At 64.2% G+C, this 55800-nt stretch carries 55 protein-coding genes and 1 pseudogene (2 of these 56 running past the window's edge); 28 read left to right on the plus strand and 28 right to left on the minus strand.

Going from position 1 to position 55800, the window contains the following annotated elements; all coding sequences use genetic code 11:
* On the plus strand, positions 1-188 hold the end of the coding sequence (locus ACEN42_RS28230; RefSeq protein ID WP_371883807.1) for a LysR substrate-binding domain-containing protein. The gene continues 694 nt to the left of window position 1, outside the view; 188 of the gene's 882 nt are visible here — the last part of the coding sequence; the start codon falls outside the window, past its left edge; the stop codon is at positions 186-188.
* Positions 189-195: 7 nt separating this feature from the next.
* Here ACEN42_RS28230 and ACEN42_RS28235 read toward each other — a convergent pair whose 3' ends face one another.
* On the minus strand, positions 196-957 hold the full coding sequence (locus ACEN42_RS28235) for a YoaK family protein (protein ID WP_035503996.1): 762 nt from the start codon (positions 955-957) through the stop codon (positions 196-198).
* Between the two features lie 143 nt (positions 958-1100).
* On the opposite strand from ACEN42_RS28235, the gene ACEN42_RS28240 reads away from it, so the two are divergent.
* The 6 genes from ACEN42_RS28240 to ACEN42_RS28265 are packed head-to-tail and all read left to right on the plus strand — an operon-like array spanning position 1101 to position 6858.
* The gene (locus tag ACEN42_RS28240; RefSeq protein ID WP_187604102.1) at positions 1101-1610 is read left to right on the plus strand and encodes a MarR family winged helix-turn-helix transcriptional regulator; all 510 of its coding nucleotides are present in this window, start codon (positions 1101-1103) and stop codon (positions 1608-1610) included.
* Positions 1611-1614: 4 nt separating this feature from the next.
* Entirely contained in the window at positions 1615-3717 is a 2103-nt protein-coding gene (locus ACEN42_RS28245) for an FUSC family protein (protein WP_371883808.1), read from the plus strand.
* Between the two features lie 34 nt (positions 3718-3751).
* The gene (locus ACEN42_RS28250) at positions 3752-3961 is read left to right on the plus strand and encodes a DUF1656 domain-containing protein (RefSeq protein ID WP_035503993.1); all 210 of its coding nucleotides are present in this window, start codon (positions 3752-3754) and stop codon (positions 3959-3961) included.
* Complete coding sequence (locus ACEN42_RS28255) at positions 3958-4911, plus strand: efflux RND transporter periplasmic adaptor subunit (RefSeq protein ID WP_371883809.1); 954 nt, start codon at positions 3958-3960, stop codon at positions 4909-4911. Before ACEN42_RS28250 ends, ACEN42_RS28255 begins: the two co-directional genes overlap by 4 nt.
* On the plus strand, positions 4908-6353 hold the full coding sequence (locus ACEN42_RS28260) for an efflux transporter outer membrane subunit (protein WP_371883810.1): 1446 nt from the start codon (positions 4908-4910) through the stop codon (positions 6351-6353). The genes ACEN42_RS28255 and ACEN42_RS28260 overlap by 4 nt, the downstream gene beginning before the upstream one ends.
* 7 nt (positions 6354-6360) lie before the next feature.
* Complete coding sequence (locus ACEN42_RS28265) at positions 6361-6858, plus strand: SRPBCC family protein (RefSeq protein ID WP_371883811.1); 498 nt, start codon at positions 6361-6363, stop codon at positions 6856-6858.
* Positions 6859-6918: 60 nt separating this feature from the next.
* Here ACEN42_RS28265 and glcC read toward each other — a convergent pair whose 3' ends face one another.
* A complete protein-coding gene (glcC, locus tag ACEN42_RS28270; RefSeq protein ID WP_187604097.1) occupies positions 6919-7683 on the minus strand; it encodes a transcriptional regulator GlcC in 765 nt (254 codons plus the stop codon).
* A gap of 224 nt (positions 7684-7907) precedes the next feature.
* Here glcC and glcD point away from each other — a divergent pair, with 224 nt between their 5' ends.
* The 3 genes from glcD to glcF are packed head-to-tail and all read left to right on the plus strand — an operon-like array spanning position 7908 to position 11712.
* The gene (gene glcD, locus ACEN42_RS28275) at positions 7908-9407 is read left to right on the plus strand and encodes a glycolate oxidase subunit GlcD (RefSeq protein WP_371883812.1); all 1500 of its coding nucleotides are present in this window, start codon (positions 7908-7910) and stop codon (positions 9405-9407) included.
* A complete protein-coding gene (gene glcE / locus ACEN42_RS28280; RefSeq protein WP_371883813.1) occupies positions 9407-10474 on the plus strand; it encodes a glycolate oxidase subunit GlcE in 1068 nt (355 codons plus the stop codon). The genes glcD and glcE overlap by 1 nt, the downstream gene beginning before the upstream one ends.
* Positions 10475-10494: 20 nt before the next feature.
* Entirely contained in the window at positions 10495-11712 is a 1218-nt protein-coding gene (glcF, locus tag ACEN42_RS28285; RefSeq protein WP_371883814.1) for a glycolate oxidase subunit GlcF, read from the plus strand.
* 40 nt (positions 11713-11752) lie between these two features.
* Here the strand turns inward: glcF and ACEN42_RS28290 are convergent, their stop codons facing one another.
* Together ACEN42_RS28290 and ACEN42_RS28295 are read right to left on the minus strand one after the other, a co-directional pair.
* Complete coding sequence (locus ACEN42_RS28290) at positions 11753-12232, minus strand: nuclear transport factor 2 family protein (RefSeq protein WP_250485464.1); 480 nt, start codon at positions 12230-12232, stop codon at positions 11753-11755.
* A gap of 11 nt (positions 12233-12243) precedes the next feature.
* Entirely contained in the window at positions 12244-13065 is an 822-nt protein-coding gene (locus tag ACEN42_RS28295) for an alpha/beta fold hydrolase (RefSeq protein WP_371883815.1), read from the minus strand.
* 271 nt (positions 13066-13336) lie between these two features.
* On the opposite strand from ACEN42_RS28295, the gene ACEN42_RS28300 reads away from it, so the two are divergent.
* Positions 13337-13936, plus strand: coding sequence for a DUF1003 domain-containing protein (locus tag ACEN42_RS28300; RefSeq protein ID WP_371883816.1), 600 nt, complete (start codon positions 13337-13339; stop codon positions 13934-13936).
* Here the strand turns inward: ACEN42_RS28300 and ACEN42_RS28305 are convergent.
* Positions 13825-15915, minus strand: a pseudogene (locus ACEN42_RS28305) (putative bifunctional diguanylate cyclase/phosphodiesterase); the annotation flags it as partial. The gene ACEN42_RS28300 and the pseudogene ACEN42_RS28305 overlap by 112 nt on opposite strands.
* Before the next feature lie 290 nt (positions 15916-16205).
* Here ACEN42_RS28305 and ACEN42_RS28310 point away from each other — a divergent pair.
* From ACEN42_RS28310 to ACEN42_RS28320, 3 genes are read left to right on the plus strand one after another with little or no spacing between them, the layout of a single operon-like run.
* Complete coding sequence (locus ACEN42_RS28310) at positions 16206-18521, plus strand: FdhF/YdeP family oxidoreductase (protein ID WP_371883817.1); 2316 nt, start codon at positions 16206-16208, stop codon at positions 18519-18521.
* A complete protein-coding gene (locus tag ACEN42_RS28315; protein ID WP_371883818.1) occupies positions 18514-19905 on the plus strand; it encodes a cytochrome ubiquinol oxidase subunit I in 1392 nt (463 codons plus the stop codon). Before ACEN42_RS28310 ends, ACEN42_RS28315 begins: the two co-directional genes overlap by 8 nt.
* Positions 19902-20891, plus strand: a complete 990-nt coding sequence (locus tag ACEN42_RS28320) for a cytochrome d ubiquinol oxidase subunit II (protein ID WP_371883819.1) — start codon at positions 19902-19904, stop codon at positions 20889-20891. Before ACEN42_RS28315 ends, ACEN42_RS28320 begins: the two co-directional genes overlap by 4 nt.
* 73 nt (positions 20892-20964) lie before the next feature.
* Here ACEN42_RS28320 and ACEN42_RS28325 read toward each other — a convergent pair whose 3' ends face one another.
* Both ACEN42_RS28325 and ACEN42_RS28330 read right to left on the minus strand, forming a co-directional pair.
* Positions 20965-21342: a DUF3331 domain-containing protein gene (locus ACEN42_RS28325; RefSeq protein ID WP_187604087.1), complete on the minus strand. Its 378-nt coding sequence runs from the start codon at positions 21340-21342 to the stop codon at positions 20965-20967.
* A 39-nt stretch (positions 21343-21381) separates the two neighbouring features.
* A complete protein-coding gene (locus ACEN42_RS28330) occupies positions 21382-22308 on the minus strand; it encodes a helix-turn-helix domain-containing protein (RefSeq protein ID WP_371883820.1) in 927 nt (308 codons plus the stop codon).
* A gap of 462 nt (positions 22309-22770) precedes the next feature.
* Between ACEN42_RS28330 and ACEN42_RS28335 the strand changes: the two genes are divergently transcribed.
* The 3 genes from ACEN42_RS28335 to ACEN42_RS28345 all read left to right on the plus strand — a co-directional run bounded on the left by ACEN42_RS28335 (position 22771) and on the right by ACEN42_RS28345 (position 25532).
* A complete protein-coding gene (locus ACEN42_RS28335) occupies positions 22771-23112 on the plus strand; it encodes a DUF4148 domain-containing protein (RefSeq protein WP_371883821.1) in 342 nt (113 codons plus the stop codon).
* Positions 23113-23161: 49 nt separating this feature from the next.
* A complete protein-coding gene (locus ACEN42_RS28340; RefSeq protein WP_371883822.1) occupies positions 23162-23965 on the plus strand; it encodes an alpha/beta hydrolase in 804 nt (267 codons plus the stop codon).
* A gap of 157 nt (positions 23966-24122) precedes the next feature.
* The gene (locus ACEN42_RS28345; RefSeq protein ID WP_371883823.1) at positions 24123-25532 is read left to right on the plus strand and encodes an HdeD family acid-resistance protein; all 1410 of its coding nucleotides are present in this window, start codon (positions 24123-24125) and stop codon (positions 25530-25532) included.
* Between the two features lie 12 nt (positions 25533-25544).
* Here ACEN42_RS28345 and ACEN42_RS28350 read toward each other — a convergent pair whose 3' ends face one another.
* From ACEN42_RS28350 to ACEN42_RS28380, 7 genes are all read right to left on the minus strand, one after another.
* Positions 25545-26870 (minus strand): NYN domain-containing protein, encoded by a 1326-nt coding sequence (locus ACEN42_RS28350; RefSeq protein ID WP_371883824.1) that lies wholly within the window; start codon positions 26868-26870, stop codon positions 25545-25547.
* Between the two features lie 70 nt (positions 26871-26940).
* A complete protein-coding gene (locus tag ACEN42_RS28355; protein WP_371883825.1) occupies positions 26941-27990 on the minus strand; it encodes an NAD(P)H-dependent flavin oxidoreductase in 1050 nt (349 codons plus the stop codon).
* A 106-nt stretch (positions 27991-28096) separates the two neighbouring features.
* Positions 28097-28486 carry a cupin domain-containing protein gene (locus ACEN42_RS28360; protein WP_371883826.1) on the minus strand — a complete coding sequence of 130 codons (390 nt, stop codon included), beginning with the start codon at positions 28484-28486 and terminating at the stop codon, positions 28097-28099.
* 93 nt (positions 28487-28579) lie between these two features.
* Positions 28580-29416, minus strand: coding sequence for a helix-turn-helix domain-containing protein (locus tag ACEN42_RS28365; RefSeq protein WP_371883827.1), 837 nt, complete (start codon positions 29414-29416; stop codon positions 28580-28582).
* Between the two features lie 44 nt (positions 29417-29460).
* Complete coding sequence (locus tag ACEN42_RS28370; protein WP_371883828.1) at positions 29461-29850, minus strand: polyketide cyclase; 390 nt, start codon at positions 29848-29850, stop codon at positions 29461-29463.
* 13 nt (positions 29851-29863) lie between these two features.
* Positions 29864-31624: a DNA-binding protein gene (locus ACEN42_RS28375; protein WP_371883829.1), complete on the minus strand. Its 1761-nt coding sequence runs from the start codon at positions 31622-31624 to the stop codon at positions 29864-29866.
* Positions 31625-31895: 271 nt separating this feature from the next.
* Positions 31896-32201 (minus strand): DUF4148 domain-containing protein, encoded by a 306-nt coding sequence (locus ACEN42_RS28380; RefSeq protein ID WP_187604076.1) that lies wholly within the window; start codon positions 32199-32201, stop codon positions 31896-31898.
* Between the two features lie 244 nt (positions 32202-32445).
* On the opposite strand from ACEN42_RS28380, the gene ACEN42_RS28385 reads away from it, so the two are divergent.
* Complete coding sequence (locus tag ACEN42_RS28385) at positions 32446-33375, plus strand: LysR substrate-binding domain-containing protein (RefSeq protein WP_371883830.1); 930 nt, start codon at positions 32446-32448, stop codon at positions 33373-33375.
* Here the strand turns inward: ACEN42_RS28385 and ACEN42_RS28390 are convergent.
* From ACEN42_RS28390 to ACEN42_RS28410, 5 genes are read right to left on the minus strand one after another with little or no spacing between them, the layout of a single operon-like run.
* Positions 33365-34072 (minus strand): transcriptional regulator NanR, encoded by a 708-nt coding sequence (locus tag ACEN42_RS28390; RefSeq protein WP_371883831.1) that lies wholly within the window; start codon positions 34070-34072, stop codon positions 33365-33367. The two genes, ACEN42_RS28385 and ACEN42_RS28390, sit on opposite strands and share 11 nt — an antisense overlap.
* A 55-nt stretch (positions 34073-34127) precedes the next feature.
* Positions 34128-35492 carry a 3-oxo-isoapionate kinase OiaK gene (gene oiaK, locus ACEN42_RS28395; protein ID WP_371883832.1) on the minus strand — a complete coding sequence of 455 codons (1365 nt, stop codon included), beginning with the start codon at positions 35490-35492 and terminating at the stop codon, positions 34128-34130.
* Positions 35489-36733 (minus strand): ribulose-bisphosphate carboxylase large subunit family protein, encoded by a 1245-nt coding sequence (locus tag ACEN42_RS28400; RefSeq protein ID WP_371883833.1) that lies wholly within the window; start codon positions 36731-36733, stop codon positions 35489-35491. The genes oiaK and ACEN42_RS28400 overlap by 4 nt, the downstream gene beginning before the upstream one ends.
* A 15-nt stretch (positions 36734-36748) precedes the next feature.
* Positions 36749-37579: a phosphogluconate dehydrogenase C-terminal domain-containing protein gene (locus ACEN42_RS28405; RefSeq protein WP_371883834.1), complete on the minus strand. Its 831-nt coding sequence runs from the start codon at positions 37577-37579 to the stop codon at positions 36749-36751.
* Positions 37580-37607: 28 nt separating this feature from the next.
* Positions 37608-38954, minus strand: coding sequence for an MFS transporter (locus tag ACEN42_RS28410; RefSeq protein WP_238211200.1), 1347 nt, complete (start codon positions 38952-38954; stop codon positions 37608-37610).
* A gap of 286 nt (positions 38955-39240) precedes the next feature.
* Between ACEN42_RS28410 and ACEN42_RS28415 the strand changes: the two genes are divergently transcribed.
* The gene (locus ACEN42_RS28415) at positions 39241-39537 is read left to right on the plus strand and encodes a HigA family addiction module antitoxin (protein ID WP_238288805.1); all 297 of its coding nucleotides are present in this window, start codon (positions 39241-39243) and stop codon (positions 39535-39537) included.
* Between the two features lie 69 nt (positions 39538-39606).
* Here the strand turns inward: ACEN42_RS28415 and ACEN42_RS28420 are convergent, their stop codons facing one another.
* The gene (locus ACEN42_RS28420; RefSeq protein WP_371883974.1) at positions 39607-40884 is read right to left on the minus strand and encodes an MFS transporter; all 1278 of its coding nucleotides are present in this window, start codon (positions 40882-40884) and stop codon (positions 39607-39609) included.
* Between the two features lie 25 nt (positions 40885-40909).
* On the minus strand, positions 40910-42328 hold the full coding sequence (locus ACEN42_RS28425; protein ID WP_371883835.1) for a M20 family metallopeptidase: 1419 nt from the start codon (positions 42326-42328) through the stop codon (positions 40910-40912).
* A 117-nt stretch (positions 42329-42445) separates the two neighbouring features.
* Between ACEN42_RS28425 and ACEN42_RS28430 the strand changes: the two genes are divergently transcribed.
* The gene (locus ACEN42_RS28430) at positions 42446-43381 is read left to right on the plus strand and encodes a LysR family transcriptional regulator (protein ID WP_309883763.1); all 936 of its coding nucleotides are present in this window, start codon (positions 42446-42448) and stop codon (positions 43379-43381) included.
* Between the two features lie 3 nt (positions 43382-43384).
* Here the strand turns inward: ACEN42_RS28430 and ACEN42_RS28435 are convergent, their stop codons facing one another.
* From ACEN42_RS28435 to ACEN42_RS28450, 4 genes are read right to left on the minus strand one after another with little or no spacing between them, the layout of a single operon-like run.
* Positions 43385-43765: a VOC family protein gene (locus tag ACEN42_RS28435; protein WP_371883836.1), complete on the minus strand. Its 381-nt coding sequence runs from the start codon at positions 43763-43765 to the stop codon at positions 43385-43387.
* A gap of 58 nt (positions 43766-43823) precedes the next feature.
* On the minus strand, positions 43824-45092 hold the full coding sequence (locus ACEN42_RS28440) for a DUF3734 domain-containing protein (protein WP_371883837.1): 1269 nt from the start codon (positions 45090-45092) through the stop codon (positions 43824-43826).
* 9 nt (positions 45093-45101) lie between these two features.
* Positions 45102-45884: a 3-hydroxybutyrate dehydrogenase gene (locus ACEN42_RS28445; protein WP_187604066.1), complete on the minus strand. Its 783-nt coding sequence runs from the start codon at positions 45882-45884 to the stop codon at positions 45102-45104.
* A gap of 30 nt (positions 45885-45914) precedes the next feature.
* Positions 45915-46694, minus strand: a complete 780-nt coding sequence (locus ACEN42_RS28450) for an acetoacetate decarboxylase (RefSeq protein ID WP_273654916.1) — start codon at positions 46692-46694, stop codon at positions 45915-45917.
* Between the two features lie 366 nt (positions 46695-47060).
* On the opposite strand from ACEN42_RS28450, the gene ACEN42_RS28455 reads away from it, so the two are divergent.
* Positions 47061-47237, plus strand: coding sequence for a hypothetical protein (locus tag ACEN42_RS28455; RefSeq protein WP_238211193.1), 177 nt, complete (start codon positions 47061-47063; stop codon positions 47235-47237).
* Between the two features lie 90 nt (positions 47238-47327).
* Here ACEN42_RS28455 and ACEN42_RS28460 read toward each other — a convergent pair whose 3' ends face one another.
* The 3 genes from ACEN42_RS28460 to ACEN42_RS28470 form a co-directional block, all read right to left on the minus strand.
* Positions 47328-47885 carry a M48 family metalloprotease gene (locus ACEN42_RS28460; RefSeq protein ID WP_371883838.1) on the minus strand — a complete coding sequence of 186 codons (558 nt, stop codon included), beginning with the start codon at positions 47883-47885 and terminating at the stop codon, positions 47328-47330.
* Between the two features lie 2 nt (positions 47886-47887).
* Entirely contained in the window at positions 47888-48748 is an 861-nt protein-coding gene (locus tag ACEN42_RS28465) for an oxidoreductase (protein ID WP_371883839.1), read from the minus strand.
* 103 nt (positions 48749-48851) lie between these two features.
* On the minus strand, positions 48852-49103 hold the full coding sequence (locus tag ACEN42_RS28470; RefSeq protein WP_371883840.1) for a hypothetical protein: 252 nt from the start codon (positions 49101-49103) through the stop codon (positions 48852-48854).
* 172 nt (positions 49104-49275) lie between these two features.
* Here ACEN42_RS28470 and ACEN42_RS28475 point away from each other — a divergent pair, with 172 nt between their 5' ends.
* The 7 genes from ACEN42_RS28475 to ACEN42_RS28505 all read left to right on the plus strand — a co-directional run.
* Positions 49276-50535 (plus strand): MFS transporter, encoded by a 1260-nt coding sequence (locus ACEN42_RS28475; RefSeq protein WP_371883841.1) that lies wholly within the window; start codon positions 49276-49278, stop codon positions 50533-50535.
* A gap of 199 nt (positions 50536-50734) precedes the next feature.
* A complete protein-coding gene (locus ACEN42_RS28480) occupies positions 50735-51460 on the plus strand; it encodes an ABC transporter permease (protein WP_371883842.1) in 726 nt (241 codons plus the stop codon).
* 3 nt (positions 51461-51463) lie between these two features.
* On the plus strand, positions 51464-52582 hold the full coding sequence (locus ACEN42_RS28485; RefSeq protein ID WP_238211188.1) for an ABC transporter ATP-binding protein: 1119 nt from the start codon (positions 51464-51466) through the stop codon (positions 52580-52582).
* Positions 52579-53283 (plus strand): ABC transporter permease, encoded by a 705-nt coding sequence (locus ACEN42_RS28490; protein WP_187604060.1) that lies wholly within the window; start codon positions 52579-52581, stop codon positions 53281-53283. The genes ACEN42_RS28485 and ACEN42_RS28490 overlap by 4 nt, the downstream gene beginning before the upstream one ends.
* Before the next feature lie 35 nt (positions 53284-53318).
* A complete protein-coding gene (locus ACEN42_RS28495; RefSeq protein ID WP_371883843.1) occupies positions 53319-54203 on the plus strand; it encodes a glycine betaine ABC transporter substrate-binding protein in 885 nt (294 codons plus the stop codon).
* A gap of 33 nt (positions 54204-54236) precedes the next feature.
* Positions 54237-55055, plus strand: coding sequence for a nitrilase-related carbon-nitrogen hydrolase (locus tag ACEN42_RS28500; protein ID WP_035505813.1), 819 nt, complete (start codon positions 54237-54239; stop codon positions 55053-55055).
* A 19-nt stretch (positions 55056-55074) separates the two neighbouring features.
* Positions 55075-55800 carry the 5' portion of an acyl-CoA dehydrogenase family protein gene (locus ACEN42_RS28505; RefSeq protein WP_371883844.1) on the plus strand. Its footprint extends 447 nt past the window's final position, so 726 of the gene's 1173 nt are visible here — the first part of the coding sequence; it begins with the start codon at positions 55075-55077; the stop codon falls past the right edge of the window.

Consider the following 55800-nt stretch of genomic DNA (forward strand, 5'->3'; position numbering starts at 1 on the left):
CGGGCGTCGCGCTCGCGCCGCCGCGCATGTTCGTGCGCGAGTTGCAGGTTGGACTGCTCGTGCAGCCGTTCGATATCGAAGTGAAGACCGGCGGCTACTGGCTCACCTGGCTCAAGTCGCGGCGGCTTTCGCACGGCATGCGGCTCTTTCGCGACTGGATCGTCGCGCAGGCTGCCGAAGCGCCGTGACGGCGCTTTAACGCCGCGCGCGACGCCTGCCCGCGGCCAGATCGTCCGCGAGCGGCACGGACGAGAACAGCAAGAGCAACGCGGCGAGCGGCACGGTCGTGGCGAAACCGAGATGCGCGAAGCCGATCGCGCCCGCGAAGCCGCCGAGAATGAACATCGCGAAGAGCGAGCTCAGCAGCACAAGCCGCCCGTGATTCGCGCGCACATAACCGGCATCGTCGCGCGCGATGCCGCGGTTCCAGTACAGGCTCTTGCCGATCTCGATGCCGATGTCGGTGACGAGACCGGTCACGTGCGTCGTGCGGATTTCGGCCTTCGAGATTTTCGTGATCATCGCGTTCTGCAGGCCCATCACGAAGCACAGCAGCGCCACCGTCAACGGCACGTCCCACACGCGATGCGTCTCCAGATTCGCGCCGAGCATGCCGAACACGAGCAGGAGCGCGGCTTCGAGCAGGAGCGGCGTGGCGAACACGCTATGCGCGCGCCGCTGCCGTCCCCAGTTGATGAGCACCGCCGAGGTCGCGGCGCCGCTGAGAAATGCGCCGACTGCGCCGATCGCGGAAAAGACGAACGCGACCTGGCCGAGCACGAGGTTATCGGCGATGGAAGACACGAGTCCCGACATATGCGACGTGTATTGCCCGACCGCGAGAAAGCCGCCTGCATTCGCCGCGCCCGCGACGAAGGCGAGCGCGCAGCCCAGGCGCCGGTTGGCGGAATCGGTGCGGCTGGGGGACGTCAGGCCCCGGAGATAGGCGATCGGCATGGCGGCGCGGGCGAAAGGGTCGAGCCGAAAAGATAGCACGACAATTTGCGTGCCCAGCCATCGATTGAGCGTACGCAATCTGAAAGAAAAAACATAAGTCGATAGCATGCTAACGAATATACTTCTCGCTATAATCCGGCCGCATGACCCAACTCGACATTCTGCGCCGCTCCGTGAGCAGCACGCTCGTGCTTGCCGCGCGACGCTGGCGCCGCACGAGCCACGGCGTGCTCGCCTCGTACGGCGTGTCCGAAGCATGCGCCGTGCCGCTGCTCACGGCCAACCGGCTCGGCGAGGCGGTGCGGCAAGTCACGCTCGCGGAGCATGTCGGCATCGAGGGGCCGTCGCTCGTGCGGCTGCTCGATCAGCTTTGCGCGGCAGGTCTCGTGCGACGCGACGAAGATCCGGAAGACAAGCGCGCGAATACCATCACGCTCACCGATGAAGGCCGCGCGGTCACCGCGCGCATGGAAGAGCGCCTCGTCACGCTGCGCGCGCGGCTTCTGAAGGGCGTGAGCCGCGAGGATCTCGAAACGACGTTGCGCGTGCTCAATGCGTTCAGCACGTCGCCGGATGCGAAGCTGCTCGCCGCGCTCGAAGCGCTCGACGACACCACCAGGCCGGCCCGCCCGGCGGCGAAGCGCGGAGCATAGCGCCATGGCCTTTCCTTCCGCGCGCGAGTGGCTCTTTTCCGCCAAGACCTTCGCCGCCGCGATGATCGCGCTGTACATCGGCCTCGCGCTCGAATTGCCGCGTCCCTATTGGGCGATGGCGACCGTCTATATCGTGTCGAATCCGTTCGTCGGCGCGACGCGCTCGAAGGCGCTCTATCGCGCGCTCGGCACGATGATCGGCGCGGCGGGCGCGGTGCTGATCGTGCCGCCTTTCGTCGAGTCGCCGTTTCTTTTCAGCGTGATCGTCGCGTTATGGACGGGCACGCTGCTCTATCTCTCCATGTTCGACCGCAGCGCGCGCAGCTATGTCTTCCTGCTCGCGGGCTACACGCTGCCGCTGATCGCGCTGCCCGCCGTCACCAACCCGACGACCGTCTTCGATCTCGCGATCACCCGCACCGAAGAGATTCTGCTCGGCATCGTGACGGCGAGCATCGTGGGCAGCGCGGTGTTTCCGAGCCGGCTCGCGCCGACGCTCATCGAACGAACGGACGCATGGTTCCGCGATGCCGCGTTCTATGCCTGCGAGACGCTCTCGGGACATATCGCGGGCGCATCGATATCGGCGGCGCGCCAGCGGCTCGCGGCAACCGTCAACGGCCTCGAACTCCTGCTGAGCCAGCTGACCTACGATCACACGCGGCCCGATATCATCCGCCGCGCGCGCGCGTTGCAGGGCCGCATGCAAATCTTTCTGCCGCTGATTTCGTCGATGGCCGATCCGCTCATCGAACTGATCGACAAGCACGGCGCGCATCCCGAAGGCCTCGAACAACTCCTGAAGGATGTGGCCGCATGGGTCGGGAAGCCCATGCCGCGCGCTGAACAGGATGTCGAAGACGAGCGCGAGCCCGATGCCCTGCGCGAACGCATCCAGGCGATGCGGCCATCCGTCGAAGCGCTGGCGAGCGCGGACGGCGCGCTGCTCTCGAATGCGCTGTGGCGTCTCGGTCAGGTCATCGACGTGTGGCAGGACATTCGCGCGCTGCGTGCGGCGATTCTCAACGAGACGAGCGAATGGCGTCCGCACTTTCGTCACTGGCGGCTCGGCGGCACGGCGCGCTTCTTCGATCGCGGCATGATGCTCTTTTCGACGGGCGTCGCGGTGAGCGCGATCATCGTCGCGTGCGGACTGTGGATCGAGTCGGGCTGGAACGATGGCGCCGGCGCAGTGACGCTCGCCGCCGTCGCGTGCTGCTTCTTCGCCACGCTCGACGAGCCCGCGCCGCAAGTGTTCACGTTCTTTCTCGCGACCTGCCTGAGCGTCGTGCTCGCCGGCCTCTATGTGTTCGCCGTGCTGCCGAAAGTGCACGATTTCCCGATGCTCGTGCTGATTTTCGCGGTGCCCTTTCTCATCATCGGCACGCTCATTCCGCGGCCGCGCTTCACGCTCGTGACGATGCTCACCGCCGTGAATACCGCGACGTTCATCAGCATTCAGAGCGCCTACGAAGCGAACTTCTTCGTGTTCATCAATAGCAATCTCGCGGGTGTCGCGGGCCTGCTCTTCGCGTTCATCTGGACGCGCATGACGCGCCCTTTCGGCGCGGAACTCGCCGCCGCGCGGCTCACGCGATCGGCCTGGGCGGATATCGTGGTGAGCGCGTCGCCGACGGTAGTCATCGCGGATCAGCGCGATCTCTATGCGCGCATGCTCGACAGGCTGATGCAACTCCTGCCGCGTCATGCCGCGACGGACTCGCATCGTCACCCGTCGATCGAAAGCTTCCGCGATTTCCGCGTCGCGCTGAATGCGCTCGATCTGCGCCGCACGCGCCGCAAGCTGCCGGCCGAATTGCAGACCTCCGTGGACTCGGTGCTCGATGCCTTGCGCCATTACTTCGAGCTTTGCATCGCGCGCCGGGAGCGTCAGCCGGTGCCTGCCGAACTCATTCGCAGCATCGATGCGACGAGCGCCCAGGTCACGTCACGCGCGATCACGCAGTCGCAGGATGTCGCCGCGGAGAAATGGCTGCGCGAAACGTTGCACGCGCTCGTCGGCATGCGCCTTTCGCTGCATCCGCCCGCGACGCAGACGCAGCCCGACGCCGCGACCGGCGTGCCGCCGCGCGAGGAGCCGGCATGATCTTCGCCCTTCCACTTTCATCGGACCGCAACACATGATCGGCGAAATCGACATTCTCGGCGTGTTCGTGCCCGCCGTGCTCGTGCTGATGTTCATCGCCTATCTTCTGAATCTGGCGATCCGCACCGTGCTGGCGCGCGTCGGCTTCTATCGCTTCGTGTGGCACCGTTCCATTTTCGATCTCGGCATCTATGTTCTGGTGCTGGGCTTTGTCGTCATCGTTTCGCAGCGGCTCATCTCGTGAAAAAAACCTGGTTCTCCCTCGGGCAGATTCTGCTTACGCTCATCGTCGTCGCGATTGCGTGCGTCGTGTTGTGGAAGCTCGTCGATTACTACATGTTCGCGCCGTGGACGCGCGACGGTCACGTGCGCGCCGACGTGATCCAGGTCGCGCCCGACGTGTCCGGCCTCATCACCGACGTGAAGGTCGTGGACAACCAGCAGGTCAGGAAAGGCGATGTCCTCTTCGTGATCGATCAGGCGCGTTACACGCTCGCGCTGCGCAATGCGCAGGCGACCGCGCAGCAACGGCGGGCGACGCTCGATCAGGCGCGCCGCGAAGATACGCGCAATCGCGCGCTCGGCAATCTCGTCGCGCGGGAAGTGGTCGAGGAGACGCATTCGCGCGTCCAGCAGGCAACCGCCGCGCTCGCCGATGCCGAAGTCGCGATCGATACGGCGCGCCTCAATCTGCAGCGCACGGAGATTCTCAGTCCCGTCGACGGTTATCTCAACGATCGCGCGCCGCGCGTGGGCGAATACGTGGCGTCGGGACGCGCGGTGCTGTCGGTGGTCGATATGCATTCGTTCCGCGTCGATGGCTACTTCGAGGAAACGAAGCTGGGCGGCATCGATATCGGCCAGCCAGTCGATATCAAGGTGATGGGCGAGGCCGGCATCCTGCGCGGACATGTGCAGAGCATCGTCGCGGCAATCGAGGATCGCGACCGTCAGCAAAGCTCCAGTCTTCTGCCGAACGTGAATCCCGCGTTCAGCTGGGTGCGTCTCGCGCAGCGCATTCCGGTGCGCGTGACGCTCGATGAAATTCCCGCGGACTTTCGCATGATCGCGGGCCGCACCGCGACGGTGTCGGTGCGCGGCATCGGGCCGAAGATCGGCAAGCGCGCGGCGTCGGAAACGTCGCCTGCTTCCGCGCCCGCGCCGACTTCGAGCGTGTCGGGCGCGTCGCAATGAAAGCGATCGCCCTCGCTGCTTCGTCCGCCATCGTGCTCGTCGGCTGCACGACGGTCGGACCGAACTACACGCTGCCCGGGAACGCCGCGGTCAACGCGCCCTATGCGAACGCGGCCATCGATGGCGCGAATCAGGCGCCCGTCACGCAAGGCGAAGTGCCGGCCAAATGGTGGCGCCTCTATGACGATCCCGTCGTCGATCAACTCGTGACCGCCGCGCTCGCATCGAACACCGATCTGCGCGTGGCCGCCGCGAATCTCGCACGCTCGCGCGCCGAAGTCGATTTCGCGAATCAGCAAGGCGGGTTCTCGGGCAAGACATCGGCGGCGTTTCAGCGCGCGCAGGAATCGGCGGAGCAGTATCTGTTGACGGAGAAGATTCCGGTCGTCAACGAAGGCGCGCTCGATCTTTCCATTTCGTACGAGATCGATCTGTTCGGCAAGCTCAGGCGCGGCGTCGAAGCGGCGAACGCGGACGATGAAGCCGTCGAAGCCGCGCAGGACCTTGCGCGCGTCACGGTGGTCGCGGATGTCGTGCGCGCGTATGTCGAATCGTGCTCGGCGGCCGAAGAGCTGGATATCGCACGAAAGTCGCTCGACTTGCAGAAACAGCGCGTGAAGCTCACGCAGCGTCTGCGCGACGCGGGCCGTGGCAATCAGTCTGAAGTCACACGCGGACAGACTCAGGCCGATACGCTCGCCGCCGACATTCCGCGTTTCGTCGCGCGCCGCCGTGTCGCGCAATATCGGCTGGCGATGCTGCTCGCGCGTGCGCCTTCCGACTTGCCGAAGGCCGCCCTCGCCTGCAAGAAGCTGCCGAAACTGCGCGCGCCGATTCCTGTCGGCGATGGCGCGGCGTTGCTCAAGCGCCGCCCCGATGTGCGGCAGGCCGAGCGACAGCTTGCGTCATCCACGGCGCGCATCGGCGTTGCCACGGCGGCCTTGTATCCGTCGGTGAGTCTGGGTGCGTCGGTGGGTTCGGTCGGCGTCGTGGAAGACCTGTTCGGCGCGAATACGAATCGCTGGGCGTTCGGGCCGCTCATCAGCTGGAGCTTTCCGATCAACGGTCAGCGCGCCCGCGTGCATCAGGCCGAAGCGTCGACGAGCGGCGCGCTCGCACGTTTCGACGGCGTCGTGCTGAAGGCGCTGGAGGAAACGCAGAGCAGCCTCGCGACCTACGCATCCGACACCACGCGCGCCGATGCATTGCGCACCGCGTATAAATCCGCGATCCAGTCGGCCGATGAAACCAACCAGTTGTATCGCGCGGGCCGCGAGTCCTTTCTCAACGATCTCGACGCGACGCGCACATTGACCGGCGTCGCGGCACAGGTCGCGGCCGCCGAAGGACAGGTCGCGATCGATCAGGTCAACCTGTTCCGCGCGCTCGGCGGCGGCTGGGAAACCGACGAAGCGATCGCGCAGAACTCGAAGGGAAAATGAGGCGATCGTGCACGCGAGCGAATATCGATTCGTTACCGTCTGGAAGATCGCGGCGCCGCTTCGGTCGGTATGGGACGCCATCCATGATCCGGCGGCGTGGCCGCAATGGTGGGCGTGTGTCGAACGGGTGATCGAAGTGGAGAAAGGCGCGCGCGATGGTGTCGGCGCGCTGCATCGATATACATGGAAGGGGCGCCTGCCGTATCGCGTGCGCTTCGACATGCGCGTCACGCGCGTCGAGCCGCTCGTGTCGCTCGAAGGGGAAGCGAGCGGCGATGTCGAAGGTTCGGGGCAATGGCGCTTTTCATCGCGGGATGGTGTCACCATCGTGCGATATGAGTGGCGCGTGCGAACCGGACGCGGATGGATGAATCTGCTTGCGCCTATTGCGCGGCCGGTCTTCAAGTGGAATCACGATTACGTGATGCAGCGTGGCGGCGAGGCGCTTGCGAGGCGGCTCGGGGCGCGGCTCGTGGGGGTGGAGCATGGTGAGGCGGATTGTTGAGACGAGTATCCCGCTCAACTACGTCTCACATAAGGTTCGCCGGCTACGATCCCGACACCCTCACGCCCATCCCTCCAGCCGCAACGTCGAGCGCACCAGCCGCTCTTCCTCCTGCTCGATCTCGGCGAGGCTCTCACGCACGCTCTTGACATGAAGACTCGCCGCACGGCGCGCCTGCTCCGGCAGCTTGCCGGTAACGGCGTTATACAAACGCGCATGCTGTCGATCGATCTGACGCTTCTGCGGCTCGCGATGATAGAGATTGTTCACCGACGCGAACACCGCGCTCAGCATCAGATCGTTCAGCATGCCGAGCGTATGCACGAGCACCGCGTTGTGCGACGCCTCGCAAATCGCGAGATGAAACGCGTGATCGAGCCGCGCATGCGTGGAGGCATCGGTGTCGTGCGTATCGGCGGCGACGAGTTCTTCGTAGCGCCGCCGGATCATGATGTGATCGGCCTGCGTGCCGCGCAATGCGGCGAGCCGCGCCGCCTCCGCCTCCAGCATCTCGCGCACTTCCAGCAGATCGTAGAGCGTGCGCGGCTGCGATCCTAGCAGATGCATCATCGGCGATTGCGCGGGCTCGGCCGTGAGCTTCGCGACGAACGAGCCCTTGCCCTGCGAGGTTTCGATCAGTCCCCTCGCGCGCAGAATCTTCAGCCCTTCGCGTAGCGCCGTGCGTGAGACGCCGAGCTTCTCGGTAAGCCGCCGCTCGGACGGCAACGTCTGCCCGACCTTCAGCACGCCATCGACGATCAGTGCCTCGATGCGTTCGACTACCACGTCCGCCAGCTTTCGCTTGCTTTCTTCCGCTTCTTTCATCGCGCTCACCACTGGTATTACCACTGCGAAATCGTAGCACGGCGCTCGGCCATCTGCCTGTCTTGCGTCTTTTCATGGTCTACGTTTCATCGATCCGCGTAAAAGCCGTCCATCACAAAAACTGGTAATACCAGTTGAAAATCCATCGACATCATGTCGGAGACCCGGAAGAATCGCCACAAAGCACACGTGGGCACGAACCCGCGTCCCACAGGAGACACCGCATGACCTACGCCTACGACGAAAGGCTCGACGGGCCGCTCGCCAATCACGACAAAGCCGCGATCGTGCGGGATCTGCACGCGCTGCTTCCCGATCTTCAACTGCTGCACGCGAAGGAAGACCTGCGTCCATTCGAATGCGACGGTCTCTCCGCGTATCGCATCACGCCGATGCTCGTCGCGCTGCCCGGCACCATCGACGAAGTTCAGACGCTGCTCAAGTACGCGAACGCACACGGCGTGCCGGTGGTCGCGCGCGGCGCGGGCACGGGTCTCTCGGGCGGCGCGTTGCCGCTTGAAAAAGGCATCCTGCTCGTGATGTCGCGATTCAGCCGCATCATCGAAGTCGATGCCCAAGCCTGCATCGCACGCGTGCAACCCGGGGTGCGCAATCTCGCGATCTCGCAGGCCGCCGCGCCGCACGGCCTCTATTACGCGCCCGATCCGTCGTCGCAGATTGCATGCTCGATCGGCGGCAACGTCGCGGAGAACGCGGGCGGCGTGCATTGCCTCAAGTACGGATTGACGGTCCATAACATCCTGCGCGTGGAGATCGTGACGATCGACGGCGAACGTCTCACGCTCGGCTCCGAAGCGCTCGATGCGCCCGGCTTCGATCTGCTCGCGCTCATCACCGGTTCGGAAGGCATGCTCGGCGTCGTGGTCGAAGTGACCGTCAAGCTATTGACGAAGCCGCAAAGCGCGAAGGTCCTGCTCGCCAGCTTCGACGACATCGAGAAAGCGGGCGATGCCGTCGCGCAGATCATCGCGGCAGGCGTGATTCCCGGCGGCCTCGAAATGATGGACAACCTCGCGATCCGCGCCGCCGAGGACTTTATCCACGCGGGCTATCCCGTGGATGCACAAGCGCTGCTGTTATGCGAAGTCGATGGCGCGGAATCCGATGTCGCCGAAGATTGCACGCGTGTCGAAGCATTGCTGCGCACGGCGGGCGCGACGGAGATCCGCCTCGCCGCGAACGAGGCCGAACGCCAGCGCTTCTGGGCGGGCCGCAAGAACGCCTTTCCGGCAGTGGGCCGCATCTCGCCCGATTACTACTGCATGGACGGCACGATCCCGCGCCGCGAGTTGTCGCGCGTGCTGCGCGGCATCGCGGATCTGTCGGCGCAATACGGACTGCGCGTCGCCAACGTGTTCCATGCGGGCGACGGCAACATGCATCCGCTCATTCTCTTCGATGCCAACGCGCCCGGCGAAATGGACAGAGCCGAAGCGATCGGCGCGCGCATTCTGGAACTGTGCGTCGAAGTCGGCGGCAGCATCACGGGCGAGCATGGCGTCGGCCGCGAGAAGATCAATCAGATGTGCGCCCAGTTCAACAGCGACGAACTCACGTTCTTTCATGCCGTGAAAGCCGCATTCGATCCTTCGGGGCTTCTGAATCCCGGCAAGAACGTGCCGACGCTGCATCGCTGCGCGGAGTTCGGCGCGATGCACGTGCATCATGGCGCGCTGCCTCATCCCGAACTGGAGCGCTTCTGATGCGACGCGACCTCATCTCCATCGACGACAGCGCGCGACTCGTCGATCAAGTGCAAGACGCGATTGCACGAAAGCGGTCACTGCGTATTCGCGGCGGCGACAGCAAGGCGCAGCTCGGCAGGCCCGTGCACGGCGACGAGATCGACACGCGCTCGCATCGCGGCATCGTCAGCTATGACCCGAGCGAACTCGTCGTCACGGCGCGCGCGGGCACGCCGCTCGCCGAATTGAACGCGATACTCGACGAAGCCGGCCAGATGCTGCCGTGCGAGCCGCCCGCCTTCGACGAAGCCGCGACCATCGGCGGTGCCGTTGCTGCGGGATTGTCGGGCCCGCGCCGGCCGTGGGCCGGTTCGGTGCGCGACTTCATGCTCGGCTGCCGCATCGTCACGGGCGAAGGCAAGCATCTGCGTTTCGGCGGACAGGTGATGAAGAACGTCGCCGGTTACGACGTTTCGCGTTTGATGAGCGGCAGCTTCGGCTGTCTCGGCCTGATCACGGAAGTGTCGTTGAAAGTGCTGCCGAAGCCGCGTGAAACGCGGTGTCTGTCGCTCGCGCTCGACGCGGCCGAGGCGATGCGCGAGCTTGCTTCATGGCGCAAGGCGGCGTTGCCCGTGAGCGGCGCATGTCATCTCGATGGCCGCCTGCATGTGCGCCTGGAAGGCGGTGCGGGCTCGGTGCGCGCGGCGGTGGACCGCATCGGCGGAGAACATCTCGACGCGCAGTTCTGGTCCGCTCTGCGCGATCAGCGTCTGTCCTTCTTCCGCGACGAACGCCCGCTCTGGCGCTTGTCCTTGCCGAACGATACGCCGCTCATCGAGATGCCCGGCGCCGTGATGCTCGACTGGGGTGGCGCGCAACGCTGGCTCAAGAGCGATGCGAGCGCCGATGTCATTCGCGGCATCGCGAGCGCGGCGGGCGGACACGCGACGTGCTTCACGCCGGGCGCCGCAGCCGATCCGTTTCATCCGCTCGCCGCGCCGCTCATGCGCTTTCACCGGCAATTGAAGCAACGTCTCGACCCGCACGGCGTGTTCAATCCCGGCCGGATGTACGCCGACTACTGACGTTATCGACAGGCATCGATATGCAAACGAATCTCAGCGACGAAGCAAAGACACTCGCGCGTGCGAAGGAAGCGGAAGACATCCTGCGCTCGTGCGTGCATTGCGGCTTCTGCAACGCGACATGCCCGACGTATCAGTTGCTGGGCAACGAACTGGACGGCCCGCGCGGGCGCATCTACCTCATCAAGCAAATGCTCGAAGGCGAGCCCGTCACCGATAAAACGCAGTTGCATCTCGACCGCTGCCTCACGTGCCGCAACTGCGAAACGACTTGCCCTTCGGGCGTCACGTATCACGCGCTGCTCGATATCGGCCGCGCTGAACTCGAGCGTCGCGTGCCGCGTCCCGCACGCGAGCGCATGTTGCGTCACGGCTTGCGTCATGTGATACCGCGCCCCGCCGTGTTCGATGCGCTGCTGAAGGCGGGCCGTATCGCGCGTCCGCTGATGCCGGCCACGCTGCGCCAGAAGATTCCCGCGAAGACCATCGCGGCCAAGTCGCGGCCGGCCGCTCGTCACCCGCGTCGCGTGCTGATGCTCGAGGGCTGCGTGCAGCCTTCCCTGTCGCCGAACACCAACGCGGCGACCGCGCGTGTGCTCGACCGTCTCGGCATCAGCGTGATCGATGCGCCACGCGCGGGCTGTTGCGGCGCAACCGACTATCACCTCAACGCGCAGGAAGCGGGACTGATGCGCGCGCGGCGCAATATCGACGCATGGTGGCCCGCGATCGAAGCGGGCGCGGAAGCCATCGTGCAGACCGCGAGCGGCTGCGGCGCGTTCATCAAGGAATACGGTCACTTGCTGCGCGACGATCCGCAATACGCGGCGAAGGCTGCGCGCGTGAGCGAACTGGCGCGCGATCTCGTCGAAGTGCTGGGCGCGGAGCCGCTCGATGCGCTCAGGTCCGCGGAGCGACGCCGCATCGCGTTTCATTGTCCCTGCACGCTGCAGCATGCGCAAAAGCTCGGCGGCGCGGTGGAAGCAATTCTCACGCGTCTCGGCTACGATCTGACCGCCGTCCCCGATGCGCATCTGTGCTGCGGCTCGGCGGGCACTTACTCGATCACGCAGCCCGAACTATCGATGCAACTGCGCGACCGCAAGCTGGACGCGCTCGAAAGCGGCGCGCCCGAGATGATCGTCACGGCGAACATCGGCTGTCAGACGCATCTCGCGGGAGCGGGACGCACCGGCGTGCGTCACTGGATCGAACTGGTGGAAGACGCGATGCAATGACACGCTGCACGTCGATACGTGCAGCGTGTCCTTCGCGATATCAAAGTCCGAGCTCGCTCAGGCCCGGATGATCGTCCGGCCTTCGCCCGAGCGGCCAATGAAACTTGCGCTCGCTTTCCTTGATCGGCACATCGTTGATGCTTGCGTGTCGATGATTCATCAGGCCGTCGAGACCGAACTCCCAGTTCTCGTTGCCGTAGGAACGGAACCAGTTGCCCGCGTCATCGCGCCACTCATAGGCGAAGCGAACCGCGATGCGGTTTCCGCCGAAAGCCCATAGCTCCTTGATGAGCCGATAGTCGAGTTCATTGCGCCACTTCCGATCCAGAAACGCGCGCACGTCCTCGCGTCCGTGGACGAACTCCGCGCGATTGCGCCATTGCGTATCGCGCGAATAGACGTGCGACACGCGCTCGGGATCGCGCGAATTCCAGCCGTCCTCGGCCTGCCGCACTTTCTCGATCGCCGTCTCGCGCGAGAACGGAGGAAACGGCGGACGAGACTCCGAAGTATTGACCATGACGCGCTCCTTCACTTGCGGATGAACGCGAGAAGGTGCTCGTTGACCGTATCGGCGTGGGTCGTGCACATGCCGTGCGGCGCGCCGGGAATGATCGTGAGCGAGCCATCGGGGACGATCTTCGCGGAGAGCTTCCCGGAATCGTCGATCGGCACGATCTGGTCGGCGTCTCCCTGCAGCACGAGCGTCGGGATCGTCATCTTCTTCAGGTCGTCGGTAAAGTCCGTTTCCGAGAAAGCCTTGATGCAGTCGTACGCGCTCTTGATCGAGCATTGCATGCCGGCGAGCCAGAACCAGTCGATCGTGCCTTGCGACACCTTCGCGCCTTCGCGATTGAAGCCGAAGAACGGCGTCGCCAGATCATTGAAGAACTGCGAGCGATTGCCGATGACGCCCTTGCGGATATCGTCGAACACGGAAAGCGGCAGGCCGCCGGGGTTGGCTTCGGTCTTGAGCATGAGCGGGGGCACCGCCGAGATCAGCACCGCCTTCTTCACGCGCTTCGTGCCATGACGGCCGATATAGCGCGCGACTTCGCCGCCGCCCGTCGAATGGCCGACGAACACGGCATCCTTCACGTCGAGATGATCGACGAGTTCGGCGAGATCATCCGCATAGCGGCTCATGTCGTTGCCGTCCCACGGCTGGCTGGAACGGCCGTGGCCGCGCCGGTCATGCGCGATCACGCGATAGCCGCGTTCCGCGAGATACATCATTTGCGAATCCCACGCGTCCGCGTTGAGCGGCCAGCCGTGAGAGAAGACGACGGGCTGGCCCGAGCCCCAGTTCTTGTAAAACAGTTCGGTGCCGTCTTTGAGTGTGAATGTGGCCATTGCTTTGACTCCTTCGAGATGCTGGATCAGGCGGCGCCGTTCATGCACGGCGCGGCGCATAACGCGGCGGATGTGTCGCGTATGGAAGGAGTATTCATGGCGATCGAATGCGGGTCTTGTCGATGCGACCGGTGTTTTAGCGTACGCACGGCGGACTGATTCACGGACTTGCGCCGTGCTGCACCGTATGGCGGCGTGCGTTTTTCAAACGCTTCGCGCGCGCAAGAACGTAGAGTGCGATGCGCACACGCCCACTCTTTTCATCACCATCATGAAGATCGAACAGGACCAACGTGATTCAGCAACCGATCATCTGCGCTTTCAGTTGCCGCATCTGCATCTGGCTAGCGCGTTCGGTAACAACTGGTTCGCGCTAAAGGCCGAGGCTTTCGCGCGCTTCTTCGGCACGCCGACGTTTCTGGTGGCGCAGACGTTGATCGTCCTCGCATGGATCGCGTTGAACGTGGCGCATCTGATGCACTTCGATCCGTATCCGTTCGTGTTGCTGAATCTGGCGTTCAGTCTTCAGTCCGCTTATGCCGCGCCGATGATTCTCCTCGCGCAGACGCGTCAGGCGGATCGCGACAAGGCATTTTCCGATGCCGATGCGCGGCACCGGGAAGCGCTCGCACTCGCGGCCGAGCGGCGCGACAAGGCGCTCGCGCATCAGGCGGCGCAGATCGAGACGTTGCTGCGACAGAACACGGAACTCACCGCGCTGACACGCGAACTGGCCGAGGAGATCGCGGCTTACACGGCAGGCGCGACGCACACGCGCCCCGCCCCGACGATACGTCCCGCCATCCCGCTCAAGAACCCCGGAAGTTCCGCCGCGGGCAGCGGCCGGCTCAGCAAGAAGCCTTGCATCTGATCACATTCGAGTTCACCGAGCGTGCGGAATTGCGACTCCGTCTCCACGCCTTCCGCGACGACCTCGATCTGCAATGCGCGCGCCAGCGTCACGACCGCCGACAGCAACGCGCTGCCGCGCTTGCCCGCGGCATCGAGATCGCGCACGAACGAGCCGTCGATCTTGATCTGGTCGAAGCGAAAGCGCTGCAGATAACCGAGGCTCGAATAGCCGGTGCCGAAATCGTCGACGGCCACGGCATAGCCGCGCGCCTGCAGCGCCTCGATCGTATGACTCGTCTTTTCGACGTTCTGCATCGCCGTCGTTTCGGTGATCTCGAACATCAGGCGCGACGGTTCGACGCCCGCCGCGCCGATCAGAGCGTCGATGCGCGCGACGAGATCGGGCACGTTGAACTGGATCGGCGACAGATTCACCGATACGGGAATCGCGGGCAGTCCATCGGCATCCCATCGCGCGATGTTGCGGCACACTTCGCGCAACACCCAGTCGCCGATCTCGACGATGAGGCCCGAGCGCTCCGCGATCGGTATGAATTCGAGCGGCGCGATCTCGCCCAACTCTGGATGACGCCAGCGAATCAGCGCCTCGACGCCCGTCACCGATTGCGATGCGACGCTGAACTTCGGCTGGAACGACAGGCTCAATTCGTCGTCGCTCAACGCGCGATGCAGGTCGCGCTGCAGGATCAGCGACCTGAGCGCGGTGTGATTCATTTGCGGCTCGAACACGCGGTACGTGTTGCGTCCGCTCTGCTTGGCGGCGTACATGGCGGCGTCCGCGCTATGCAGCACTTCTTCCGCATTGGCCCCGTCGCGCGGATGAAACGCGATGCCGATGCTCGCGCTCACGCGCAGCGGCAAGCCGTTGACGACGATCTCCTGCGACAGCCGCCGCAACACGCCATTGGCGACCGCGACGGCGGACGATATCTCCGCCGCGTTCTCGACGACGATCACGAATTCGTCGCCGCCGAGCCGCGCGACCATATCGGTATGGCGCAGGTCCTGGCGCAAGCGTTCGGCGCACACCTGCAGCAGGTCGTCGCCCACGCCGTGACCGAGCGAATCGTTGATCGACTTGAATCCGTCGAGATCGATGAACAGCACCGCGAACGGCGACGCGCGGCGCGCGCTGTCGGCGACTGCCTGTGCGATGCGCAACGAAAGCTGCTGACGATTCGGCAGGTTCGTCAGGGCATCGTGCGTGCCGAGATAATGCAGTTGCCGGTTCGCGCGCTTCAGTGAAATCGACAGGCTGCTCGTATGAAAGCCGAGCAAGGCGAGCGTGCCGACGAGCACCGTGAACGACATCGCCGTGACGACGAGCGCGAGCCAGTTCGCATCGAGCTTGGCGTCGGCGAGGCAAAGGCTGCCCGAGGCGAAGTTGGCCGCGTCCATGCCGAGATAGTGCATGCCCGTGATCGCGATCGCCATGATGACGGCCGCGCCGAGCCGCTTGACGACGAGGTTCTCGACATCCGATGCGCGCAGCGTGAACGCGAGCCAGAGCGCCGCCATCGACGCGACGATCGCGACCGCCACGGAGAGCACGAGCTTCCATACGGTGTAATCGATGCCCGGCGACATCTGCATCGCCTGCATGCCGGTGAAGTGCATCGCGGCGACGCCCACGCCCATGATCGAGCCGGCCACGACGAGGCGCGAGCTCGATAGCGCGCCCCGGCTCGCGGTGGCGAGCGCGACGAACGACACGCCGATCGCGAGGACGAGCGACGCCGCGGTGATGGAAAAATCGTAGCCGACGGCAATAGGCAGCGAGAACGCGAGCATGCCGATGAAGTGCATCGACCAGATGCCGACGCCCATCGACACCGCGCCGCCGGCGAGCCATGCCGGGCGGCGTTTCGCGCTCGCGAGCGCATTCAGGCCGCCGGACAGCTCCATCGCCGTGTAGGACGCGAGGAACGCGACCACGAGCGACAGACAGACCAGCAGCGGATTGTAGACACCAGTCATCGGCTCTCTCTCGTTTCGTATCAGTCTTTTGCGACTGCTTTTTCGTGCGCCCCGACTCGGCTGTGGCCCGTGCCGCGACGGTGCGCTGCGCCTGGTTCCTTATGCGCTATCGGCCCGGGGGCGGGAAACTTTATGCCAGCGCGGCCGTCGGCACGTTCGTACGGAACCGCGCCGACGCCCCTCTCCCGCCCGTGCGCTTCGCAAATGAGGCGCGCGATTACGCAAAGCCGCCTCGCGCCGAACGGCGATCATCGCAATCAACGAATTGCATCGTTTGCGAGGCGAAGGACATGAGCGAAAACAAAGTTATCCGCATCTATAGCGAACCCGCCGGCGGCTGGGGCGCGCTGAAGGCCACGGGCGCAGCACTGAAGATTCAGGGCATTCCCGTGTCCGGCGCGAAAACGCTCCTGCACATGAATCAGCCGCAGGGCTTCGATTGTCCCGGCTGCGCGTGGCCCGATCCGAAACATACGTCGTCGTTCGAATTCTGCGAGAACGGCGCGAAGGCCGTCGCATGGGAAGCGACCGCGATGCGCTGCACGCCCGAGTTCTTCGCGCAGCATAGCGTGTCCGAGCTTGCTGCGTGGAACGACTACGACCTCGAAATGGCGGGCCGTCTCACGCATCCGATGGTCTATGAAGCCGCATCCGACCGATACGTGCCGATCGAATGGAACGAGGCATTCGCGCTCGTCGGGCGTCATCTGAATGCGCTCGATCATCCGGATCAAGCGGACTTCTATACGTCCGGGCGCGCATCGAACGAGGCGGCGTTTCTGTATCAGCTCTTCGTGCGCGAGTTCGGCACCAACAACTTTCCCGACTGCTCGAACATGTGTCACGAAGCGACGAGCGTGGGCTTGCCGCAATCGATCGGCGTCGGCAAGGGCACGGTGCTGCTCGAAGACTTCGAACATGCAGACGCGATCTTCATCTTCGGCCAGAATCCCGGCACGAACAGCCCGCGCATGATGAGCGATCTGCATTCGGCGTCGCGGCGCGGTGCGAAGATCGTATCGTTCAATCCGTTTCGCGAACGCGCGCTGGAACGCTTCGCATCGCCGCAAAACCCCGTGGAAATGGCGACGCTCGGCTTCACGAACATCAGCTCGTTTCTCTATCAGGTGCGCGTGGGCGGCGACGTGGCCGCGCTGAAGGGCATGATGAAGGCGATCGTCGAAGCGGACGATGAAGCCATGCTCGCCGACGCGCCGCGCGTGCTGGACATCGCGTTCATCGAAGGCCATACGCACGGCATCGACGCATTGCTCGCGGATTTGCGCGCTACACGCTGGGACGCGATCGAGCGGCATTCCGGCCTCACGCGCGACGCGCTCACGAATGCCGCGAACATCTACATGCGCGCCGACAATGCGATTCTCGTGTACGGCATGGGCATCACGCAGCATCGTCGCGGCACCGAAGCCGTGCAGCAGATCGCGAATCTCGCGCTCTTGCGCGGCAACGTCGGACGGCCGGGCGCGGGCATTTGTCCGGTGCGCGGGCATTCGAACGTGCAGGGCAATCGCACGGTCGGCATCACGGAGAAACCGAATGCGCAGCTCGTCGCGGGCATCGAGCGCGCGTTCGGTTTCACGCCGCCAACGAAGCATGGCAACGATGTGGTCGCCACGCTCGAATCGATGATGCGCGGCGAAGCGAAAGTATTCGTCGCCCTCGGCGGCAACTTCGCGGCCGCGATTCCCGACTGGGCGCGCATGCAGAACGCGATGCGCAAGCTCGACCTCACCGTGCATATCGCGACGAAGCTCAACAGAAGTCATCTCGTGCATGGCCGGGACGCACTGATTCTGCCGTGCCTCGGCCGCACCGAAATCGATATTCAGGCGGATGGCCCGCAATCGATCACCGTCGAGGATTCGATGTCGATGGTGCATGCGTCCGCCGGGCGTAACGAGCCCGCGTCGCCGCATCTGCTGAGCGAGCCGGCCATCGTCGCGGGCATCGCGCGCGCGACGCTCGGCGCAAAGTCGCGCGTGCCGTGGGAACATCTCGTCGCGAGCTACGACCGCATCCGCGATGCAATCGAGATCGTGTTCCCGATCTTTCAGGCGTATAACGCGCGCATTCGCGTGCCGGGCGGCTTTCATCTGACGTCGTCCGCGCGCGAACGCGTATGGAATACGAACACCGGCCGCGCGAACTTCCTCGTCTTCGACGGCCTCGACGAAGACCCCGCGCCGAACGATCCCGACGCGCTCTCGCTCACGACGATGCGCAGCCACGATCAGTACAACACCACGCTCTATTCGCATTCGGACCGCTATCGCGGCGTGTTCGGCCAGCGCGACGTGATCTTCATGAATCCGCGCGAGCTGAAGAAGCGCGGACTGAATGCGGGCGATCGCGTCGATATCTTCGCGATAGCCGATGACGGCATCGAGCGCGTGATCCGTAACTTCAAGGCCGTCGAATACTCGCTGCCCGATGGCTGCTGCGGCGCGTACTACCCGGAAGTGAATCCGCTCGTGCCGCTCTACGCATTCGATCCGCAGAGCCGTACGCCGTCATACAAGTCCGTGCCCGTGAGAGTCGTGCGCACGGTCGCCGAACCTCAACGCGAAGACGTCCAATATGCCTGATCACGTACTCGACCTGTCGCGCGCGCAGTTCGCGATGACCGCGATCTTTCATATTCTCTGGCCGATCCTGACCATCAGCCTGTCCGCGTTTCTCGTGCTCGTGGAAGCGCTGTGGATACGCACCGGCGACGTCGCGTATTACCGGCATGCGCGCTTCTGGAGCAAGCTGCTGGTGCTGAACTTCGCGGTCGGCGTCGTGAGCGGCATTCCGATGGAGTTTCAGTTCGGCACCAACTGGGCCGCCTTTTCACGGTACAGCGGCCAGTTCATCGGCAACATTCTGGGCTTCGAAGGCGCGATGGCCTTCATGCTCGAAGCGGGCTTCGTCGGCGTGATGCTGCTCGGCTGGGGACGCGTGTCGCGCGGTGTGCATCTGTTCGCCACATCGATGGTCGCGCTCGGCTCCAGCCTCTCCGCGTTCTGGATCATGGTCGCGAACTCGTGGATGCAGACGCCCGCGGGCTATGCCGTCGTCGATGGCAGGATCGTCGTGACGAACTATTTCGCCGCCATCTTCAATCCCGACATGGTGTGGGGCGTCTCGCACATGTGGGTCGCCGCGATCGAAACCGGCATGTTCGTGATCGCGGGCATTTCCGCGTGGAATCTGTATCGCCGGCGTCATCCCGAGTTCTTCGTGCGTTCTTTCCGCCTTGCGCTCGTGGTGCTCGTGTTCGTCGCGCCCTTGCAGATCTGGCTCGGCGATTCGAGCGGCGTGAGCGTGTTCGAAACGCAGCCCGCCAAGGGCGCCGCAATCGAAGGCCACTGGACGACGAACGCACCGGGCACGGGCGCATCGTGGTCCTTGCTCGCGTGGCCCGACCAGAACGCGCAGCGCAACGACTGGTCCATCGACGTGCCCGGCATGTTGAGCGTGCTCGGCACGCACACGCTGCATGGACAAGTGAAGGGCCTCACCGATTTCCCACGCGACGATCAGCCACCCGCAATCGGGCTGCTCTATTACGCGTTTCGCGTGATGGCGGGCATCGGCTTCGCGTTCATGTTGCTCGCGTTCTGGACCGCGTATGCGTTGCGCAAAACACGCGGCCGTCTCGAAGCGCTGCTCGCAAGACGCAAGCTTCTGCTCGCGTGGGTGCTCTGTATTCCGTTGCCGTATGTCGCCGTGGAAGCGGGATGGATCGTGCGCGAAGTGGGCCGTCAGCCGTGGGTCGTCTACGGTTTGTTGCGCACGCGCGATGCCGTGTCGACGATCCCCGCTTCGTCGGTGTCCTTGAGCATCGCGATGTTCCTCGCGTTCCATGTCGTGCTGCTCGTCACATTCTTCGTGCTCGCGCGACGCTGGCTGAACGCCGGCCCCGACCTCACCAGCATGCCGTCCGCGAACGTCGCAGGTTACCGGCCTTTGGAGCTCGACTCATGAATAGCGCTGTTCACACCATGCTCGCCGATACCTGGTTCGGCCTGATCGGCCTGATGCTGGTCTTCTATGTCATCACTGACGGCTTCGATCTCGGCGTCGGCATCCTCACGCTCTTTCGCCGCAAGTCGTCGGACCGCGACGTGATGGTTCAATCGATCGGTCATGTGTGGGACGCGAACGAAACGTGGCTCGTCGTGATGGGCGGAGCGCTCTTCGGCGCGTTTCCGTCGGCTTACGCGCTCCTGTTGGAACATCTCTATCTACCGGTGATGGCACTCATCGCGGGATTGATCATGCGGGGCGCGGCGATCGAGTTTCGCCATAGCGTCGATCACGGGCCGGTGTGGGACAAGGTGTTCGGCATCGGCAGCCTCGTTGCGGCGCTCTCGCAAGGCGTCGTGCTCGGAAAGGTGCTCACGGGTCTCGCGCCGGGCAAGGCGGCCTTCGCGTTCATCGTCGTTGCGGCGATCGGCGTCGTCGCGGGATATTGCCTGCTCGGCGCGACGTATCTCGTCAGGAAGACCTGGGGCATGGTCGAGCAATGGGCGCGGCGGATTTCACTGCTGAGCGCGATGTTCACCGTCGTTGCCGCGGCGTTGCTGACGCTCGCGACGTGGTTTTCAAGCGATATCGGTCACGCGCGCTGGACGCATCCGGCCGTGATGCATGTGCTGATCGCGCTCGGCCTCGCGTCGGTGCTTGCGTTCGCGTTCATCATGGCGTCGCTGTATCTCGGCAGTTCGCGTGTGCCGTTCCGCGCATCGGTGGCGCTGTTCGTGTTCTCGTTCACAGGGCTCGCGATCAGTCTCTTCCCCGATTTCGTCCCGGGCAAGCTCGGCATTCTCGAAGCCGCATCCGATGCACCGACGCTCGCGTTCATGCTGATCGGTATCGGTCTCGTGTTCCCGGTGATGATCGGCTACAACCTCTATCAGTACCACGTCTTTCGCGGCAAGCTTGCGGACAGCGCGCACGCGGGCGAATGACCGGTCGTTCGCGGCGGCGCGCATAAGAAAACACCGCCTCGCAGGCGGTGTTTTTCCATGCAGCGCAAGCGATTCATAACGACGTCGCCTGATCCAGCACCGACGCCAGAATCATCGCGCCCGCATTGCTCGGAACCGGCCGCGGATTCGGCCCGTAGACATGGTCGCCCGGGCGAATCTCGCGGCCACTCATCGCGCACACGCCAGCAGTGCGCGCGCGCATCGCACGCCACACCTGATCGCCGTAGCAGCAGCGCGTCGAGTCGCGCCATTCGATCGTCGCCGTCGTGGTCGACGGACGTTCGATCAGCTTCACGGTCACGCGGCGCTCGCCCGTTTGCGTGAAGGGACGCCTTGCCGAAGTCGTCCCGAAGTTCACGCCGTCATTCAGCGACGTGAGTTGAAAGATCGTTTGCGCCCACGGATCGAGCGCGATTGCAGCTTCAGCCATGTCCGGCTCCTTATCGAAGAAAGTCGTTGATCGATCCGCTCACGCAGCGTCGAGCGTGTTCGTCTGCCAGTGCTTCGGCGTGGCGCCGACAAGTCGCTTGAAGACCGTCGTGAAATGCGCCTGCGAGCGAAAGCCGCAGCAGAGCGCGACATCGAGCATGCTGTGCCTGGACGTGCGCAGCAGTTGCTGCGCGCGCTCGATGCGCTTTTGCAGCAGGTACTCGTGCGGACGCATGCCTGTCGCGCGGCGGAACTGCGCGGCGAAGTGCATGCGCGTGAGACCGGTGCTCGACGCGATATCCGCGAGGCTGATGTTCTCGGCAAGATGCGCATCGACGAATTCGGATACGCGATTGATGCGCCATTGCGGCAACGCCGAAGGCTCGCGCCCGCGCGCAACGGGCGCCGCGAAATGACGCGCGACGAGCCGCGACACGATCGCGAGACCAATACTTTCGATGAACATGCTGCCGAGCGCCGCGCCTTCGGTCTTGCACACGGCGAGCGTCTGGCCGAGCCGTTCGAGCGCGGGATCGCGAATCAGCTTCGGATCGTCGAGAACGATATCGCCCGCATGGGGACGATGAAATAGATCGTCATGGCACTCCGCCAAAGCTTCCTGCGGCACGAAAAGATGCAGGACATCCATCGCCGACTGGAACACCGCGCTCACGCGTGTCGCGGGCGCGGTGACCTGCACGACGCCCGCGGGCACGCGCCCGTGCAGCAGTTTGCGACCCGCATGATGAAAGATCAGCGACGCGCACTTCAGATTCAGGCTGACGCAATGAAACGCGCCGTTGCCGTCGCTGGAGACTTCGAGCGGCGATTCGCCATGATGCAGCCAGCGCGCCATCGTGATTCGCCGGGCGGGCTGGACGGCGGCCGGGCTGCGCCATCGGTCTTCCAGTTCGATCAATGGCGCTCGCGCGGGCGTCGCGGAATGCGAAAGGAGATTGAGATTCATGATAGGTCCGTTGCTTGACTGAAGCCTGTGCGGCCGATCGATGACCGGCATCGCGACCACTCCAAGTTAATCAAACGGAAACCACGCGCCTAGCCGTACATAGGGTTGACGACATCGCCTGATGGTTGAGTCAACCTATATCAAGGTTTGATATCGGCGAAGCGATAACACCTTCGTATGAGCGCCTAACACGCGCGGATGAGACGGCTCATCCGGACGTCGCATGTAATGCAGCCGCACGATTGAAGCGCTGCCACGCGCGCCATCCGAACGTTTAGCCGATGCACCGATAACGGCTGCAGGCACGCTCCTTCGTAGGTGTAGTCGAGGCGCGCTCCGGTGGATAAAGTGTCGTCAAGGTCGCGGCATGAACACGGACCAACGGCCTTATCAAGGGAAACCGAAAACAATATTTATTTCGGATACCCGATTAACTACATCATCATCCACCAGGAGTCGAACATGAAAAAGTATCTCGTCAGCTTCACCCTCGTTGCCGCCACGCTCGCTGCGCCCGCTCTCGCATTCGCGCAATCGAACGCCCCCGTCACGCGTGCACAGGTCCGCGCCGATCTCGTCGCCGTCGAAAAGGCAGGCTATAACCCGGCGCTCGCGAGCGATCCGTACTACCCGTCGGACATTCAGGCAGCGGAAGCGAAAGTCTCCGCGCAACATGCCGGCGCAGCGCAGGCATACGGCGGCGTGCAAACCGGCACGAGCGCATCGAGCGCGCCGAAGCATGCATCGATGAACAACACGTGCGTCGGGCCGATCGACTTCTGCCAGCCGTTCTTCGGTAGCTGATCCGCGCGTCCGGATCGACGATCTCTCATTCGCACAAGCGGAGTCTTTCATGAAGCGATTCTTTCAAGCAGCGTCGATGCTGGCGCTGTCGGCCGGTATGTTCGCATCGACCGGCGCAATGGCTCAGGATGCCACCCCGGCCGCCGATGCCCATGCGCCCGTCAAAAACATCGTTCTCGTTCACGGCGCGTGGGTCGACGGCTCGGGTTGGAAGCCGGTCTACGACATCCTCACCCGCGACGGCTATCACGTCACGATGGTGCAGGAACCGCTGACATCGCTCGAAGGCGATGTCGCCGCGACCAAACGCGTGCTCGACCTGCAGAACGGTCCGGCGATCCTGGTCGGCCATAGTTATGGCGGATCGGTCATCACGGAAGCGGGCGTGCATCCGAAGGTCGCGGGGCTCGTCTATGTCGCGGCGCATGCGCCGAACGTCGGCGAGGATGAAGGCGCGCTCGGCAAGAAGACGCCCAGCTTCCTCGCAAAGCAGACGGACGCCGTAGAAAAGACAGCGGATGGCTACACGTATCTGAATCCCGCCGTGTTCCCGAAAGACTTCGCCGCGGATCTGCCGCTCAGGCAAGCCCGGTTCGAATCGCACTCGCAGATTCTGACGGCGGCGCAAGTCTTCACGACGCCGCTGACGGCCGCGGCGTGGACGTCGAAGCCGAGCTGGGGCATCGTGGCCGGCAGCGACAAGATCATCAATCCGGAGCTCGAACGCTGGTACTACGAGCGCGCGCATAGTCACGTGACGGTTATTCCGGGCGCGAGCCATTCCGTGTACGAATCGAAGCCGCAGCAGGTCGCGGCGGTGATCGAAGAAGCCGCGAAGCATGCGGTGCAATAAATGACGTGACCGCGCGCGGCTGTCGTGTTTCTGCACGGCAGCCGCGCACTTTCGTCTGTGGTTTTCCCGTTCTTGCCGCTTTCGCCGTCAATGCCTTATATAGTGTGTGGCTGCGCATGTGCCGCGCAAGGCATCGAATGATCAGACGGAGGAATCGATGGTTCGGCTCGTGATGATTCTGCTCGGCGTCGACTATCTGCGCACGCGATGGCGCACGGTGCTGACGCTCGGGCTGCTCAGCATCGCGCTCGGCGGCGTCATCTTCACCGATGCGCTCGACGGTTCGCTCTACTTCCCCATCGTGCCCTTCGCGCTGATGATGCTGTTCGAGGGCCTCGCCACGCTCGCCGTCGCATGGACCGGCATGGGCGGCCAGCGCAAGCTGCGTTATGTGAAAGGCACGACGTTCTGCCTGTCGGCGCTGCTCGTGCTGTTCGGCGGCGAGCACGGCAACTTCGTGCTGTCGCTCATCTTCGGCACGCTCTTTCTTGTCGATGGCGCCTTGCAGATCGTCTCCGCGCGCGTGGTCCGCTTTCGAAAGTGGCGCCTCGCGATGGCAGGCGGCGTGCTCGAAATCGCCATCGCAATCTTCTTCTATCAGCCTTATCCCGATCACTATGCGGGAACGGTCGCCTATTGCGTCGCGTTCGGCCTCTTCTTCGGCGGCTGGAACATGATCCTGCTCGCGGCGCGCGTGCGGCGCATGGCGGCGAATCCCGCCGTCGACGGCGAAGCGAATGCGACTGCGCAGGAAGAACCGGCGTCCGCCGCGCCCTCGTTCGCCGGCGCGGTCTGGGACGGCCCGCCCGCACCCGATGAAGCCGCGCTGACCGTGCACGTGTGGACGCCAGTCGGCACGGCGAAATCGCAGACGAAGCGGCAGTTGATCGTCGATCGCTATATCGCCGCCATCGACAGGAACGGCACCATCTCGACCGGCCACGCGGCGCTGGAGACGCCCGAAGGCGTGTACATCAGCCTGTATCCCGCGGTCGAGATCGACCGCTCGCCGAACGAATTTACCCGCACGCTGCGCGCGACACGCGAGAACGACGTGCCCGGCCTCTTTCAGCCCGACTACGAGACCGAATCGAAAGCATGGTGCCCGTCGACGCAGCAGGTGCGCATCCGCAATTACGATCCGGTGAGGCTCGCGCGCTTCTGGCAGACGTATCAGCGCGACACGACGTACAACCTCACTTATCGCAATTGCTCGAGCTCCGTGGCGCGTGCGCTGGAAGCGGCGATCGAGGGCGCGTCGGCGCGCGTATGGGGCAAGGGCGGCGGATGGAAGCCGCTCGTGCGCATCATGGCGACGCCCGAGCTATGGGTCGCGGCGCAAGTGCGAAAGCGCGCCGCCACGATGGCCTGGACACCGGGCCTCACGCTCGATTACGCGCGCGCGCTCAGCATGCTCGCGGACCCGCGCCACTCGGGCTGGGTGAAGATGGCGCGCATCGCGGTCGCGACGATGTATCGCTCGCGGCAGCGCTGGCGCGCCGAAGAACATGCGGCGGCGCGTGAGCAAGGAGAGGCGTCGGTATCGGCGGAGCAGCGTACCGGTTGAAGCGATATCGGGTTACTCGACCACAGCCTTGCGCGAACGGCTGCCGCGCGACGACGATTTGCGCGGCGGCTTCTGCGCTTCGGAAACCGGCGCGGCGCCCTCGTTCGATGCATCGGCGTCGCTCTGCTTCGCAGCGGTCTTGCGCGCGCGACGCGGCGCGGCGGGTTTTTTCGGCGCGGGCGCGGGTGCGGGCTCGGGCGCGTGTTCGGCCTGCGGTTCGAACATCTCGCGTTCGACCGGCATCGGCGCTTCTTCCACGAACACGGCGTCTTCCTGCGCGGCTGCCTGAGCCGCTTTCCGTGCGCCTCGTCTTTCTCTGCGCCGGCTGTTCGCCGAACCTTCGTGCTCTTTCGGAACGACCGGCGTCGATACTTCTTCCTCGAACACGACGGACTCCGGCGCGGCCACGAACTCGGCTTTCCGCGCACCGCGTTTCTCGCGTCGCCTGCTGTTTCCCGCGCTTTCGTGCTCTTTCGGTACGGCCTGCGCCTCGGCCTGCCTCACATCCACAGCCGCGACCTGAGAGGACTGCGCGGAGCGAAACACGAACGCGCCGGATTTATCGTCGCGGCCGACTTCGAGCAGACCGCGCGACTGCGCTTCGTCGAGCAGATTGCCGAACGCGCGAAAACCGTATTGCGTTTCGCTGAAGCCCGGCTTGCGGCGCTTGATCGCGCTCTTCAACACCGACGCCCAGATCTTGCCGCTCTCGCCGCGCTCCGATGCGAGCGCCTCGAAAGTCTCGACGGTGATCGCGATTGCCTGCGACTTGCGCGATTCCGTCTCCTGCTTCGGATGCCGTTCCTCGTCGGGCGTGCGCTTCGATTCGCGCTGCTCGCGCTTGGCGATCGCGCGTTGCTGCTCGCGCACGAGGTCGTCGTAGAAGATGAACTCGTCGCAGTTCGCGACGAGCAGGTCGGACGTCGATTGCTTCACGCCCACGCCGATCACCTTCTTCGCGTTCTCGCGCAGCTTCGACACGAGCGGCGAGAAGTCGGAGTCGCCGCTGATGATGACGAAGGTATCGACATGCGATTTCGTGTAGCAGAGATCGAGCGCATCGACGACGAGGCGAATGTCGGCCGAGTTCTTGCCCGACTGGCGCACGTGCGGAATCTCGATCATTTCGAAGCTGGCCTCGTGCATCGCCGACTTGAAGCCCTTGTAGCGATCCCAGTCGCAATAGGCCTTCTTCACGACGATGCTTCCCTTCAGCAGCAGGCGTTCGAGCACCGGCCGGATATCGAATTTCTCGTACTTCGCATCGCGAACGCCGAGCGCGACATTTTCGAAGTCGCAGAACAACGCCATGCTGACGCTTTCCTGAGGTCCAGCCATATGATTCTCCAGCCCGTGCGGCATGTTTTGGAATGCGCACATGATAGCTTGTCGGGCCGATGGCCGTTCGTCACTCGCCGCCGCCGATGTTCAGGCTCTTTTCGCGCCGCGCGAGCAGATCGTCGAGCGCCTCGTTCGCCTCGCGCATCAGACGTTCGATGACTTCGCCCGCCGATGTCCGCTCGTTCACCAGCGCCGACGACTCCCCCGCGAAGAGCGCCATCTTTTCCATGTCGCCGGTGGTCGAGCGCAGCGGCGAAATCGTGCTGTATTTTTCGACCGGCCCCCATTCGTCATGCGCGATGACCTCGCGCGGCAGCGCATAGGGATCGTTGCCGAAGAGATGATCGCGCGCCGCATCCGTCACGCTGTTCGCGAGCACGCGCACCGGAGAGCCGGCGGGCCAGTTGATCGCGTAGATGTCGGTGTGGACCGTGTCGCCCGCGCGCGCATCGATCACGCGTTGCTTGTGATAGTCGTGCGCGTAGGATTCGTGCGTCGGCAGAAAGACGGTGCCGCAATGCACGCCGCTCGCACCGAGCGCCAGCGCCGCGACGAGCCCCGCGCCCGTCGCGATGCCGCCCGATGCGACCACCGGCACGCCGATATGCGCGGCGATTTCGGGCAGCAGCGTCATGATGCCGGTCGAGCCGCGCACGTGCCCGCCGGCCTCGACGCCTTGCGCCACGATCACGTCCGCACCCGCCTTTTCCGCGCGCAACGCGTCTTCGAGCGAGCCGACCTGATACAGCACGAGCGCGCCGCCGTCTTTCGCACGCGCGACGATATCAGGGTACACGTCCCAGAAAAAGCACATCGCCGGGACGCGCAATTCGAGGCATGCGTCGAGTTCGGCGGCCAGCAGGCCGGGCTTCGTGCCCGCCGGAATGAGATTGACGCCGAATGGCCGATCCGTCGCGGCGCGCACGGCGGCGACTTCGCTCGCGATCGTCTCGGGCGATTCGCGCACCATGCCGAGCAGTCCGAAGCCACCTGCATTCGACACCGCCGACGCGAGTTCCGCGCGCGCGGGTCCGCCCATGCCCGCGGAGACGATCGGATAACGGCAGCCGAGCACACGGGTCAACTCGGTATCGAATGGCGCAGCGTTCGCGGTCATACGGGCCTCGCGCGAGTGAACGGTCCGAATGCAAGTGACGGACCATCGCCCAAGCCTAGTCCCGACGGGACTCGCTTTCAAGCATGCTCACTGCCGCTTCCCGGCATCAGATCCAGAGATCGTTCGGCGCGGTGCGCTCGTTGTGGTCTTCGCCCGTATTCACGACGCCGCGCGGCTCGATGAGCATGATCTTCACTTCGCGCGCCGCATAGGGTTTGTGCTCGACGCCCTTCGGCACGATGCCGATTTCGCCCGCACGCAGATGCATCGCGCCGTCGCGAAAGTCGATGCGCAATTCGCCTTCGAGGACGATGAAAGTCTCGTCGGTATCGGCATGACGATGCCAGACGAAATCGCCTTCGAGACGCGCAACCTTGAACTGGTAGTCGTTCATTTCGGCGATCACGCGCTGCTGCCAGAAGCCTTCGATCTTGCGCGCCTTGCCGAGCGGATCGATCGCGATACGCTGACCGCGTGAAACGGGTGTGGATGTCATGGCGAAGCTCCTTGACCTGGACGATGAATCAGCCCGAGGCTAACGCCCGCACATCGCGCACGTCTTGAACGATCGTGCGTGGTTCAGCGTGGTTCAGCGCGGCTCCGCGCCGCGCGCGATCGCCCGCCAGCGCGCGGGCGGCATGCCGAACGCGCGCGTGAACTGGCGCGTCATGTGACTCTGATCGGCGAAACCCGCATGGGCCGCGATATCCGCGAGCGATGCGCCTGTCAGCATCAGACGGCGCACGAGATCGAGCCGGCGCATCGTCAGATAGCGATACGGGCTCGTGCCGTAAAACTTCCGGAAATCGCGCGACAGCGCGAACCGGTCCCGGCCCGTCACGCGTTCCAGCTCGTCCAGCGTGATGATGCGGTCGCAATTCGCGTGGAGAAATTCCTGTGCGCGCGCGGCGCTCGCATAGTCGCCGCTATCGGCGGCCATGTGCGCACCGGACGCTTGCGCAAGCGCGAGCGCCAGTTCGGTCAGCGCGTCGTGCTGTTCGAGTGGTTCGAGCGGCGGCAGCGCGCCTTCCGTGCGCTGGAGCAGCGCTTCCGTCGCGCGGCAGACGCGCACATCGGTCGTCACGCCGCCTTCGACGAAAGGCAGCGCGCGGCCACCGAGGATCGCCTGAATCAGCGCGGGTTCGACATACAGCATGCGATAGCGGAAACCTTCGCCGGTGCCCGCTTGTCCGTCATGAAGTTCGTCGGGATGCAGGACCATCGTCTGGCCTGGCACGCTATGGCGAAGCGTGCGACGGTAGTTGAAGCTTTGCACGCCCGCGAGCGTGCGGCCGATCGCATAGGTGTCGTGCCGGTGCAGGCCGTATGCCTTGCCGCCGAACCAGGCTTCGATGCGCTCGATGCCTTCGGTCGGCTCGGCGCGTTTCACCCAGTCCGACGCGGTTCCCTTCTTGCGCTCGTTCATCTCGACTGCCGCTCCCGGCATTTCGTTGAAGGCGATATCGGATGTTAGCCGTAACGCGCCGCGAGCGCGGCGAGGTCGCGGCGGACCCAGTCGGCATCGGCGGCGAATTGCTCGTCGGACATGCCGGGCTGGCGGAACAGCGTGAGCGCCACTTCAGCGCCCGCGCCGTTCTGATAGACGCGCAAGGGCACGTAGACCTCTTCACCGTTCGGCAAACCTACGCGGTGATCCATCACGCCGAGCGCATTGTGACCGGTGAAGCGGATCGTCACGTCGCCTTCGGGACCGCGGGCGCGCCAGTGATCGCCCATGTCGTCGAGCGTCGATTGCGCGAGTCCCGACGCCCACGTCGGAAAGACTTCCGGACGCCAGATCGCGTCGTAGAGCTCGCGCCAGTCGCGATCGATCGTAATGGTGAGGGTCTGCGTTTCCATCGTCACACGAGGATCACGTTTCGATCTTCGACATCACCGCCGTGGCCGGATCGTAGCGATAGCCCTTCTGCGCGAGCTGCTGCGTCATCTTGTCTCCGATCAGCTTCTGCTGCGCCTCGCGCAGCACGAGTTCGTGATCCGGCTTCATGCGCTCCAGCTCGACCGCAAGCCTGCGCATCAGCGCGACTTCGCCGGTGCTGCGGGCATCGATGAAAAGAATCTTTTCGTTGGCCACATCGAGACGCTGGCGCAAGTCCTTCGCGTAGGTGACCCACTGCTCGGCGTTGGCGCGAAGATCGTCGTAGGCCTTCGAATGCGCCTTCGCCTGCGCCGAAATCTGGCGCTGAAGCGACGCAAGCTCCGACTCTTCGCCCTGCTCCTTCTCGACCAGGCGCTTCGCGAGATCGGTCGCGTTCTTTTCGGCGCTCTCGGCGCGCTCGCGCAACGCGTTGACATCGTTCGACACGCGCGCGAGTTCCGCGCCCTGCTCGGCCTTCTGTTCCATCAGCACGCTGATCTGCTTGCGGGCTTCGTCCAGTTCGCCGCCGACACGGCCCGCGTGATCGCGATGCGCCGAAATTTCCGTCTTCAGCGTAGCCGCGTTCTCACGCTCGGCCGCGAGCGCACCGCGTACTTCGTTCAACTCCGCTTCCAGTGCGGCGACGCGCGCGAGGCTTTCGCTTGCCTGCGCTTCGGCAGTCTGCGCGCGCGCATGCGCGGCGTTCGCATCCTGCGACCAGCGTTCGGCTTCAGCCGATTTTTCCTGCGCTGCGAGGCTCAACGCTTCATGCTGCTGCCGCACCTGATCGCGCTCTTGTGCGATGCGCGCGAGCTCGTCGTCCTTGCCTGCGATCAGCGCGTGCAGTTCCGCGTGATCCTGACGCGCCTGGTCGCGTTCCTGCGCGATACGCGCGAGCGTTTCGTCCTTCTCCGCGAGCGATGCGCTCAACTGTTCGTGCTGCTGCCGGGCCTGATTGCGCTCGTCGGCGATGCGCGCGAGTTCCTCATCCTTGCCCACGAGCGACGCGTGCAGATTGCCGTGCTGCTGGCGCGCCTGATCGAGTTCTTCGGCGATACGCGCGAGCGCTTCGTCCTTGCCCGACATCGACGCATGCAGTTCCGTATGGTCCTGCCGCGCCTGATCGCGCTCCTGCACGATACGCGCGATGTCTTCGTTGAGCGCGTCCTTCGCGCGCCGCTCTTCGTCGAGCGACGCATTCAGCGCTTCCAGTCGGGCCTGTTCCGCCGATGCGCGCTGCAGCGCTTCCTCGACGCGCGACTCGGCCGTCTGCGCGCGCGCCGTGGCTGCCTCGAACTCCTGGCGCAACCGCGCGACCGAGTCTTCCGATGCCCGCAACGCGCTGAGCGTCTCGGTCGTTTGCTGGCGGTTTTTCGCGGCCTCGTCGCCGGTCTTCTGGAACTCGGCGAGCGCCTCGTCGCGCTCCGCGAGCGCGGTCGAAAGCCGCTGGCTCACCACGGACAGGCGCTGACCGGACATCCGTTCGGTTTCGTCGCGCGAGACGGTCCAGAGCCGCCGCGCGACGTTCACGAGCGTCTCGGCGAGGTCGTCGGGGAGGCCGGTGGGCGCCTGCTGCGGCATGTCCGGGGAATGCGCGTCGCGCCAGCGCTGCAGGCCCGCCGCGATGGCGACGACCGAGCCGCGCCCGGCCTCCGTCCAAACGGACACGGGGGTGACCTTGCGGCCTTCTTGCGTCAGGCGATCGGCGATCGACGCGATCTGTTCGTCGGTGATGATGTCTACGTCTGTGGGCATATGCGCCTCGAAAATCAGTGGCGTCGCACTCGAAAAATTGCGATACGTTGTTACATTCGGCTTAATCCGCGTCGGGGCGGAAAGGGATGATACCCATTTTCCGCGTCCGCCATTCCGCAGCACGTCACATGCCGGCGAAATCGGGATTTTGAAGCGAGAGTGTATCGCCTGCGAGGCGGTAATTTCGAGACGTGATGCGTTATTCACGGAAACGCATCGAGCCCGGACGGGCGCTCCGTCCGGGCTTTTGTAACCGGCTAAATCCGCGCGCTTACGGCTTCGCGAAAACCGGACCGAGACCGATGACGCTCGTATCCGAACGCGCGCCCGACTCGGCGTTGCCGCTCGCCGGCGCGCCATATGCGCTCAGGCCCTTCGCGGCCGCGATACGCGCCTCAGCGGCCTGGATGTTTTGCGGATACTGGGTCTGGTCGCTCGCCGGATCGTAGCCGGCCTTTTGCAATTCGACGAGTTGCGCGCGCACTTCCGCACGGGTGATCGGCTGGTTCGACTGCGCAAACGAGAAAGCCGGAAGCGCGACAGCGGCAGCAACGATGAGCGATTGAATGACTTTCATGATTTACCTCCAGAGAATGTAATGGAAGTCCGTCTTGTCGATCCGCCGTGTGTTGCGAATCGTTCGGGCTTGGAGGTATTAAAACCGGCGGACGTATCTGGCTTGTTTCGCAAAAAGCGGATTATGAAACGCCGTGTGTCGGCGTTCAGTGCGGATACAGTGCGATACAAAGACGCCGTGCCGTCTACAATCGGCTTGCCCGTATCGCAACGGGAAATAATCGGCACCATACCGGGAGGAGACCATGCAGACCCCGCGCCCTTCGCTGAACGCCCTGCGCGCGTTCGAAGCCGTGGCGCGCCTGCGCAGCATGACGCTCGCCGCGCAGGAGCTGTGCGTCACGCATGGCGCGATCAGCCGGCAGGTGAAGGCGCTGGAGGATACGCTCGGCCTGACGCTGCTCGTGCGTTCGGCGCAATCGTCGGATCCGACGCCCGAAGGCAGACGCCTCGCCGAAGGCCTTACGACGGCGTTCAATCTCATCGACGCGAGCATCGAGCAGTTGAAGCCGGAGCCGCTCACGCTGTCGTGCTCAGCGACCATCATGATGAACTGGCTGATTCCGCGGATCGCGGGGTTTCATCGGCGCTATCCGCAGACCGAGCTCAAGTTCAACATGAACTACGATCAGATCGATTTCGTGCGCGACAAGATCAGCGTCGCGATTCGCGCGAACACGATCGAACCGCCGAGGGACGCGATCACACGCACGCTCATCGACGAATGGATCGGTCCGGTGTGCTCGCCGGAGTACGCGCAGTCGATCGGACTGACAAACCCCGCCGATCTCGCGCGCGCGAAGCTGCTCTCCACCCGCACGCGCCCCGAAGCGTGGACCGACTGGTATCGCGCGACCGACGTAGCGCCGCTCGCCGGTGCGGGCGCGGATGCCTACGATCACTTCTATCTGCTGATCCAGGCGGCCGTGTGCGGCCTGGGTGTGGCGCTCGTGCCGCAGTTGCTCGTGATGAACGATCTCATGTCCGGCAAGCTCGTCGCGCCGTTCGGCTTTGCGCCGGGTCCGCGCCAGCTCGTGCTGTGGGTCGCGCCGCATCTGCGCGCACATGCCGAGGTCGCGCAACTGGAACGCTGGCTGATCGAAGAGATGAACGAAAGCCTGAAGGAGATGACCGCGTTCCTGCGCACGCGCGACGACGAAGCGCTCAGGACTTGATGAGCGTGCCGTAGAGCGCGCTCGCCCGCGAGAGATGCGCGTGCATCGCGTTGGCGGCGGCGTCGCCGTCGTGCGCGGCGATCGCCTCGACGATGCGTTCGTGCTCCGCGAGCGTCAACGATTCGGCGCCGGGCGCGCGCACCATCGGCCGATAGTATTCGGCGGCCCAGTTGAAGATCGATTCGACGATCGACGGATAGATCGGATTGCCCGTGATCCGCGCGATCTCGCGATGAAACGCCATGTCGCAGGCGAGAAATGCCTCGCGGTCATCGACTGCCGCGCGCTGCGCCTCGACGCGCTCGACGAGCCGCGCGATGTCTTCCTCCGATGCCTTTCCGGCCGCCATGCGCGCCGTGCCCGTTTCGAGAAAGAGCCGCGCCGCCTTCAGATGCTCCAGCATGTCGGGCTGCGTGCGCAGCAGATGCATGGTTCCGATCGCGATTTGCGCGATGAGGCTCTGCGCCGTCGGCACGACCACGCGCGCGCGTTCGCCGTGCGCGATCTCGACGATTCCGGAGCGCTCCAGCGTCTGCAACGCCTCGCGGATCGCGGGCCGCCCGACGCCATACGCTTCCATCAGCTCGCGCTCGGAAGGCAGTTGCGCGCCGGGCGCGATCTCGCCCGAGCGGATGCGCGCCATCAACCGGTCGAGTACGTCCTGATACAGCTTGCGCCGCTGAATGATGTCAGCCATCGGAAATGCCTGTCTTCGATGAATCCCGCCGACGACCTTATCACGAAGCCCAAGCTCACGAAGCGCCGTCGCGCACGTTACCGAAGAACGACACGCCGCCGATCTGCCCGCCTTTCAGCACGATTTCGAGCCCGTCGCGGGCGGCATCGCCGGACCACGCGCGGCACAGCGGCGCGCCCGGCGCCATGCCCGCCGCGACGCTCAATGCCGTGATGCCGAGCTTGCCCGCCACTTCGCCCGAACTGTCGCCGCCCGCGACGACGACGCGGCGCAACGGCGCGCGATCGAGCAGCCGGCGCATCACATCGGCGAGCGTTTCGCCCACGCGGCGCGCCGCTTCCGCGCGGCTCAGTCCGGCTTGCGACGCGATGTCGTCGAACGCGAGCACGGCGGGATCGTCGGGGCCTTCGGCGCTGAAGACGAGCGGGCTTCGGCCATCGCTCACGGCGCGGATGGCGACGCCGATCACACGTTCGATTTCGGCTTCGCGCGACTGCGCATCCAGTGCGCGACGCAAGTCCAGGCGCTCGACGCGAAAGCCGTTGTCGCGCGCCCAGCGGATCTGCCCCGCCGTCACCGGCGAGCAGCTTCCGCTGACGGCCGCGATCACATCGACGGGCGATGCAACCGGCAGGCCCGGCATCTGCGGCACGAGCCCGTTCGCGCGCCAGTGCGCCGCGAGCGCATATTGCAATCCCGACGACGACGCCGTGAACACACCTTCGCCGCGCCCTTCCCAGACGAGCTTTCCGGCGGCGGCGAGCGTCTCTTCATCGAGCACGTCGATCATGACGACGGGCCCATCGTCGCTCGTCAACGCGTTCAGGCGTTCGTGAACATCCGGCGAACGCAACTGCACGAAATCGATCAGGCCGATGCGCCGCTCGGTCTGCCCGCGCAGATGCACGCGCAAATCCGCTTCGCTCATCGGCGTGACGGGATGACGCGACATCGTCGGATGACGATCGAGCCGATGACCCTCGCCGTCCACCGAAGCGAACAGATTGCCGAACGCCTGATAGCGCTTCAGACGCGGCGCGCCGACGATCATCGGCGACCACCGGCCGCGCATGTATCTCACTCCGATATCGATCGCGCGGCCGATCGAACCCGTGTGCGGCGACGAATCGAAGGTCGAGCAGACCTTGTATTGCAGGATCGGCGCGCCCAGTGCGGCGAGGCTCGCGAAGGCGTGCGGCAACTCGTCGTCCATCCATTGCGGACTGCGCCCGCGCGACGATCCCGCGAGCCCGACGCAACGCACATCGGGAAAGCGCGCGAGCAGTTCGGGCGTGGGCGTCTGCAGGCACAGGAGCGTCGGCACGCCGGCGGCGGTCATCGCTTCCATCGCGTCGGTGGAACCGGTGAAGTCGTCGCCGTAGTACGCGAGCAGCAGGCCATCGGGCCATTGCGTGCTCATTTCCAGAACTCCAGTGCGCGCTTCAATGCGGGATTGCGTTCGGCATGACGCGCGAGCGGCACGCCTTCCATCGCCGCGACCCACGCCTCGCGCAACGCCTCGACGCCCGCCGCCACGCCGCCCGGATGCCCGAAGATGCCGCCGCCCGCCGTGTGAATCAGATCCGCGCAGCCGATCGCGGCGTACGTGTCCGCCGCCTGCAAGCCCGTCTGGCCCGAGCTGAAGACGGGCATCGCGGTCAACGGCGCTTCGTCCATCACCGGCGCGAGCACCGCGCGCGCCGCCGCGATCACGCTTTCGTCGGATTCGCTGAACTTGTTGCGCAGGCCGTTCACGTGCAGGTGATCCGCGCCCGCGAGACGCCACAGCATCTGCCACGGCGCGTAGTCCCAGCCGAGCGCTTCGGCGCGCGTCAGATAGCCCCAGCCCGCGCGATGCGCGTGAATCGGCAACTGACTGTGCTTGCGCAACTCGGTCATACCGACGAGACCGATCGAATTGAGCACCGCCATCACGCACGTGCCGCCCTGTTCGAGCACGAGATCGTGGCGGCGCTTCATCTGATCGAGATCGCCCGTCACGTTGAACGCGACCATCACCTTCTTGCCGGTGCGCTCGGCGTGATCGTTCACGACGCGCATCACCGCGCGCACGCGTTCGTCGAACGGGCAATGCGAGCCGTCGCCTTGCAGTTCGTCGTCCTTGATGAAGTCGATGCCGCCCGCGACCAGCTCCTTCACCTGCCCGGCGGTTTCCTCCGGCGAAAGCCCGACGCTCGGCTTGATGATCGTGCCGATGAGCGGCCCATGCGTCACGCCCGACAGCTTGCGCGTACCTTCGATGCCGAACGCCGGCCCCGGATACGCCGCCGCGAACGACTTGGGCAGGCGCAGGCCGGTCAGACGCAAGCCCGACACCTGGCGCAATTCGAAAAGATTGCCCGCGATCGTCGACATCAGATTCGGCAGCGACGGCCCGAAGTTTTCGATCGGCCACGAAAGTTCGAGCACGCATTGCGTGTAGCACTTCGAAGCCGCGCCGCCCGGCAGGCTCGGCGTCTCGCTGTAGCCCAGCACGTCGAGCCGTTCGACGCGCGCGCCCGAGCGCGCCTTGAGTTCGGGCGTCTCGTTGGGCAGCGCGATGAAGGTGCCGCTCGACTGCTCGCCCGCGATGGTTTCGGCGGCAATGCGCGGATCGACGCCGGTTTCGAGCCAGTAAGTTGCGTGGATGCGTTCGCTCACGGTCAGTTCCTCGCTTCAGGTGATGCGCCGAATGCTCTCCGCGATTTCCTCGCGGTCGAACACCTTCTTCCAGTCGTCGCGCATCAGGCGCGGCTTGCCGAACTCGATCGCCTTGTTGCAGGCATCGGAGAACGCGCCGGGAATTTCGTTGAAGATCACCGCGCCGAGGATGTTCATGTGGCCGAGCAGGAAATCGCGCGCCGCCTGTGCGGGCACGCCGCGCGCGATCGTCTCGTCCATCGCTTCGCGCATCACGTAGAGCAGTGTCGCGCAGATGGTTTCCGAGAGACCCGGCTCGAGGATCGCCATCTGATCGACGCTCAGCCGATACGAACGCAGGATCGGCGCGTAGATCACCTTCGCGACGGCTTCGCCGAGATCGAACGCTTCCTCCGGCCCCTGCATCAGCGCGCTGACGATCGACTGTTTCGCATGCGCGCCGCCGAAGTGATCGTGCAGCGACTTCTCGTCGAGGTCGTAGTTGAAGATGATCGGATGGCACGGATGCGCGACGAAGTACGTCAGGTCCTTGCGGTCCGGAAGATGGCCGGCGAAAGGCGCGGCGGCATCGAGCGTCATGACCATCGTTCCCGGCGACAGCTTCGGCGCGATGTCGTGCGAGAGCTTGCCGATCAGCGTATCGGGCACGGCGAGAATCACGACTTGCGCGCCGTCGAGCGCGGCATCGGCGGCAACGCATTCGATGCCGAGTTCATCCTTCAGCCGCTTCTGTCCGGCCGCGCCCGGCTCGACATGCGCGACACGATAGTCCGACTTCAGCAGATTGCTGGAGAGGCGCACGCCCATCTTTCCACCTGCTCCGAACAACGCGATCTTTTCCTTCATTTCGATGACTCCAGTGTGAGGTGAGTGTTCAATGTGCGTTCGCCGCGACGGCGTCGGGCGCGCGTTCCTGGCTCGTGCGGCCGATGGCGAACGCGAGCGCGGCCGACATCAGCATCATTGCGCCGACGATCAGCATCGGCAGTTGATACGAGCCCGTCGCGTCCTTCGCCATGCCGGTGATGTACGGTGCGACGAAGCCCGCGAGATTGCCGACCGTGTTGATGAGCGCGATGCCCGCCGCCGCCGCCGCACCCGACAGGAAGCGCGCCGGCAGCGCCCAGAAGTTCGGCAGCGCGGAGAAGATCGCGCAGGCCGTCACGGTGATCACGGCGATAGTCGCGGCGGGCGAGCCCATCTGCATCGCGAGCGGCACGCTCAACGCGCCGATCAGCGCCGGCACCCCGATATGCCACGAGCGCACGCCGCGCTTCGTCGCGTCGCGGCTCCAGAGGAACAGCGCAAAGGCGGCGGGCAGATACGGAATCGCGGTGATCAAACCTTTCTGGAACACGTTGAAGTGCGTGCCGAAGCGCGCCTCGAAACCGCCGATGATCGTCGGCAGGAAGAATGCGAGTGCGTAGAGACCGTAGATCAGGCCGAAGTACATCAGCGCGAAGAGCCAGACGCGACCGCTCATCAGCGCGGCGACGGGGCTGCCGTGACCCTTGCTCGCCGATGCGCCTTTCGCGCGGTCTTCTTCGTCGAGGCTCGTCGTGAGCCAGTCGCGCTCGGCGGTCGTGAGCCATTTGGCGTCGGCGGGTTTGTCGGCGAGATAGAACCACGCGATCACGCCGACGAGAATCGCCGGAATCGCGACGCCGAAGAACATGATGCGCCAGCCGGCGAGACCGAAGAGCCCGTGCGCCTCGATCAGCAGCGCGGCGAGCGGCGCACCGATGACGATCGTGAGCGGCTGCGCGAGATAGAAGAGCGCGAGGATGTGGCTGCGATGCTTCGCCGGCACCCACATGCTGAGGAACAGAATCGCGCCGGGAAAGAAACCCGCTTCGGCGACGCCCAGCAGGAAGCGCAGCGTATAGAGCCCGTTCACGCTGCTGACCCAGGTGAAGAGCAGCGCGACGATGCCCCACGTCACCATGATGCGCGCGAGCCAGCGGCGTGCGCCGAACTTGTGCAGCGCGAGATTGCTGGGAATCTCCAGCACGATATAGCCGATGAAGAACACGCCCGCCGCGAAACCGAACTGCGCGGCGGTGAGACCGAGATCCTTGGTCAAGCCGTTCGGGCCGGCGAACGAGATCGCGGTCCGGTCGAGAAAGTTGATGAAGAACATCAGCGCGACGAACGGCACAAGCCGCCACGACACTTTTCTGATCGCCGATCGCTCGACGGACTGCGTTTCTGCAACGTTCATGTCTCCTCCAGACGTAGCGCACGGGTGTGGTCAACTGGTGTGATGAGTAGACCATCGCCGGAGGGACGCGAGACATAGGTGGAAACGCCGAAACGGGTCGATTTTTTCTCACATCAGGGCGCGATAAATTCACTCCCTGCGCAGGAAATTTGCGATTGAGAGTGCAAAAACCTCACATGATCTGCGGGGAATGGTGGCCCAGCCATGTCGACGCCGGGCGTCCTCAAATGTATAGCGTAGCTATACAATACGCACGGATTTGCGACTGCGAATAGAGGTTCAGAAAATGACTCAAATGTTCAACCCGCCTCACCCGGGCGAAACGCTTCGGGAAGATGTTCTCCCGGAGCTCGGTTTGACGATAACTCAAGCGGCGGAACAACTCGGCGTGACGCGCGTGGCGCTATCGCGTGTGTTGAACGGGCGCGCCGGCATTTCCCCGGAGATGGCTCTTCGGATCGAGGGCTGGCTCGGTGTGGAGAATGGCGGACGCGCGGATCTGTGGTTGGCTCGGCAGGCGGCGTACGACTTGTGGCAGGCGCGATCGAAGGGAGCGCCGATGGTCGAGCGCGCGCATCTCTAAGCTTTCCCTCAACCACTCGAGCGGACGCGCACAAGACGCGCCTCGCAAATCCTTCGCGCCAGCCCGTTTTCACGCCACGGCGCGCAGCGCCCGCATTCCCCCTTTCCCCCGGCTCACCGCCGCGAGCGCCGCGAGACTGATCACCGCCGTGAACATCATGTAGAAGCTCGGCGCGGCCTTGCTGCCCGTCGCGCTCAGCAGCCAGATGATGATCGCGGGCGTGAATCCGCCGAACACCGTCACGCCGATGTTGTAGCCGATCGACATGCCCGTCGCGCGCGTCGATACCGGAAAGATCTCCGACATCAGCGCAGGCAGCGCGCCGAAGTAGATCGCCTTGAGCAACGCCAGCCACGCGACGAGCGCGAACAACGCAGGCACCGACACGTGCGACACGACATACGCGAACGCCGGATAGCCCGTCACGAAGAGCAGCAGCGCCGCCGTCGACATCTGCTTCACGCGGCCGATCCTGTCCGACAGATGCCCCGCGAACGGCGTGACGACGGTCAGCATCAGGCCCGCGACGGTGCTCGCCGCGAAACCCGTCGATGCATCGAGGTGCAACTCGCGGATCGCGAACGTCGGCACGTACTGCAGAAGATAGTTCACGGCCGTCGATACCGTCAGCGCGCCGATCGACACGAGCAGCAAGGCCTTTTGCTGCGTGAAGACATCGCGGACAGGCGTGGCCGTGTGCTCGGCCTCGGTGTAATCGGTCGCGTCTTCCAGATAGCGTCGCAGGTACAAGCCCGCCGGCCCGATCAGCAAGCCGAAGAAGAACGGAATGCGCCAGCCCCACGCGGCGAGTTCCGTGGCGGGCATCAGCTTGGCGAGCGCGAAACCGAAGATCGACGCGAGCAAGGTTGCAAGCCCTTGCGTCGCGAACTGCCAGCTCGCGAGCAGGCCGCGCCGCTCGGGTGCGTGCTCGATCAGCATCGCCGTCGAGGCGCCGAACTCGCCGCCCGCCGAGAAGCCCTGAATCAGTCGCGCGATGAACACGCCCGCAGGCGCGATCAGACCGATCGACGCGTAAGGCGGAATCACCGCGATGATCGCCGTGCCGATCATCATCAGCCCGACCGACATCATCAGCGCCGCCTTGCGCCCGCGCCTGTCCGCATACGCGCCGAGCACCATGCCGCCGACGGGCCGAACCAGATAGGACGCGCCGAACGAGCCGAACGTGAGCAGCATCGAAGCCGTCTCGTTCGCGGCCGGGAAGAAGTTCTTCGCGATATACACCGCGAAGAACGCATAGATCGCGATATCGAACCATTCGAGCGCATTGCCGACCGAAGTCGCGAGCACGATCTGTGTCAGGCTCAGAGGCTTTTTGTTCATGATGTCCGCGTGGTTGTGAAGTGGCTTGTCAACGGGCGTTGCGCGCGGCGACGATCGCCGCGCCCATCACGCCGAGATCCCACCAGAGGCCCGCCATCAGCCCGAGCGATTCGCGCATCACGGGCGCGAGCACGTGTTCGTTCGGCGCGTGCTGATTGCACGCGGGATACGAGTGCGGCACCCACAGCGTCGGCAGGCCGAGCGTGGTCGCGAAGACGTCGTTGGGCACGGTGCCGCCGAGGTTCGGCAGCAGCGCGGGCTTCTCGCCGGTCGTCGCGCGCATCGAATCGAGCGCCCAGTGCACCCAGGGATCGTCGAGATCGAGACGCGTCGCGGGCGTGCCGCGCGTCGCGCTCACTTTCACTTCGGTGAAGCCATGCTCCGCGAAGTGGCGTTCGAGATGCGTTTGCAGGTTCTGCCAGTCCGTGCCGACGACGAAGCGCAACTGGCACACCGCTTTCGCGAACGGCGGAATCGCGTTGACGGGGGCATCGGCGTTGCCGGATTTCATCGCGAGCACTTCGAGCGCGTTCCAGCCGATCACGCGTTCGGTCGGCGTAAGGCCCGGCTCGCCCCAGGTCGGATCGATATCGGGCGAGCTTTCGTCGCGGCCCAGTTCGATATCGGCGAGCGCTTCGCGCACCGCATCGGAAATCGGCGGCGGCCGCAATCCTTCGACGGCGATGCGCCCGTTGCGATCGACGAGACTCGCGACTGCATGCGACAGCACGACGGCCGGATTGCGCAGCACGCCGCCCCAGTTGCCCGAGTGATGGCCGCCTTCGCGCAGATCGACCGTCAGTTCGAACGGCACGCCGCCGCGCGAGCCGAGAAAGAGCGTCGGACGCTCTGCCGACACGCGCGGCCCGTCGGAAGCGATGAACACATCCGCCGCGAGCGCGTCCTTGTGCGCGGCGCAGACTTCATCGAGGCCCGGCGAGCCGATCTCCTCGCCGGTCTCGAAGATCACCTTCACGTTGTAGCCGAGCTTGCCCCCGCGCGCCTCAAGGACCGCAGCAAGCGCCGCGAAGTTGACCGAATGCTGGCCTTTGTTGTCGGCGGTGCCGCGGCCGTACCAGCGGTCTTCGTCGACGACGATCTCCCACGGCTTCAGGCCCGCGCGCCACTGCTCGTCGTAACCGCGCACGACATCGCCGTGGCCGTAGGTCAGCACGGTCGGCAGATGATCGGACTCGTGACGTTCGGCGATCAGAAACGGCGGCCCGCCCGCGACGGGATTCTCGACGACCTGCGCCGTGAAGCCGAGGCGCGCGAGCGTATCGCTGATTTCATCGGTCAAATAGGCGTTCAGCGCGGGATTGCGCCCGTTCTGACTCTCGGTGCGGAACGCGACGCGGCGCTGCAAATCCGCGAAAAACGCGCCCGAATCGAATGTCCTGCAAGCGATGGCGATCGCGCTTTCGCGCATGTTCTGGGGTTCTTTCACGACGTCTCCGGAAAAATGTTCATTGCGATTCCGGCCAGTCTAGGAACATCAAAAATTCGCGACAATTTCAATATTTGCGGCTAGCATTGCCAAAAAGGCAACGCTCGGGGACACGCCGTGCTGCATGGCATCGCACTCAAATACTTCGTGGAAGTCGCGCGCGCGGGCTCGCTCGCGGCGGCGTCGGAACAGCTTCACGTCGCGGTGTCGGCGATCAGCCGGCAGATCGCGAAGCTGGAGGAACAGGCGGGCACGCCGCTATTCGAGCGTATGGCGCGCGGCATGATCCTGACCGAAGCGGGCGAATTGCTCGTGCAGCATGCGCGCCGCGCGTTGATGGATGGCGACGCGGTGCTCGCCGAGATATCGGAGATGCATGCGCTCGGGCTCGGGATCGTGCGCATCGGCTGCACGGAGGGTTTCACGCGCTGCTTTCTGCCGAGCGTGATGGCGACGCATTATCGCGAGCATCCGCGCACGCGCTTCGTGATGCGTTCAGGTACGCCCGGGCAGGTCGAGCATTGGGTGACGAGCGGAGAAGTCGATGTGGGGCTCGCGTTCTCGACATCGACATCGACGGCGTTGAGCATCGAATACAGCGTGAAGGCGCCGGTCTGCGCGCTGCTGCCGCCGACGCATCCATTGGCGGGCAAAGCGAGCATCACGCTCGACGACGTGCTTCAGTACCCCACTGCGGTGCTTGATCGCGGCACCACCGTGCGCCAGTTGATCGACTGGTGCTGCTCGGCGCGCGGCGTGCATCTGGAGCCGGTCCTGACGAGCAACAATTCGAGCGCGATGCATCATTTCGCCGCGCTCACGGGCGCGATCACACTCGGCAGCGCGGTCGCGCTCGAAGGCGATCCCGGGCCGCCGACGCTCGTCGCCACGCCCATCGACGAGCCCTTGCTCAACGAGCGCCTGCTGCAGGTCACGGTGATGCGCGAGCGCCGTCTGCCGCCCGCGGTCGATCAGTTCCTGAAAACGCTGACGAACGCGTTGCGCGACAGTCTGGGCGCATCCGCGGCGCGCGCAAAGAGGAAAAAGCGTTGAGGGTTATTGCGTGGCGACCCACCACGTCGTGCCGGCGGCATCGCGAAAGCCGCCTCTGAAGTCGTCGTCGGTGCGTTTGCGCGTGGGCGCCTGCACGCTTTGCGCGCCGTTCTGCATCGCGCGGTCGTAGACGGCTTGAGCGTCACGCACATAGACGTGGATATGCGGCCCCGGGGCTTGCTGATCCGTCGCGCCACCGCCGATCATCACAATGCTGTCGTCGATGCGCACTTCGGCGTGCATCAGCGAGCCATCGGGACGGTCGAAGCGGCGGACCAGTTCGGCTTCGAAGACGCTTTGCAGGAAAGTGATAATCGCGTCCGCGTTTTCGCAGATGAGATACGGGCTGACGGAGGGGTAGGTTGCGGGTTTCCAGTCGGTCATGAGATGCCTCGATTCATCGTGACGAGGCTGATCAGGTTAATGGAAACCCGCGCCGGCTTCAAACGCCTTCCACTTCATCCACATCGACCAGCTTGTTCGCCACCGCCTTCGGCATCTCCGCCGTCGCTTGCGGCGCGGGCTCATACCGATGCACGTCATGCGTGACGAAGCCCAGATCATGACTCGGCACCTCGAACCACTCCGGATGCGCGAACGAGCGGCGAATATCTTCCAGCCCGCTCGCCCAGTGCTCGTCCATCGTGTCGTTGCTGAACTCGTAGTCCTTGTAATGACCTTCAAAGAACTTGTTCTTGTAGATGAGATGCACGACGTTCACCGCGCCGCCATCCGCGACTTTCTGCGCCTCGCGCAACAGCGGATGCGAGCGCCGCGTCTTCTCGGGAATATGCTCCAGCAGTTCCTTGATGAGCCGCGCATGCTTCTGGTTATGCGAAACGAAATCGGTGATGGCGCGCGTCCGGCTCGAATACTGAATGTCCTTCGTACGCTCGCTCACGTCGAGAAAATCGCCCGGCAATGTGCCGCGCGCGCTCCACAGATCCACCTGAAACACGAGCGTGTCCTTGTGCTGGCTTTCGCGGATGATCTCCGTCAACGGCGTATTCGATACGAGACCGCCGTCCCAGTAGAACTCGCCATCGATCTCGACAGCAGGAAACCCCGGCGGCAACGCGCCCGACGCCATGAAGTGCTCGGGCGCGAGACGCATCTTCGTATTGTCGAAGTAGACGAGGTTGCCCGTGCGCACATTGACGGCTCCGACCGACACGCGCATGGCGCCATCGTTGATACGGTCGAAGTCGGCGAATTGCAGCAGCGTCGCACGCAACGCGGACGTGTCGTAGTAGCTCACCTCGTTCGGGCGCTTGCTCTTCGTACCCGGACCGAGTTCGGGCACATGCACGCGCGGCGAAAAGAAGCCTCTTTGACCTTCGGTCAGCGCGCGCGCCGCCGCCCACATGCTCGAAAACTTGCGGCCGATGTTGGCGAAGCCGAACGCCGCGGGCACAAACGCGCCGACATGTCCGATCAGATCGGCGGGCTGGCAGATCGTATTCCAGAATCCGCGCAGCGCGGCCACGCGGTGCTCGGGCGCATTGCCCGCGATGATCGCGGTATTCAGCGCGCCGATGGAAATGCCCGACGTCCATGTCGGATCGACGCCGACTTCCGCGAGCCCTTCGAACACGCCGGCCTGATAGGAGCCCAGCGCGCCGCCGCCTTGCAGCACGAGGCAAACGTCATCGTAATCCGGCAGCGCGACGTGGTTCGCCTGCATGAGTGTGTTGCGTTGACTGCGGCGCATGGATTCTCCTTATTGCATGAACCAGCCGTGGCTCACGACGACCGACTGCCCCGTCAGCGCATTCGATTCGAAGCCCGCGAGGAATGCGACCGTGTTCGCGACATCGGCGACGGTCGTGAATTCGCCATCGACCGTTTCCTTCAGCATCACGTTCTTCACGACTTCTTCTTCCGAAATGCCGAGCGCCTTCGCCTGCTCGGGAATCTGCTTCTCGACGAGCGGCGTGCGCACGAAACCCGGGCACACCACATTGGCGCGCACGCCGCGCGGTCCGCCTTCCTTCGCGACGACGCGCGCGAGTCCCAGCAAGCCATGCTTCGCCGTGACATAGGCCGACTTAAGTTTCGACGCCTCATGCGAGTGTACCGATCCCATGTAGATGATCGAGCCGCCCTTGCCCGACGCGTACATGTGCTTGATCGCAGCCTTCGTCGTGAGGAACGCGCCGTCGAGATGGATCGCGAGCATCTTCTTCCAGTCGGCGTACGCATACTCTTCGATCGGCGCGACGATCTGAATGCCCGCGTTCGACACCAGCACGTCGATGCCGCCCAGCTTCGCCACCGCCTCTTCGATGCCGGCGTTCACCGCGTCTTCGCTCGTCACGTCCATCGACACGGCGATCGCCTTGCCGCCCGCCGCGACGATGCTGTCCGCAACCTTCTGCGCATTCGCGAGATTCAGATCGGCGATGACGACCGCCGCGCCATCGGCCGCGAGCTTGCGCGCCGTCTCTTCGCCGATGCCGCTCGCTGCGCCCGTGACGAGCGCGACTTTTCCTTGCAGTGCCATGTGTTGTTCCCTTGTCGAAGTGATGCGAAGTTATTGATTGACGGCGAGCCTGAGTTCGTCCGGCGGCGCGAGATAGTCGTAAGCGACTTCGCCGATATCGAGCGTGAGATTCGCGATGACGTGCCGCGCGCCGACCACCTTGCGCACCGGCAGATCCGCGACGGGCGCGAGCGCATGCGCATGCAGTTCCAGCGCGGCGGGGCCTTCCCATGCGCCCAGCACGCTCACGTCGCGCAGAAAGAAGCGCACGAGTTCGCACACGCGCGCGGTGCCGTCGACATGCGGCAGCACCTTCAGCAGATAGTTCGGCGTATCGGCGAGCTTCTTGCGCTCCGCTTCGAGATCGAGCGGACGATACTTGTAGCCCATCGTGCCCGTCGCGATACGCTGCGAGCCGTAGTCGAGCGTGCCGAGCAGCGTGTCCTTGCCATCGACGGCCAAGCGCGGCGACGCCAGCTTCTTCGGAAAGCCCCAGATCTCGCGACCGCCCGCGATCGGGCCTTCGTCGTCGAGATACATCGCATGGGTATAGCTGCCCTTTCTGCCATCGGGATCGATGACCGAGATCACCTGGCCGCTTTCGGTGTAGTCGCCGAAGCCGGACGAATCCGGCATGCGAATGAATTCGTAATGCACGAGGCCGCTGTCGACTTCGAGCGGCTCGGGGACCACGGCGCGCAACGCGTCGAGATCGGTCTCGTAAGAGATGATGAAGTACTCGCGATTGAGAAAGCGGAACGGCGGACGCGGGTAAGCGGGATTGTGCACAGGCATGGCGAAGGCATTCCTGCGGATGTCGTCTTCTTTCACTGGATCGTCCCTGAGTTGAGAGCAGGCACGATAGTAGATGCAGTCGATGACATTTGTCGCGGACCATAGGCAGCAGATGCACATCTGTCGAAGCAGTGCAAATCGACAAAAATCCCGTTGCGTCAACGTCTTATGCGCGCGCATCAGTGAATTGCACTTTTTTGTGCAATATACTGTTGCCTCAGCAGCGCCCGACGCGGAGGAACCGCGCCGCCGCGGCCTGAATCACAAACGCATGAGCGCAATCGAGCCGGTTTTCCCCTAGTTGCACCGGAATATCGAGTCTTTATATTTCTTACGGTGCAAAGCGGCGGCCCACGCGTTGCTTTGCCCTTTTTAAGGCCATCTCCTCCAAGCGAGTCTCCGATGAAAAAGTCTTTGAAGAAATCCCTCGTGCTTTTGGTGCTGGCGGCTTTCGCGGCCCCGACGCTGTCGTTCGCGGCGGCGGACTACCCGAACAACAAGCCGCGCCCCGCGTATCACAAGAAAGGCCAGAAGCATCACAAGAAGTCGACGACGCCGCCCGCTTCGCAAACGCAATAACGCGGCAATCACGCGACACTGCTCATAAAAATGCACGGGCATCCGGTTACGGACGCCCGTGCATTTCTTTTGGCGCCGCCCGGCGCGAAATCAGGCCGCTTCGAGACGCGCCCGCATCGCGTCGAGACGCGCCGCGTCGATATGGCCGCGCGCCGCCATGACTTCGAGCGCCGCCAGCGCGGATGCCGCGCCACAAAGCGACGCGGCTTTCGCGTCCGCATCGAGTTCGAAGGCGGCCGAACGTTTGGCGCTACGCGCGCGCCAGATTTTCCCGCACGCGAAAAACGCCATCACGAACCCGAATCCGGGGACGCTCACGCGCCAGAAGTCTTCATCCGATGAAGTCGCAAAAACGATGCAGGGTATCGACAGAAGCGCCATCACCGACAGCGCCGTCCATGCGAAATCGAGCAGCATCGTTCTGCGTTGTGTCGCGTGCCCGACTTCATGCGCGACGACGATTCGAAGCAACGGCTCCGGCAGCGCCAGCGTGGCGCGATCGACTTCGATGCAATTGAACAAGGCCTCGTAGCAAGGCCCGGCGCAGCCGGTCACGAAGCGCACATGCGGCGGCGTGACGTGCAGCGCAGCGGCATCGGCGGCGACGAGCGAAAGGATATGTTGTTCCTCCACGCGAAGCCGCTTCATGATCATTGTCCCGGATGATCGGTCCACTCGCTGCGCGTCTGCCACGCATCGATCTCGGCGGTCAGCTTCGCCAGTTTGGCGCGCACGAGTTCCAGCCCGGGGCCGCCGAGCACGAGATGCCCCGGCGGCTCGGGCGATGTGACCGCTTCGATGATGACCTGCGCGGCGCGCGCCGGATCGCCCGGTTGCCTGCCGCTGCGCTCCGCGATGGCCGCGCGCCGGGTGCCTGAGGTCTGCGCGTAATCGTCGATCGGCTTGCGCGTTTGCTTGAGCGACCGGCCCGCCCAGTCCGTGCGGAACGGGCCCGGCTCGACCGCCGTGACCTTTATGCCGAGCCCTTCGGTTTCGCGCGCGAGCGCTTCGCCCAGGCCCTCCAGCGCGAACTTCGTCGCCGCGTAGTAGCCGCTGCCCGGATTGCCGACAAGACCGCCCACCGATGTGATGTTGACGACATGTCCCGAGCGGCGTTCGCGCATGCGCGGCAGCACAGCCCGGATCATCGCCGCCGCGCCGAAGAAGTTCGCTTCGAACATCGCGCGCACTTCATCGTCTTCGCCCTCTTCGACGGCCGAGAGATAGCCGAAACCCGCGTTGTTCACGAGCACGTCGATATGACCGAACGCGGCGTGGGCATCGTCGATGGCGGACTTGATCTCGTCGGCGTGCGTGACGTCGAGACGCACCGCGATTGCGCGGCCCTCGGCACGTTCGACGATATCGGTGACGCTCGCGGGATCTCGCGCGGCGACGACAGCGCGCCAGCCCTTGTCGATCACGGCGCAGGCGAGTTCGCGGCCGAAGCCGGTCGAGCAGCCGGTGATGAACCAGACGGGCGTGTCGTTGTTGCCGTTGGATGCGGACATGTGGTTCTCCATGGAAAACGCGCGCACCCGATCATTTTGACCGGAATGCGCACCCGTGTGTCGGAGGGTTTGAAAGACGAATTCGTGAAGCTGATTCGTGAAGCTATCGCAGCGCGGGCATACGGATCGCGCGATGATTCCGCGGCTCGAACAAAACCGCTTGTTCGATGCGCGTCGCGATTTTCTTCCACCCGCCGAGCTCGTCTTCGAGCACCGCGAGCGTCAGAAGAATGCGCTCGCGATCGTGTTTCGTGCGGGCCTCTTGCGCGCTTTCGCGCAACGGCACGAGCGCCGCCTCACGTTCCGCGATCTGCTTCGCGATTCTGTCCCTCAGGCATTTCAGTGATTGGTCCATTTCCGTATGACAGGATGATGTCACCGATCGTTGAGCAAACCGCGCGCCTGACTGCGAACGCCGCACGATGCCGCCTTCGTGCAAGCCGATGTCGCTGCCGTGCTACACGCCTGGCCCGCTCCGTCCTTATAGTGAGCCGTCGATCCGGCGCGCATTCATTCGAGGCGAAAGCGTGAGCACAGAAGAACTGGGCAGCATGAGTCCGGCGGATGAATGCGATAAACGCATCGACGCCGGGCTTCCTTTTGGCCGCATCGTTTCGTCCATCGCCAGTCTTTTGCTCGGCTTCGCCCTGCTCGTGATGGGCAACGGCCTGCTGGGCACGCTCGTCGCGTTGCGCATGGTGCACGCGAATTTCCCGTCGGCGACCATCGGCTTCGTGCAGGCCGCCTATTACACCGGCTTCATGCTCGGCGCATGGCGCGGCTCGGCGATCATCGCGCGCGTAGGGCATCATCGTGCGTTCGCGGCTTTCGCAGCGCTCGCCGCGTGCAGCGCGCTCGGCTATGCAGTCACATCTCAAGCGGCCGTCTGGATGGCGCTGCGCTTCATGACGGGCTTCTCGCTCGTCGGCATCTTCGCCGTGATGGAAAGCTGGCTCAACGGCGTTGCGCCCAATGCCTTTCGCGGACGCGTGTTCTCCGTTTATTCGATCACCACCTATCTGTGTGTCGGCGCGGGGCAGTTTCTTATCGGCGTGGCGAATTCGAACGGCTTCGAACTGTTCAGTCTCGTGGCCGCGCTGTTCGCGTTGTCGCTCGTACCGGCGAGTCTCGCGCGCGTGTCCGTCGCCGATATCGATGAACGTCCCGAGCCGGCCGGTCCGCTCGAAGCGCCGCCGAAAACAAAGCTCAAGGCACTGCCGACGCTCTGGCGCGATGCCCCTCTCGCGTTATGGGGATGCTTCGCGTCGGGCCTGCTCAACAGCACTTTCTATGCGCTCTATCCGGTCTATATGCGGGGCGCGGGATATGCCGTCGAAGAAGTATCGAGCTTCATGGGGGTCGCGCTGATCGCGGCGCTGCTGCCACAGTGGCCGCTTGCGTATCTGTCGGACAGGTTCGACCGCAAGCGCGTGATCTGCGCGATCGCTTCGGCGCTGACGCTCGCGAGCGCGACGCTTTTCGTCTTTCATGGCGCGGCCTTCGTTCAGCCCGTTGCGTATCTCTACGTGAGTCTCATCTTCACAATCTATGGCGTGTCGGTCGCGCATGCGAACGACTGGATCGCGTCGCGTCAGCGCGTGGCCGTCAGCGCCGGACTGTTGCTGACCTTCGCGCTGGGCGGAAGCATCGGCCCGATTGCGGCTTCGTTCGTGATGGGTCGCGTCGGCCCCGCGGGCATCTATCTGTTCGCGCTGTTCGTCACCGCTTCGCTTGCGGCGCTCGCATGGCGCAGTATCGGTGCTCGCCGCAACGCAGCATCGCAATGACCAGACCGTACAGCCGACGTAGTTTCGTATGCAACTGATTTAAAACGAAAAAACGAGGTCACGCGCACGCCATGGCGTTTTCGTGACAAACAATGTCGGGTCGATGGTAGCCCTATGTCCCCACTCCGCTCTATCGTTTAGGCCATAGCAGGACCCAAACATAGACACGGCTCTTCAACGAAGGAGCTCAGGAGACATAGTGGAAACCCTTGCCTTCATCTGGGACAACCTGGCGAGCATCGCCAGGATGACCGGCGAGCACATCGAGATCGTCGGCGTGGGCGTCGGGCTCGCGATCCTGACCGGCGTGCCGCTCGGCATCGCGATCACGATCAATGAACGCCTCGCGAAGATCGTGCTGTATGTCGCGGCGATCATCATGACCATTCCCTCGGTCGCGCTCTTCGGCCTGATGATTCCCGTCCTCTCCGTGATCGGCCAGGGCATCGGCTTTCTGCCGACGGTCATCGCGCTCTTCCTCTATTCGCAGTTGCCGATCGTACGCAACACCTATACCGCGATCACCAACATCGATCCGGCGCTTCGCGAAGCAGCACGCGGCATGGGCATGACCACCGGCGAGCGTCTGCGCAAGGTCGAGATTCCCATTGCGCTGCCGATCATCATGGCCGGCGTGCGCATGGCGGTGGTGATCAACGTGGGCATCGCGGCGATCGCGGCGTATATCGGCGCAGGCGGTCTCGGCAAGCTCATCAGCCGCGGCATTTCGCAGTCGGACCCACGCCAGCTGATCGCGGGCGCGATCCTCGTGAGCATGCTCGCCATCGCCGCCGATATCGGGCTCTCGTGGGTGCAGCGCTGGCTCACGCCGAAGGGACTTCGCGCTCCTTCGCGCGCAGCCAGCCTCGCGCTGCGCCTCACCGCCATGACGGGCTTTCGCAAACAAACCGGACACGCGCAATAAATCATGATCAAGCTCTCCAACCTTACCAAGCGATATGACGGCGCGGCGAGCCCGGTCGTCGACGGCATCAACATGGAAGTGGGCGCGGGCGAAATCTGCGTGCTGCTCGGGCCGTCGGGATGCGGCAAGACCACGACGCTCAAGATGATCAACCGTCTCGTGCGTCCCACCTCGGGCAAGATCTATCTCGAAGGGCGCGATACCGACGAGTTCGAAGTCGTCGAACTGCGCCGCCGCATCGGTTATGTGATTCAGCAGATCGGGCTCTTTCCGAACATGACGGTCGAGGAAAACATCAGCGTCGTGCCGACGCTGCTCGGCTGGGACAAGGCGAAGACGCGCCGCCGCGCGGCGGAGCTGCTCGAGATCGTCGCGCTCGATCCCGCAACCTATCTCACGCGCTATCCGAAGGACCTGTCGGGCGGACAGGCGCAACGTGTCGGCGTGGCGCGCGCGCTCGCCACCGATCCGCCCGTCATGCTGATGGACGAGCCGTTCGGCGCGATCGATCCGATCAATCGCGAGCTGATTCAGGACGAATTCCTGCGCATTCAGAAGCAGGTGAAGAAGACGATCATGTTCGTGAGCCACGACATCGACGAAGCCGTGAAGATGGCCGACAAGATCGCGATCTTCCGCAATGGTCATCTCGAACAGTTCGATTCGCCGGACAACATTCTCGCGCGTCCCGCCACGCCGTTCATCGCGGGTTTCGTCGGCACGGATCGCGCATTGAAGCGTCTGCGTCTATTGCGCGCCCGCGATGCGCTTTCCGCATGCGATTGCATCGTGCGCGTCGGCGAAGACAGTGCGCGCGCCAGAGCGATGATGGAGAAGCACGGCGTCGACCGCATCGTGCTCGTCGATGCCGCCGACAAGCCGCACGGCTGTCTCACGATCGACCGCTTGCTGAATGTCGAAGGCCCGGTCACCGCGGCGCACGCGCTTCCCGTTCAGGCCACCGCGAGCCAGAAGGACGATCTGCGCACCGTCGTATCGACGATGTTCGCGAACGGCGCTTCGTGGCTGCCCACCGTCGATGACGACGGCCGCTTCGTCGGCTATGTGAGCCAGGAGCGCATCGTCGACATGTTGAAGCTGCCTGCCGGAGAACACGCATGAAACGCGTATTGTCAGCCGCGCTCCTTGCTGCGCTGAGCACGCAGGCGCACGCCGATAGCTGGTGGGCGAGCATCGATCAGTATCGCAGCGACATCGTGTATCAAGGGCTGCACATGATGATGATGGTCGCCGTGGCGGGCGTGCTTGCGATCATCGTCGCGATTCCGGCCGGCGTCTATCTGAGTCGTCCGTCGCAAAAACGCGGCGCGGCCGTCGTGATGCAGTCGCTCAACGCGGGACAGGCCGTGCCGAAGCTCGCCCTGCTCGCACTCGCAATGAGCGTGATGGGCATCGGTGCGGTGCCCGCGATCTTCGGCTTGTGGGTCGCTACGCTGCTGCCCATTGCGCTGAACACATACGAAGGCCTGCGCGCGGTGCCGCCCACGCTGATCGAAGCCGCGACCGGCATGGGCATGACTCCGTGGCAGATTCTCTGGCGCGTCGAGCTTCCCAACGCGCTCTATGTGATCTTCGCGGGCATTCGCACGGCATTGGCGATCACGGTCGGCACGGCTCCGCTCGCGTTTCTGATCGGCGGCGGCGGGCTCGGCGAACTGATCTTCACCGGCATCGATCTGAACGACTTCGGCATGCTGCTCGCGGGCGCCGTTCCGACCGCTCTGCTCGCGATTTTCACCGACGCGTTCATCGGCCAGATGCAACGACTGATGGTATCGCGCGGCGTGAATCCGCAAACCTGACTCATCAACCCGCATTCGCAACAGTGAGAGAGACCATGAAAAAGTTATTCTCCGTATCATTCGGCATCCTTATTTCGATGTTTGCAAGCTTCAGCGCGAGCGCCGCATCGGTGGTGGTCGGCGGCAAGAACTTCACCGAGCAGCAGTTGATGGCCGAGATGACCTCGCGCTATCTCGAAGCGAAGGGCTTCACCGTGACGAAGAAGGACGGCATGGGCAGCGCCGTGCTGCGTCAGGCGCAGGAAAACGGTCAGGTCGATGTGTACTGGGAATACACGGGCACGTCGCTCATCACCTACAACAAGGTCAATGACCGCCTCTCGCCCGACGACACCTACAAGAAGGTCAAGGAACTGGATGCGGCGAAGGGTCTCGTGTGGCTGAACCCGTCGAAGGCGAACAATACCTATGCGTTCGCGATGAATCAGGACGAAGCGAAGAAGCTCGGCATCGTCACGATGAGCGATCTCGCGAAGGCGATCAAGGGCGGCAAGGAACTCACGTTCGCGTGCAACTCGGAGTTCTACGCGCGCCCTGACGGCCTGCGTCCGCTGCAAAAGCAATATGGCTTCGAGTTCAGCCAGGGCGACGTCAAGCGCATGGATACGGGCCTCACGTATCAGGCGCTCAAGGATCATCAGGTGGATGTCGCGCTCGTCTTCGCCACCGATGGCCGCGTGCCCGCATTCAACTTCGTCTTGCTGAAAGACGACAAGGGTTACTTTCCGTCGTATGCGCTCACGCCGGTGGTCCGCAAGGCGACGCTCGATGCGAACCCCACGCTCGGGCCGCTGCTCAACGCGCTGTCGGCGAAGCTGGATGCGCCCACGATGGCCCGCCTCAACGCGAGCGTCGACGTGCAGAAGAAGTCCTTCTCCGATGTCGCGAATCAGTTCCTCAAAGAGTCCGGGCTGATCTGAACGCCAGCCGCGCAAATGCAAAGGATCGACCTCATGACCACGATCAAAGTGGCCGCTGCGCAAACCGATACGGCATACGGCGACGTGCACGCGAACCTCGCCCGGCATCTCGATCACATCGGCGATGCGAAGAAGCGCGGCGTGCGTCTGCTCGTCTTCCCCGAGCTTTCGCTGCACGGCCATAGCGGCGGCAAGGATGCGCTGCGTCTCGCGATGACGCGCGACGATCCCGCGATCCGGCAACTCGCAGAAGCGAGCGCGGGCATGCATGTGGTCTTCGGCTTCATCGAGGAGGCGCCGGGCGGGCAGTTCTACAACAGCCAGGCGACGGTCGCGAACGGCAAGCTGATTCACGTGCATCGAAAGACGATGCTGGCGACCTACGGCAAGCTGCGCGACGGCCTTTACTTCGCCGCCGGCCCGAAGCCGGAAAGCTATTCGATCGATGACACCTGGCGCGTCGCGACGCCCATCTGCAACGATCTGTGGAATCCGGCGGTGGTGCACGGACTCATGTGCGACGGCGTCACGCTGCTCGCGGCACCGATCAGTTCCGCGCGCGAGGCCGTGGGCGAGGGCTTCGACAACCCATCGGGATGGGACCTCAATCTGCGCTTCTACGCGCTCACGTACGGCGTGCCGATCGTCATGGCGAATCGCGTCGGCACGGAGGGCATGATGACCTTCTGGGGCGGCTCGCGCATCCTCGATCCTTTCGGCAAAACCATCGCGCAGGCAGAAGGCGAAGCGGAATGCCTCGTCGTCGGCGAGATCGATTACGAAGCGATCCGCCGCGCCCGCTTTCTTCTGCCGACCGTGCGCGACGCACGCGTCTATGCGCAGCGAATCTGAACGAACCTAAACCACGATCATGCGCGATTTTCTTTTAGACGATGCGGACCGGGCCTTTCGCGCCGAAGTCCGCGACTTCCTGCAACGCGAGCTTGCGCCGCGTGCAGCAGATATCGAAGACCGTCAGAGCTGGGATGCGGTCAGACACGTAGTACGCGCACTCGGCGCGGCGGGCTATCTCAAACTGATGTTCCCCGACCTGTACAAGGGCAGGCTCGAACACCCCGGCCTCACGCACGCGACGATCCTCTCCGAAGAAGCGTCGTATATCAACTATGCGTTCGAGACGACCATCGCGACTGCTCTGTCATGCGCGTATCCGCTGCATCGTCATGCGAGCGAGCGTCTGCGCGATACCTATCTCACGCCGATACTCGAAGGCACGGCCATCGGCGCGATCTGCGTGACAGAACCGAATGTCGGCAGCGATTCGGCGGGCATGGAGACGCGCATCGACTTCGATGAAACACGCGACGAATGGGTCATCAACGGTTTCAAGCGCTATATCTCGAACGCGTCCGTCGCGGATGTCTACATCGTCTATGGCCTGACCGGCGACGGCATGACCGCGGTCGCGGTGCCGAAGAGCGCGAAGGGCATCAGTTTCCCCCGCAACTATACGTTCATGGGGCGGCGCGGCTGCATCGTCGGTGAGGTGAGGTTCGAGAATTGCCGCGTGCCTGCCGATCATCTGCTCGGCGAAAAAGGCGGCGGCTTTCGCATCATGCGCGGCATGTTCAACTTC

Origin of the sequence: Caballeronia sp. S22, from assembly GCF_964261745.1 — a bacterium.
Lineage (GTDB): Bacteria > Pseudomonadota > Gammaproteobacteria > Burkholderiales > Burkholderiaceae > Caballeronia > Caballeronia jiangsuensis.

Excerpts from the sequence above, each read along its gene's own strand:
- ACEN42_RS28295 (WP_371883815.1), bottom strand. The coding sequence starts at position 13,065 with ATGGCCACATTCACACTCAAAGACGGCACCGAACTGTTTTACAAGAAC.
- glcE (WP_371883813.1), top strand. The coding sequence starts at position 9,407 with ATGCGACGCGACCTCATCTCCATCGACGACAGCGCGCGACTCGTCGAT.
- ACEN42_RS28410 (WP_238211200.1), bottom strand. The coding sequence starts at position 38,954 with ATGAACGTTGCAGAAACGCAGTCCGTCGAGCGATCGGCGATCAGAAAA.
- ACEN42_RS28330 (WP_371883820.1), bottom strand. The coding sequence starts at position 22,308 with ATGAATCTCAATCTCCTTTCGCATTCCGCGACGCCCGCGCGAGCGCCA.
- ACEN42_RS28445 (WP_187604066.1), bottom strand. The coding sequence starts at position 45,884 with ATGGCACTGCAAGGAAAAGTCGCGCTCGTCACGGGCGCAGCGAGCGGC.
- ACEN42_RS28375 (WP_371883829.1), bottom strand. The coding sequence starts at position 31,624 with ATGCCCACAGACGTAGACATCATCACCGACGAACAGATCGCGTCGATC.
- ACEN42_RS28335 (WP_371883821.1), top strand. The coding sequence starts at position 22,771 with ATGAAAAAGTATCTCGTCAGCTTCACCCTCGTTGCCGCCACGCTCGCT.
- ACEN42_RS28350 (WP_371883824.1), bottom strand. The coding sequence starts at position 26,870 with ATGGCTGGACCTCAGGAAAGCGTCAGCATGGCGTTGTTCTGCGACTTC.
- ACEN42_RS28260 (WP_371883810.1), top strand. The coding sequence starts at position 4,908 with ATGAAAGCGATCGCCCTCGCTGCTTCGTCCGCCATCGTGCTCGTCGGC.
- ACEN42_RS28385 (WP_371883830.1), top strand. The coding sequence starts at position 32,446 with ATGCAGACCCCGCGCCCTTCGCTGAACGCCCTGCGCGCGTTCGAAGCC.
- ACEN42_RS28240 (WP_187604102.1), top strand. The coding sequence starts at position 1,101 with ATGACCCAACTCGACATTCTGCGCCGCTCCGTGAGCAGCACGCTCGTG.
- ACEN42_RS28245 (WP_371883808.1), top strand. The coding sequence starts at position 1,615 with ATGGCCTTTCCTTCCGCGCGCGAGTGGCTCTTTTCCGCCAAGACCTTC.
- ACEN42_RS28325 (WP_187604087.1), bottom strand. The coding sequence starts at position 21,342 with ATGGCTGAAGCTGCAATCGCGCTCGATCCGTGGGCGCAAACGATCTTT.
- ACEN42_RS28360 (WP_371883826.1), bottom strand. The coding sequence starts at position 28,486 with ATGACATCCACACCCGTTTCACGCGGTCAGCGTATCGCGATCGATCCG.
- ACEN42_RS28455 (WP_238211193.1), top strand. The coding sequence starts at position 47,061 with ATGAAAAAGTCTTTGAAGAAATCCCTCGTGCTTTTGGTGCTGGCGGCT.
- ACEN42_RS28435 (WP_371883836.1), bottom strand. The coding sequence starts at position 43,765 with ATGACCGACTGGAAACCCGCAACCTACCCCTCCGTCAGCCCGTATCTC.
- ACEN42_RS28370 (WP_371883828.1), bottom strand. The coding sequence starts at position 29,850 with ATGGAAACGCAGACCCTCACCATTACGATCGATCGCGACTGGCGCGAG.
- ACEN42_RS28250 (WP_035503993.1), top strand. The coding sequence starts at position 3,752 with ATGATCGGCGAAATCGACATTCTCGGCGTGTTCGTGCCCGCCGTGCTC.
- ACEN42_RS28355 (WP_371883825.1), bottom strand. The coding sequence starts at position 27,990 with ATGACCGCGAACGCTGCGCCATTCGATACCGAGTTGACCCGTGTGCTC.
- glcC (WP_187604097.1), bottom strand. The coding sequence starts at position 7,683 with ATGAAAGAAGCGGAAGAAAGCAAGCGAAAGCTGGCGGACGTGGTAGTC.
- ACEN42_RS28500 (WP_035505813.1), top strand. The coding sequence starts at position 54,237 with ATGACCACGATCAAAGTGGCCGCTGCGCAAACCGATACGGCATACGGC.
- ACEN42_RS28440 (WP_371883837.1), bottom strand. The coding sequence starts at position 45,092 with ATGCGCCGCAGTCAACGCAACACACTCATGCAGGCGAACCACGTCGCG.
- ACEN42_RS28485 (WP_238211188.1), top strand. The coding sequence starts at position 51,464 with ATGATCAAGCTCTCCAACCTTACCAAGCGATATGACGGCGCGGCGAGC.
- ACEN42_RS28460 (WP_371883838.1), bottom strand. The coding sequence starts at position 47,885 with ATGAAGCGGCTTCGCGTGGAGGAACAACATATCCTTTCGCTCGTCGCC.
- ACEN42_RS28380 (WP_187604076.1), bottom strand. The coding sequence starts at position 32,201 with ATGAAAGTCATTCAATCGCTCATCGTTGCTGCCGCTGTCGCGCTTCCG.
- oiaK (WP_371883832.1), bottom strand. The coding sequence starts at position 35,492 with ATGAGCACGCAATGGCCCGATGGCCTGCTGCTCGCGTACTACGGCGAC.
- ACEN42_RS28415 (WP_238288805.1), top strand. The coding sequence starts at position 39,241 with ATGACTCAAATGTTCAACCCGCCTCACCCGGGCGAAACGCTTCGGGAA.
- ACEN42_RS28390 (WP_371883831.1), bottom strand. The coding sequence starts at position 34,072 with ATGGCTGACATCATTCAGCGGCGCAAGCTGTATCAGGACGTACTCGAC.
- glcF (WP_371883814.1), top strand. The coding sequence starts at position 10,495 with ATGCAAACGAATCTCAGCGACGAAGCAAAGACACTCGCGCGTGCGAAG.
- ACEN42_RS28345 (WP_371883823.1), top strand. The coding sequence starts at position 24,123 with ATGGTTCGGCTCGTGATGATTCTGCTCGGCGTCGACTATCTGCGCACG.
- ACEN42_RS28405 (WP_371883834.1), bottom strand. The coding sequence starts at position 37,579 with ATGAAGGAAAAGATCGCGTTGTTCGGAGCAGGTGGAAAGATGGGCGTG.
- ACEN42_RS28490 (WP_187604060.1), top strand. The coding sequence starts at position 52,579 with ATGAAACGCGTATTGTCAGCCGCGCTCCTTGCTGCGCTGAGCACGCAG.
- ACEN42_RS28495 (WP_371883843.1), top strand. The coding sequence starts at position 53,319 with ATGAAAAAGTTATTCTCCGTATCATTCGGCATCCTTATTTCGATGTTT.
- ACEN42_RS28470 (WP_371883840.1), bottom strand. The coding sequence starts at position 49,103 with ATGGACCAATCACTGAAATGCCTGAGGGACAGAATCGCGAAGCAGATC.
- glcD (WP_371883812.1), top strand. The coding sequence starts at position 7,908 with ATGACCTACGCCTACGACGAAAGGCTCGACGGGCCGCTCGCCAATCAC.
- ACEN42_RS28315 (WP_371883818.1), top strand. The coding sequence starts at position 18,514 with ATGCCTGATCACGTACTCGACCTGTCGCGCGCGCAGTTCGCGATGACC.
- ACEN42_RS28340 (WP_371883822.1), top strand. The coding sequence starts at position 23,162 with ATGAAGCGATTCTTTCAAGCAGCGTCGATGCTGGCGCTGTCGGCCGGT.
- ACEN42_RS28300 (WP_371883816.1), top strand. The coding sequence starts at position 13,337 with ATGAAGATCGAACAGGACCAACGTGATTCAGCAACCGATCATCTGCGC.
- ACEN42_RS28235 (WP_035503996.1), bottom strand. The coding sequence starts at position 957 with ATGCCGATCGCCTATCTCCGGGGCCTGACGTCCCCCAGCCGCACCGAT.
- ACEN42_RS28320 (WP_371883819.1), top strand. The coding sequence starts at position 19,902 with ATGAATAGCGCTGTTCACACCATGCTCGCCGATACCTGGTTCGGCCTG.
- ACEN42_RS28290 (WP_250485464.1), bottom strand. The coding sequence starts at position 12,232 with ATGGTCAATACTTCGGAGTCTCGTCCGCCGTTTCCTCCGTTCTCGCGC.
- ACEN42_RS28365 (WP_371883827.1), bottom strand. The coding sequence starts at position 29,416 with ATGAACGAGCGCAAGAAGGGAACCGCGTCGGACTGGGTGAAACGCGCC.
- ACEN42_RS28465 (WP_371883839.1), bottom strand. The coding sequence starts at position 48,748 with ATGTCCGCATCCAACGGCAACAACGACACGCCCGTCTGGTTCATCACC.
- ACEN42_RS28310 (WP_371883817.1), top strand. The coding sequence starts at position 16,206 with ATGAGCGAAAACAAAGTTATCCGCATCTATAGCGAACCCGCCGGCGGC.